Genomic DNA, 57,671 nt, shown 5'->3' with positions numbered 1-57,671 from the left:
TTCATTTTTATAAAAACGTGTGACCGTAATACTATGGTCTCGATTATCTGCCCACTGCTTGATATGGCTGAGCTCTTCAAAATCAACATGGTAAAGAGCATGAATTCGTAGCATCATCAAATTATCCTTTTATTAAAAAAATAAAAAACCGCCTAGCAAAAGCTAAGCGGTTTCTGTTATACAGCTCTCAAAAAGAGTCAGTTAAGACTTACTGATTTTTTTCGTAAACTGGTAACTCTTTGCAGATCGCTTTTACTTTACCGCGTACTTCAGTAGCGACGGCTTCATCACCGCGGCTATCTAGTACATCACAAATCCAACCTGCCAAATCACCCGCTTGCGCTTCGTTGAAGCCACGAGTAGTGATTGCTGGCGTGCCGATACGGATGCCAGACGTCACAAACGGAGATTTCGGATCATTTGGTACGGCGTTTTTATTCACAGTAATATGCGCATCGCCAAGCCATTTGTCCGCCTCTTTACCCGTCATTTCTTGCTTAACTAGGCTGATCAGCATGAGATGGTTTTCAGTACCGCCAGAGATGATTTCATAGCCGCGGTCTTGAACCACTTTTGCCATCGCTTTAGCGTTTTTGACCACTTGCTGCTGATAAGTAGAAAAGTTATCTTCTAACGCTTCTTTAAAGCAAACCGCTTTTGCCGCGATGACATGCATCAACGGACCGCCTTGGTTACCTGGGAATACGGCAGAATTGAGCTTTTTAGCAAGTACTTCATCACGCGCCAAAATCATGCCTGAACGTGGGCCACGTAGGGTTTTGTGCGTAGTCGTTGTAACCACATCAGCGAACGGTACTGGGTTTGGATAAACACCACCAGCAACTAGACCAGCAACGTGCGCCATATCTACTAGCAAATAAGCACCAACTTCATCAGCGATTTCACGGAAACGTGCCCAATCCACTACCTGTGAATACGCTGAAAAACCAGCAATAATCATTTTAGGCTTATGCTCTTTTGCCAAACTTTCAACTTGGTCATAATCGATAAGACCAGTGCCTTCGACCAAGCCGTACTGTACAGCATTATAGTTCAGACCTGAAAAGTTAATGTGTGCGCCGTGAGTCAAGTGACCACCTGCGTCTAAGCTCATGCCTAGTACGGTGTCATTTGCTTCAAGTAACGCTAAAAATACGGCAGAGTTTGCTTGGCTACCAGAATGTGGCTGGACGTTGACGTACTCAGCACCGAACAACTCTTTTGCACGATCAATCGCCAATTGCTCTACAACGTCTACATGCTCACAACCACCATAATAACGCTTACCAGGATAGCCTTCAGCGTATTTGTTGGTTAGATCTGTGCCTTGCGCTTCCATCACTGCTTGCGAGCAGTAGTTTTCAGACGCAATCAATTCGATATGGTTTTCTTGACGAACGCTTTCTGCAGCCATCGCTTCAGCAAGTACTGGATCAAAATCTTTGATAGAAATATCTTTAAACATAGTGATGTCCTAGGTAGTGACTGTCATTGAAAAATGTCGTTGAAAAGAAGCTTATAGGCTGCCCACAATAAAACAATTACTGTGTCAACGTCGCTCAAAGTACCAGCGGTACTTTTACGCTCAGTTTTATGGTATGACCATTATTGTGAATTGAGTCTATTAGCAAAGATAAGTAGGAGTAAGCAGAGGCAATAGGCCTGTCATTAACTTGTCCAATTCGGCAATAAACTCGATACGCGCTGGCATCAAAATCATCGCTAAACATTAAGTGTAACATGAAAATTTGTGCGGTGAGCGCAAAAAAACCTCACTGTAAGCTGAGTGAATTAAATGGTGATATAACGCAGATAAATAGCCAATAAAATAAATGGTTTACCGCTATCATATTGCTCCTAGCCTGTTGTTGGTCAGCAGATTATTAGCGATATTTATCTATTGGCTGGCTACTTAACGGATATTTAACTGTCAGTAGTGACAAATGCTGGCAAGAAAGTTTCGCTGATCAGCAGCTGGCGACCATACCAATCATAACGTGTTTGCCGTTGCCAACCTTCAGCAGTCTGCTGGATAAAACGCTGATTGGGCAAAGTCCGGCTGCGTTTAAATAACACATAACCGATGGGTGTACCTTTAAGCTGCTGTAGACGGCGGGCGTGACCTTTGAGACTGGGTAACGGAAAGATACTTTGCGCGGCCACCCACGGATGCTCGTCATTGCCATATAGTTGCGCTTCACGCACCCATGCTAGCATGGGACGATTTAGCATGGCACCTGTGACATTCAATTGTTTTTTTTGTGCCAATGACAGCAATCGGTAGCCCTCAAGCTACGCTCCACGCGCAAGGGCTGCCCTGCTTTCACTTCCAACACCGCCGTGAGAGAGCCTGCGACATTGAGCCACGAGAGTAGCTCACTAGGAGGAGACAAATGGGTAAGACAAATAAAAGGAGTACTGGACATAGTTAACGGCTAATAGTGACATAATAATAAAAAAGAAAGCGAGCGTTAGGCGTATTAAGCAAAGCCTATTGAGTGGTATCAAAGGCTGGCATATTATCCGCATTAAAGGGCAATGCCTCAAACGCTTGCTGACGATACTGCGCCATATGCTCACGGTCTTGGGCGCAAAAATTGGCGATAGCTGGCACAAAACGTGGGTCATAAATACGGTGGATAGAGTGTGTCGTCGTTGGAATAAAACCACGAACCAGCTTATGCTCGCCTTGCGTACCCGGATCAAAATACTTAAGCCCTTGCTCGACGGCAAATTCAATACCTTGATAATAACACAGCTCAAAGTGTAAGCTGTCGTACTCACCCAGTGCCCCCCAATAGCGACCATAAAGAGTGGCATTTTCGCTATGGCGATCATCGTATAAAAACAAGCTACTGGCTATAATTTCACCAGAGGCATCTAACGCTTGTGCGAGCATTAAGTGCTCAGACATAGTCGCTGCCAGTGCCATAAAAAAATCTATCGTCAAATAAGGCTGTTGTCCACGTACTGCATAGGTCATCACATAACAATGATAAAAGGCTTTCCAGTCCTCGTCAGTAATAGCATCACCGCATTTACGTTGGCAGCTGATGCCTTGCTCAGCAACCTTACGACGCTCAGCACGGATGGTTTTGCGTTTTTTGGCTTTTAGCGTCGCTAAGAATGCTTCAAAATCAGCAAACGGTTGGCAGTCTTGTAGCAAGTCTTTATTTTGCCATAAGAACTGGCAGCCTTGACGTTCCAGTATAGGCATGTCAATTGCGGTTGATTCTAAACCATTATCTTGAGCGGCTAGCAAATGCGCTATATCAATATCAGTAGGCATAGATGCCGTCGCAATCTTTGCCAGCTCAGGCGTAATAAATAATCCATGCCAGCTTGAGGCACCTACTTGCTGAGCAATATCATCGACGCCTGCGATAGCTGTCTTTATAATGTCGGTGGTTAACGTCTCACCTTTTGCCAACCAAAGCCGCTGACCCGTAATCGGTGTATAGGGCACGCTAGTAACCAGCCTTGGATAATAATCCACCCCATAACGCGCATAGGCTTCTGCCCATGAATGGTCAAACACAAACTCGCCACGATGATGACCTTTGAGGAATACTGGCAACACCGCCACAGGATGCGCGACTGTTTGCGCAGCTTCGTTAATCGCAGAATGATTTTCACTATGGTTTTCACTATGGTTTTCACTATGGTTTTCACTATGATCAGCGTGGTCTATCGAGCTGCCGCTTTGACTATCTGCGACACGATGTACCAACACAAATATCGGCAACCAGCTGCCTGCTCACCAATCGCGCCAGTGTCAGCTAACGCTTGCCAAAAAGCAAACGACATAAAAGGGGTATCGGGGGTTTGCCAGTCTGTTTGACTCTGCCAGCTGGTGTCATTGAGTAATGCATATTGTAAACTCATAATACTCACTATTTATTTTTATATGGGCGTAGTTTTTTATACCTTGTTTCGTATATGACTAGCCTAGCAAAATTCTACTCAAACTCTGTCACAATTATGCTCTCATAATTGTCAGATATTACGAATAAAATAGGTAACAATGCACTCTCGATAATAAAAGCTACCCCAGTAAAGTCACCTCTAAAAACATAGATAATTTGGTTTGTCAGCTCATGTCTGACAGAAGAGTAAGAATCACTTAGTCACGATTCATATCTATGATATGACTGGCAGTTTTTTGAATAATGATTGTATTATTCATCGTTTTATGATGAATATTAGCAGGCAGTGTTTGTATAGAAAGGATGAAATTTTTATCGATGACTGGTAGAATAAGGCTCTTAACAGCTTAATGTAATTAAGACATATTAGAAACAACCGAAAACACTACACTTAGTTCATTATGCGATATTGACATCGTATCAGATTTATAATCAGTTAACTATGATGTAGCGTCCGCACTCTATTTTTAAGTCATTCATATGAGCAGGTCGTTCAGACAAGACAGTCAAACTGCCGCTTAACGAAGAAAAATTCTAAGCAGACTCGATGGTCTCCAAGAAACTGGCTACAAAAAGCTCGCGACACATTATTTAGTATCGTTGCATGATCCATTATTACATCAGAGCTGCATGGAATTATTAACTTATATTTGAGCCTTATTATTAATTACAACTAAAAGGAATGCCCAACTAATGTCTAAAATTATTTATACAAAAACTGACGAAGCACCAGCGCTAGCAACCTTATCATTTTTGCCAATTGTAAAAGCCTTTACTCAAACAGCAGGTATCGAAGTTGAAACCAGCGATATCTCTGTTGCTGCCCGTGTGTTGGCTGAGTTTCCAGAGTACTTAACGGAAGAGCAGCGCGTTCCTGATAATCTGGCTGAGCTGGGTCGTCTGACTCAAGATCCAGACACCAATATCATTAAACTGCCTAATATCAGTGCTTCTGTTGGACAGCTAAAAGCTTGTATCAAAGAGTTGCAAAGCAAAGGCTACGCTATCCCTGATTTTCCAGATGATCCTAAGACAGAAGAAGAAGAAGAGATCCGTAAGCGTTACGGCAAAAGCTTGGGCAGTTCTGTCAACCCAGTATTGCGTGAAGGCAACTCAGATCGCCGTGCACCAAAAGCGGTTAAAAACTATGCACGCAAGCATCCACACTCTATGGGTGAATGGAAGCAATGGTCACAGACCCACGTATCGCACATGCACAGTGGCGATTTCTATGCTGGTGAGCAATCTATCACTTTGGATAAAGCACGTAGCGTACGTATGGAGCGTGTCGCTGAAGATGGCACTATTCATGTCTTCAAAACAGGCATTGCCTTGCTGGACAAAGAAGTCATCGACTTGATGTTTATGAGCAAAAAATCATTACTTGAGTTTTATGAGCGTGAAATGGAAGATTGCCGTGAAGCTGGTATCTTGTTTTCACTGCACGTAAAAGCCACTATGATGAAAGTATCGCATCCTATCGTGTTTGGTCATGCGGTCAAAACTTATTATAAAGATGCCTTTAATAAGCATGGCGCTTTCTTTGACGAGCTAGGTATCAACGTCAACAACGGCATGGCAAGTTTGTACGAAAAAATCGCTGAGCTACCTGCCAGTAAGCGTGAAGAAATCGAACGCGATTTACATGCTTGCCAAGTGCATCGTCCACGCCTAGCGATGGTTGATTCATCAAAAGGTATCACCAACTTCCATTCACCAAGTGATGTGATTGTTGATGCGTCTATGCCAGCGATGATTCGTTCAGGCGGTAAAATGTGGGGCGCTGATGGCAAAATGTATGACTGTAAAGCGGTCATGCCTGAGTCTACTTTTGCTCGTATCTATCAAGAAATGATTAACTTCTGTAAATGGCATGGCAATTTTGATCCAACGACGATGGGTACGGTTCCTAACGTTGGTTTGATGGCGCAAAAAGCCGAAGAGTATGGCTCTCATGACAAGACTTTTGAGGCGAGTGGTTCAGGATTGGCTCGTATTGTCGATGAAGATACTGATGAGGTATTGCTTGAGCAGCAGGTTGAAAATGGCGACATCTGGCGCATGTGTCAGGTTAAAGATGAGCTATCCAAGATTGGGTAAAACTTGCCGTACGCCGTGCCCGTGAATCAGATACACCAGTTATCTTTTGGCTAGACCCTTATCGCCCACATGAGAACGAGTTGATCAAAAAAGTTCAAACTTACTTAAAAGATCATGATACGACAGGCCTGCATATTGAAATCATGTCACAGGTTCGTGCGATGCGTTATACGCTAGAGCGCGTTGCCCGTGGTCTGGATACTATCTCTGCAACTGGTAATATTTTACGTGATTACTTGACTGACTTGTTCCCAATTTTAGAATTAGGAACCAGTGCGAAAATGTTGTCAGTCGTACCATTAATGAAAGGCGGCGGTTTGTTTGAAACGGGCGCTGGTGGTTCTGCACCTAAACACGTTCAACAGCTACTAGAAGAAAACCATTTACGTTGGGATTCATTGGGTGAGTTCTTAGCCTTGACCGTCTCTTTGGAGCATTTGGCCAGTCACGATAACAATGCTAAAGCGCAAATCTTGGCGGATACATTGGACACGGCGACAGAGAAACTGTTGTTAAACAACAAAGGTCCATCACGTAAAACAGGTGAAATCGATAACCGTGGTAGTCATTTCTATCTGGCGATGTACTGGGCACAAGAGCTTGCAGCACAAGATAAAGATGCTGATCTAAAAGCAAAATTTGCACCGCTGGCAGAAAAACTTGAGAGCAACGAAGCTGCTATCGTCAAAGAGCTAAATGAAGCTCAAGGCAAGCCTGTAGACTTGAAAGGTTACTACTTGGCAGACGAAGCATTGGCTGAACAAGCGATGCGTCCAAGCACGCTATTCAATGCAGCAATCGCCTCATTGTAATTGAGTTGTGTGCTCATACAGCAGATAATTGGGCTTAATTTTCTTTACTTATAAAGACTTTTGAACCCAGTTAAGCAAAATAAAAACACCGCTTAGGTCTCAGACTTAAGCGGTGTTTTTTATGCTTGAACATAAGACAGTACGTTTAAAACGTTACTTTTAAAATACCACTTATAAACAGCAAAAAACTGCCAATAAAAAAGCCACCTACATAACTGTAGGTGGCTTTTTGACATTAATAAGTTCAACGATACTTTTGTGAATATTGATACTTTTATCAATAGTATAAAATTCTGATAACTGCTGACTCAGCTCTATATACTTTTTAAACATCCATGTGCTTGATAACCGCTTTACCAAACTCAGAAGTACTGAGCAAGATAGCATCTGGCATGAGGCGCTCAAAGTCATAAGTGACCGTTTTATTAGCAATCGCACCTTGGATACCACTGATAATGAGATCAGCGGCTTCTGTCCAGCCCATGTCTCGTAACATCATCTCAGCCGATAAAATCAATGAGCCAGGATTTACTTTATTCTGACCCGCATATTTAGGTGCTGTGCCATGAGTTGCCTCATAAACCGCAATTGCACCGCCTTTGTTAGCGCCCGGTGCGATACCAATACCGCCCACCTCGGCTGCTAGGGCATCTGAGATATAATCACCGTTTAAGTTTAGCGTCGCAACGACTGAATAATCCGCAGGACGCATCAAGATTTGCTGCAGAAAGGCATCAGCAATAACATCCTTGATAATAATATCATTGCCTGTTTTTGGATTTTTCATTGTCATCCAAGGACCACCATCTAATAATTCTGCATCGAAGCGTTCTGCTGCCAGCTCATAGCCCCATTCCTTAAATGCGCCTTCGGTATACTTCATAATATTGCCTTTGTGCACTAAAGTCACACTGGGCAAATCATTATCGATAGCATGTTGAATGGCTTTACGTACCAGACGCTGCGAGCCTTCTTTGGATACTGGCTTGATGCCGATACCGCAATCATCATCGAAGCGGATCTTCGTAACGCCCATCTCTTCTTTTAAGAATTTAATGATTTTCTTAGCATCCTCACTGCCCGCTTTCCATTCGATACCTGCATAGATATCTTCTGAATTTTCACGGAAAATAACCATATCTGTCAGCTCAGGATGCTGAACAGGACTTGGTACACCTTCAAACCAGCGAACTGGGCGCTGACAGACATAGAGGTCAAGCTCTTGACGTACCGCCACATTCAATGAGCGAAAGCCACCGCCAACTGGCGTGGTCAATGGGCCTTTGATACTGATAACATAGTCTTTTAAAATCTCTAGCGTCTCGCTTGGCAGATAGTCACCATCGTATATTTTAGCGGCTTTTTCGCAAGATAAGCCTCCATCCAAATGATGGACTGTTTGCCATGATAAGCTTTCTCCACGGCCGCATTGACCACTTTTATCATGACCGGCGTGATATCGATCCCGATACCATCGCCTTCAACGAACGGGATAATAGGATGATTGGGTACATTTAGCGACAGATCAGCATTTACGGTAATTTTTTCGCCGTCTCTCGGGACGATAACCTTCTCATAAGACATGGATAAAACTCCTTGGTTGTATGTTAGATATCGCAAGCATCCTTAGCACTCTGTTATGCTAGCCACTCTACTATGATTATTTATACCGCTTTAAACGCGGATTGGCCAAACTAAAAACTTTTAGCAATAGGTAAGTTGCGATATGCTGATAAATGATTTAAAAAATGAATAAATAAAATAGCGGTGCACTGAATAATCATTTATTGACTTAACGATACTGTAGAAATCCCTTTAGTAAAATAGCATCCACACAGACTGTTATAATAACGCGCAAAATAACAAAGATACTTTATATAAAATCAACAAATTTGCAGCTTATAGCGTTGATTTAAAAAAATAACGTTTTATTAGGGCGTGTCCTCGTTTTAAAAATCGTAAATTGAGGACCCGCCCCAGCCTCAAAATACGCACAAAATAATGATTCAAATTTAGGAAATCCCAAACCATGTCGACCTCTAGTCTGATTTTATTCAATAAACCTTATGGGGTGCAAAGTCAGTTTCGTGATGACAGCAACAATAATCACACCACCCTATCACAGTATTTTACCGATAAGTCTTTACGGATTGCTGGTAGCTTGATGCCACCTCAGAGGGCTTGCTGATTTTAACGAGTGATGGTCGAGTCAATAAAGCCATTACCCAGCCACCTTCTGCTGCTGATTTTGCAAAAAACCGTCATAAGCAGGGCAAAACTTACTTGGTGCAAGTTGAAGGCACAGCAACGCCAGCGCAGTTGAATGAGCTTGCCTCTGGCGTACATTTAAAAGATGGCAAGACACTACCGGCGACGGCTCTCATGGTAGAAGAGGCAAACTTACCCATTGATTTATGGCAACGTGAGCCGCCTATTCGTGAGCGTAAGAATGTACCGACTTCATGGCTCATGCTGACGATTTATGAAGGTAAGAATCGCCAAGTCAGACGTATGACAGCGCAGGTTGGACTGCCTTGCCTGCGTTTGATACGCTGGTCAGTGGCAGGGTTTGAATTGGGTGATTTAGCCGTTGGTGAGTTTGTGCGCATTCATCTCACTAGCGAACGCTGTCAGCAATTAGGCATTCTTGATTGATTAATTAATTAAGGGGCTGTCCTAGATAAGTAAAATAATCTAGGATAGTCATATGAGAAAGAGCAGATTAAGTTGGTACAAACAAACCAGACTCATTGAACTATTTATTGCCGGTTCTACCGCAAGAACAGCAGCAAGCTTAGTGGGTGTTAATAAAACAACAGCTAGCTATTACTTTCACAGGCTAAGACTACTGATTTATGAAAATAGTCAGGAACCTGGTCTTCTAGAAGGCGAAATAGAAGTTGATGAGAGCTACTTTGGCGGTAGACGCAAAGGCAAACGTGGTCGCGGTGCTGGTAATAAAGTGCCTGTGTTTGGACTGCTTAAGCGCAATGGCAGCGTCTATGCTTGTCTCATCCCTAATGCCAGAGCCGATACCTTAATCCCTATTATAAGAGAAAAAGTAAAGCCTGATAGCATCGTTTATACTGACTCATTCAGAAGTTACAATGCCCTTGATGTCAGTGAGTTTACCCATTACCGTATCAATCATTCAAAAGAGTTTGCACAAGACAGAAACCATATCAACGGAATAGAGAACTTTTGGAGCCAAGCCAAGCGTCATATGCGCAAATATAATGGCATCCCAAAAGAGCATTTCCATCTGTTTTTGAAGGAATGTGAGTGGCGTTTTAACTACAGTGATCCAAAACGTCAATTACACCAGCTAAAACAATGGGTTAAACAGGAACTGAACTAGTTATCTAGGACAGCCCCTTAATTAATTATTACTATCAATCTACTGGTATCTCATTGCTGATTACTTGTGACTGGCATCTGCTTATTTGGGCGTGCCCGCATTTCTATCAGTTTTTTAGATCAGAATACGTCTTAGTCATTGGCTTTGATAGCAATTAAAACCAATTACGACTTGCTAAACATCGCGTCTCGAACGAGCAAGGTTTATCTGCTAAGCTTCAGTACACCATTGTTTAGGTATCATAAGTCTCATCCACTTATCATTTGATTTTTTATTATAGGGATATGTTATGTTTGTTTCTCGTCGTTGGATCTTGTTGGCCACTAGCGTCTCTACGGCGCTTATACTGAGCGCCTGTCAGCCGACAAAAGACAACGATGACACAGATCCTACTGCAGCGACCCCACCTGTGACTGATATCGTCGATGCTTCAAATGACGTTGACGCTGATAACGACCTAGCAGCTGGCGAAAACAGCGCGGATGAGAGCCAAATGACCGATATACTCAGAGACTATACAAGGTCGATGACTAGAATGCATGATGAGATGATGATCGGTATGGGTTATAACGATCCTGATACAGCCTTTGCTAAAGCGATGCTTGGCCACCACCGCGGTGCCGTAGAAATGGCAAAAATTCAGCTGAAATATGGTACTGACGAAGAGATGCGTCAATTGGCACAAGAGATTATCACCGCTCAGCAACTTGAAATAGATATTTTGAATAAATGGCTTGCTAGCCACCCTGATACAGCCAAACCTAAACCCAACACTGAAGCGATGCAGCAAGCGTATGCCAGAAGCATGGATGTCTTAAATGGCGAGATGGTATTGGGTATCGCCGATCCTGTGCCTGACATGGCATTTGCACGTGGTATGCTGCCGCATCACATTGGCGCGGTAGCGATGGCAAACATTCAGCTGAATATGGCACTGACGAAGAGATGCGTCAATTGGCACAAGATATCATCGATGGTCAGCAGACTGAGATTGAGCATATGCAACAATGGATTGCAGATGCTAATGCTAGTACCGATAAAAATACTAAAGAGATACAGGGCACAAGTGAAGCGGATAATCATCAGCAATCTGAGCAAGCTCCTTCTTAGGTGCTGAATTATTAAACGCTGACCTAGCTGTTAATTTTTAGCACGCCTGAAAAAGACTACCAGTCATTACACAAAGCCCCTGCCAAATAATATTATTTAGCAGGGGCTTTTACTTTTAATCAATTATTGACCAGAATAGTGAGAACAAATACATTCACATTAATATATTTAGCAATGTATTTAACAATGTATTTAACCCTGATAACGCTCTATAGCGTTAAGCCATGCTTGCCAGCCTGCTTCGACTGGAGAAGAATTATCACTGACTCCTGACGATTGATTTGCTTTTGCCAAGTGCAAGCTCACTTTATGCGGAGATGCTTTGTCAATGGCTTCATCAGCCGCTTTAGGCAGCACATTAACACGCATCAACTCATCACGGCGAAACAGATGACACTCAATATCACGCTCCACATTACTTAGCAACGCCAATTGTTTACTGTCAGCTTTGATACCGTCAAGCGCCACAATGACATCGTTCGCTGAAATACCCGCTCTAGCAGCGACACTAGCACGTGTCACGCGATTGACTTTGAGTCCAGCGGCGTCTCAGTACAGCGCATGCCCCAAGGCACATGCTTGTCAGCCGTCTCTTTGCTATTGCTATGCATGCTAATGCCGTTTGCCGCCAGCAGCGCTTCAATTGGCAACTCTTCAACACCATTGACATAACGATACTCAAAGTCTTCCCAATCCTCTATGGGCATGAACTGCCCAATGACTGTACCCATATCAGCACTATTGATGCCAATGCGTTTATTGTCGTTTTGCTTTGCTTGAGTATAAAAAGCCTTGACCACATCAAACAGACGATAGCGACCATTGCTCTTTTGGAGCAGTGTCAAATCCAAGCATAACGCCACCAATGCACCTTTGTTGTAATAACTGATACCAGCATTGCCTGTATTTTCATCGTTACGGTATAGCTTAATCCACGCATCAAAGCTCGACTCTGCAATGCTTTGATACGCGCGACCCGCGGTTTGATAGTAACGATTAATTTGCTCAGCCAGTAGCTTGAGATAGCTTGGCTTATCAATCACGCCCGACGCTTGTAACATAAAGTCATCGATATACGAAGTAAAGCCCTCAAATACCCATAGCAGTGGTGTAAAAGCCTCGCGGCGCAAATCGACATCCAACATAACATCTGGGCGTACCGTTTTGACCCACCACGAATGAAAATACTCATGGCTGCATAAGCCCAAAAATCGCTGATAATCGGTGCTTGGTATTTTTGGCTCATCAAGAGTTGGTAAGTCTCGGCGCGGCGTAATGAGACTGGTCGAATTGATATGCTCAAGTCCACCATAATCCTGACCACTGGCAAAGGTCATAAACGTATAATCATTAAATGGCGCATCACCCAACCAATCTAAATAGCACTGACAGATCTGAGTGATATCCTGCTGTAGCCTGCCCATATTGGCACTGTGCTTACCTGAGAGATAGAAACGATGATGTAGCGTCTGATGCGTACTGTCTTGAATAATAAAGTCAAACTTATCTTGTTCTGCAATCTCAAACGGGTAATCAATAAGGTCGTGATAACTGCTTGCTTGTAGTCCATAGCTATGCTGCCCATCAAGACGTAGATGAGTAGACTCTAACCCACATGCCAATAGCAGCCGACTCTCGTCTTTACCTGCTAAAAATGCTGCTGGCACTGCTAAGCTAGCTTGTACAGCTCGATGCTCCTGCCCTTCTACAGCCAATGTCAGGGAGGTAAAATTCCCATACAAACGTTGCTGATCGACATAGGCAGTACGTACCGATAAATCATAGCAGTACACTTCATAGTGGACACCGATGGCTTGCCCTGCCTTAGCTTTTGGTAATTGCCACGTGTTTTTATCTATTTTGTGCGCGCGATAAACCTTAGGATGATTATCATCATCATGATTTGGCTGTCTAACGCTTTACTATCTAGCACCTGGCTGTCTAACACCTGGCTGTCTAACACCTTATAATGCACCGCGGTAATGTTGCGCGCAAACTCACGCATCAGATAACTACCGGGTATCCACGCTGGCATCCAAAGTTGAGGTGCATCATTTACTGCGGTAAAATTGAGCGACACATCAACCAAGTGCTCAGAAAAACGCTCGAAATTGAGTCGATAATTGATATCAGCTTTAGCTTTATGGTGATCGCTGATTGTATTAGCATCTGATAGCTGACTGCGTGAATTATTGGCAAATGAAGTCATTGTTTTTTTATCCTTATTTATATCATTATGGTAAAAGCCATTGTCCAAAAACGCAACTGGCAAACCCCGAATATCCATTTACGGTCTTCCAACCACAAAAAACTGTGTTTATTTTCATAAAAAACGACATTTATCAGTATAAAATAGCATTTTTTATTGTTTTTACCTTGAAAGTTATATGAGCCATCTCAATTAAAGATGCTAACTGCTAAAGTTACTTTAATAAACTGATGATAATTGACTAATGACGTGGCTATTTGGCTTGCTGATTGGATTTTTTAGGTTTATTGCAACCGTATTTAATTTTTTACATAGATATATTTAGGATAACTTATGACTATTATTGCAAAAGACACTGCCGTCAAATTCAATTACACACTAAAAGACGACGAAGGCAACATTCTTGACCAATCACCAGAAGGTCAACCACTTGCGTATTTGCATGGCCACAGCAACATCATTCCAGGCCTTGAGCAACAGCTAGAAGGTAAATCTGCTGGCGAACAAGTCAATGCTGTTGTTGAACCTGCTGATGGCTACGGCGAATATCAAGAGCAAGCGGTACAACATGTACCACGTGATAACTTCCAAGGCGTTGAAGATATCCAGCCGGGTATGCAGTTTCAGTCAGAAGCTGGCGGACAAGTAATGCTAGTTACCGTTACTGAAGTAAATGACAAAGAAGTGACCGTTGATGCAAACCATCCATTGGCTGGTAAGCGTTTGACGTTTGATGTTGAAATCCAAGAAGTGCGTGCAGCAACTGAAGACGAACTAAACCATGGTCATGTCCATGCGCTGGTGGCGTTGAGCACTAATCTCTTCTAGAGTATAGTAAAATGTTAAATGGCAGTCTTTATTAAGACTGCTATTTGTTCAAAAAAGGTCAGTGGCTTTGTCTACTGACCTTTTTTATGGCTATTATTTATCACAATCACCTTTTTAAAATATGAGCCTCTTAGGTGTACATTAAGTAACCTGACAGGCTTACAAACTATTCACTGCTACTGTGTTACCTATTAGGATCTATTAGCTAGTTAGGCGTGTTTCTCAATTAATATATAGCAGACGTAACAAAGCCGCATAACGACAAGCGTTATGCGGCTTTTATCACTAACCATCCATGTTATCGTTACATGATACCTAATCCCGGAGTATCCTATAACTGACAGGCATCCAGCCTTATCATCCTTAATCAGCAAACCACCTATCCCTGATGCGACCTTTGAGATACCAATCCCTAGTATCAATGAACCTTTTCGTTCAATCGTGCCGTACAGTTATAATCGCAGATTGCCTCATGGTTAGTAAGAGGTATAAACGTCAATCCATGTAAGCATATGCTTACATGGACTTTAATCACAGCCTTTTTGGCTGACAATACTGACCGTTTATAGCTTCTCTTCAGGGCTTAACAATGCTTTAGGTTCAGCGCTTAGCATAATATAGGCCGCTTCATTGATGAAGGCTTCGTCTTCAGGTAACTCTGGGCGCTCCTTGGCTTTCATGCGGCTGCGCTCTTCAAATTTTGCATCCATTGCTGCTTGATAGGTGTTCCAATTGGCATAAGGGCGCTCACCCGTTGCAATAAGACGTTTATTTTCAGCCTCTAGTGAACGCTTTTCAATCAATTGCATCTTAGCTCGGCGGCTATTGATATCAAGTGGAATTGGTTTTTTCTCATCTTCCATATCGCGAATGTTGTTTAGCGCTGATAGATAAACAAACTGTGGGTTTTGCTCTTGACGAATTTTAGACTGCTGGTTAAGTGTCGCCAGCGTCGTATCAGTGAACTTACCTTCAGGCTTGTAAGGCGCCGTTTTGATGGTATCCCAAGGCAACGCTTTTTTCTGCGCACGTTCACCAAAAGTGGCATCATCGTAGATATTGACCAACTCTACATCAGGTACCACACCTTTATTCTGCGTACTACCACCAGTGATGCGATAGAATTTGCGCTGCGTTAAAGTGGCTGAACCCAATGCCAAATTATCGAGTTGAATCTGCGCTGAACCTTTACCCGTTGTCGTACTGCCAACCACTAGCCCACGACCGTAATCTTGGATAGCCGCGGCAAATATCTCACTGGCTGAGGCAGACGCTAGGTTGGTAATAACGACCACTTTGCCATCATAAAGTTGCTCACCGCCATCATCGTCACGGTAGACCTGAATGTTGCCGCGATTGTCACGGATTTGCACCATCGGTCCGCTCTTGATAAAGAAGCCAAGCATTTTTGCTACTTCATCCAATGAACCACCTGGATTATTGCGCAAATCAACCACGAGGCCATCAATATTTTCTTTATTCAACGCTTTCAATGCTTTTTCGGTATCGATACTGACGCTGCGATAATCCTCACCGTTACGGCGTGCCTGATAATTCAGATAAAAGCTTGGTATCTCAAGGACGCCGATGCGTTTTGGCGTTTTATCAATATTAGGGCGCTGTAATTCTACCACGCGCTGGGTAACCCCTGACTCTTCTTGTTGAATAATGTCACGAACCACCGTCACGTTACGGGCACTGGCATCAGGCGTATTTGGCTGACGCACTTTGATGGTCACTGACGTACCACGTTTACCACGAATCAAGCTCACAATCTCACGCGTTGACCAGCCAACCACGTCTGTCATGTTCTCGCCATCTTTGGCAATACCGATAATCAAATCGTTGGGTTTAATCTGACCAGATTTGGCTGCTGGACCACCATCAACCAAGGTCACGATGCGAGTATAATCTGGGTTTTTACGATCAGGGCGAATAGAGACGCCAATGCCTTCTAATTGCAGGCTAGATTGGATTTGTAATTCGTTGGCCTGAATCGGTGCGTAATAATTACTGTGCGGATCGTAAGTCAACATCGCCGTATTTAAGATGGTTTCCATGATTTCATCGTTTGTGAGACGCTTAAACTGCTCTTGCTGTCGCGATAAACGATTTTGTAAAATCTCGCTTGGTGTACGTTGGTCGTTGCGCACCAAATCTTGTCCACGAGTAATATCTGGATTGCTTAGGAATACTTTTTCTTTGGCTTTTTCATCTTCTTGACCCAAGGTAATACTTATCAGCTGAAACTTAAGCTGACGCGTCCAATAATCACGCTGCTCTTTTTTGGTTTTAAAATGATTGAGTTTTTCACGGTCAAGTACAATCGTATCATCACCCGTCAAATCAATATCCGTTTTTAGCATCTTGCTCGCCATCGCAAAATACTCATTTGAGCGCTTGCGATAGCGTTCAAAGACCTCTACTCCTGCAGACAAGTCGCCACGCTTGAGGCGAGCACCGAATTCATCGGCGTATTTTTTCTTAAACTCATCCACATCAGACTGCAAAAACAACGTATGGTTTGGGTCAAGGCTATCAATATACATAGACAAGATTTCGCTGCCCGTTTTGCTATCTAGCGGCTGATTTAAATAGTGGCTACGATCCAGCAATGCGGCTACTTGGCGAGTGGTGACTTTTTGTTCAGGGGTTTGTACAAAGCCTTCAGTATTGGTGTCGGCCATTGCCGTCCCGTAGCTCTGGGTGAGAATAATACCGGCGATGCCCACTGACGCTGCACTGAGTAACCACTGTGCTGGTTGTTTTTTCATCATATATACCTAGTTATTTTACGTTAATAATATTATTTGTTTTATAAAAATCAAAAGTGATTAAATCAGTCGCCGCCTATAAATGCTTTATCTTTAAGTCACGAAATATTTATCTACCACTATCAATCGAATATGTATTCAATGATACTTTCTAAAATGCTATTTTCTGAATAGTTATGGTCACTAAATGCCATTGCTGTTTGCTAATATATTGTTAAAAATCACTCAATATTATCATGCACATAGATATCCAACTGTCTCAAACTGTATAAGCAATCTTACACGCTACGCCTGCACATACCAAACTTTCTATTACATTTATTGTTCATCATTATTTGGGTCATTTATTGACGATTCAATGCCCACTCGCGAATTGATTTGAGTCTATTCATCTGCCACATTATGCTCATCTAATAATAACTGTCATAATAAAGCAGTTTTGATAATAGTGGCGCATTGCCAATTATCATCATTTATTTATTTGAAGCTGAACCGATCATATAACAAGATATAACACCATAAGGATTACGCAATGTACGGCGTTTTAATGATTGATATCGATAGTACCGCACTGACAGCAGAAGATGTCAGCTTAATCAAACAGGCACAAGTGGGCGGGGTGATTCTATTTGCTCGAAACGTTGCAGATGCGGCACAAGTACGGGCGTTGTGTGACGACATACGTTATCACAACCCAGACATATTAATCGGCGTCGACCAAGAAGGTGGACGAGTCGCACGCCTGCGCAATGGCTTTACCCCACTACCCGCCATGGGCAGGCTTGGGGAATTATTTAATCAAGAGCCTAGCCATGCGCTAAGCTGTGCTTACGATTGTGGCTATCTAATGGCAACAGAAGTGTTGGCAGTGGGCATTGATCTCAGTTTTGCCCCAGTACTTGACAGAGATGGCATCAGCCAAGTCATCGGGATCGTAGTTTTCATCAAGAGCCGCAAGCGATCATTGCGCTGGCGACTCAGTTTATGCGCGGTATGAAAGCCGCTGGCATGGCAACCACGGGTAAGCACTTCCCCGGTCATGGTGCGATTGCCCCTGACTCCCATGTGGCTGAGGCCATCGATACGCGTAGCCTAGATGAGATTATGCATAGCGATATGCAGCCTTTTGCCCAAACCCTACCATGGCTTGATGCTTAATGCCTGCCCATGTTATTTTTTCGCAAGTCGATGACAGGCCAGCAGGTTTTTCTAAAATTTGGCTCAAGGACATCATACGGGATCAGCTAAAGTTTGATGGGGTCTTATTCTCTGATGATCTATGTATGGCAGGTGCTCAAGCCGCAGGCGATGTCAGCGCACGTGTGAAAGCCGCGATTGAAGCGGGTTGTGATATTGCGCTGGTTTGTAACGATCGCGTCGCCGCCCATGAAGCCGCAGAGACCGCACAAGAGCTACCTTATCCCAATCAAAACCGTATTAAAACAATGTGCGGACAGATACCAACATGGCAAGGTGATCTGGAATCAACTTGTCAACAATTTGACTATTGGCAACAGGCAAAGCAAAACGTGACTCAAACCTTTTTTAATCCTCAATCTGAGGCACAAGCGACTCGCAGCGCTATTGAATTAAAAGATCCGACCGCTTATAAATAATCGCTTATCATTAGATACTTATCATTAGCCACCTATAAACGAAACAACAGCTTTAACAAAATAAAAAACCGCACCTTTTATAAGATGCGGTTTTTTAGAATGAACAACTTCTCAATCAAGCTGTTGTACATTAATTGGTTGGATCTACTGCCGTACCTTGAGTGGCATCATCACCATCAGGCAATAAGTCATCGTTATTGCTATCCAGAGGGTTTAAGTCTGGGTCAAGCGCATCATTACTAATAATCATACCATCGTTCGCACTGGCCATCTCGTCATTGACTATAAATTCAATACGGCGATTACGGAAGCGCCCCTGCTCCGTTGAGTTATCAGCGATAGGTTCTGATTCACCCATGCCTTTCGTCATCAGTTTACTAGCATCAACACCTTGAGATACCAAATACTCTTTCACTGCCTCAGCGCGATCACGAGACAATTCTACATTGTAAGAATCTGATGCCTGACTGTCAGTATGACCGATAATCGTCAGCTTCATATTCGGTACTTCGTTGATAATCTTAGCAGCGCGGTCAAGCAGCTCTTTATTGACATCAGGAATGACCGCTTCATCCACTTCAAAGTTGATAACCTGAATACTCAATGCACGAGCCACATCACGTGGATCTGGGTTTTTACCAAGATTGGTCATAGCAACATCCGCAGCTGCCAAACTATTATCAATCTCACCCTGCAAATCTAACGGCCCTTCGGCTTGTATGGTCATCGCAGGAACAGCCGCTTGTAGGTCAGCCACTAGCTTATCTAATGCCGCTGCATCAGGCGCATTGACAGTGATAACATCACCTTTGATAATCATGCTCGCATTTGGTACATTTTTGACGATAGGCAAGATAGTAGCTAGCTGAGCCGCTGCTGGCATATCTACTGCAAAATTGTCATCGACATCAGCACGGCATTTATTGGCTTCTTCACCAAATGCACTGGTTAACGCATTCATTACATTGGTCTGCAAGGTCTCGTCGCCCACATTCATACGGCAAGCATACAGCTCACTATTTTCACCAGTCGCAATGCGCAATGATGCAGGCTCAATATCACCTGCCACTGCCAACTGACCCTCTCCCTGCGCTGCTTGTTGGGCAGTAGCCACCGGTGTAGCGACAGGCTCAGGGTTCTCTTGACAACCACGAAGTAAAGCCCAAGCCAATGCGCCTAAAATAATCAAGCCAATAATGGGGAGCAATGCTTTCATAAAGCTGCCTTGCTGCTCTTCTTCGCGTTGTAATGGAGCGGTGCTCACCGTATCAGAGATACGCGCGCCAGCAGCAGGCGTCGCTGCCAACACACCGACTGGCAGAACGGCGCTTGCCCAAGCAGGGATATAACGCTGATAACTGTCGAGATTATCATTTAAGAACTGCGGCACTGGTGTGGTACCTGCCAAGCTTTTGATTTCGTGAAAAGCCAGTGGCGCTGCCATCGCTATCAGTCCACGCGAAGACGTTGCATCAACATTATGCTTGCCTGCCAGCTCACGAGCGATTTGATCACGTTGCGAATCATCGCTCCATACACGGTCATAAAACCCTTGGTCATCACGAGTGATATTCTCATTTGCAAAACGATTATAAGTATCGTTATCCGCTAAGCGAGCCGCAAAAATAGCATAGAACTGTTCAAGTAGCCCTTTTTTAGCGGGACTATGATCATCTTCCAGCACGGCTGGGCTGACTGTACGCGTCAAATGACTGATAATATCCATAATACAATTCTCCTATTAATGCCTATATTAGTATCGATTTATATAATTAAAATATTCAAAAAATACCAGATAAAATAATGATTTAAAATAAGAACCATGACAGCTAAAACCATCTTGACCCTGTTCAATTTTCATCATTATAAAAGTATTAAGTCAGTGTTAACAATCAACAGGTTGTTGTACAAATGATACGTTAGGTAATATTTCAAGTGTCACACGTAACCAAAAACATGGCAAATAACCAATCATTAGCACAGTGAGAAGCCATAAAAGAATCAGTAAAACTTATGTATAGATGGAGAAAATATATCCTTTTTTCAGATACTTTATGGTTTTTTAAATAATTCTGACTGGGTATCAACAGAAAAAAATGGCGGTATAAGCAACTTATACCGCCATCCTTACTTGATAACTTGTTTCAATGGATAAATTGATCAAACAATCGTTAAACACCTCTATTATCCAATCATTTATTCCTTACTTGCGCAGGTTCAGCGATGATGAGTGTGCTTGCCATATCATCTACCTCCGATTCTGAAATAGCACCTGACTGTCTGTTATTCATCGGTGTATTGTTAGGGATATTGTTACTATAATTGTTGGGTGCAGGAGTAGGTACGATACGATCGCCTGTATCATCATCTGCTGCTTGGAACTCTCCAGACCCACTGTTGTTATAGTCATTAGCATACTGATTGTTGGCAGCTCCCTCATTTTCAAACTGATTATTCGTATTATTCATTGCATTGGCATCGTTATTTTCAGGCAATGGTAATGGTGCAGTACTATCGATGACCATGGCAGGTATCAAAGTACGCATATCCGTAACCAGTCGTTGCAAGAGCATACTGTCTGGCGCTTCTAACATAAGGCGATCATTCTGCAAATGTAGGCGTGCAAATGGCGTAGACTAATCATCGTCAAGACATTGGGCAGTACTTCCTCTGGTAAATTAGCAATACTACTGGCAACTCCAGCCTGCACTGTTAATTCGCAAATACTCGCTTGCTCACCAAAGCTGGTATTGAGCGCTTGTTGCAAGGTGCTTTGTAGCGCTGCATCGCCAATGGTAGCGCTACAGGCATACAGATTACCGCTGTTATCTACGCCAACGATGAGCTCAATGGGAGTCATTACCTGCGCTACTGGTGCAGGCGTTGGTGCTACCACAACAGGCACTGTCGCAGCGGCTTCTATAGGCGGCGCTTTGTTCGGTCTGATTAATATTGCCCAAGCAGCAAGCCCTATCGCGGCAATGGCTACTATTAATAAACCCACCCGTACCAGTAAATCATTACGTTGATTGCGAGTACGCACTTTTTCTTGCTTCATGCTGCTATTTTCTGCCAAATGATGTGCGGATGGATTGGCATGAATGGCGCCAGTATGAGCGCTAAAATGACCATCGGTATCACCTATCCTCATACTTTCTACATCAGTATTTCCAATATCTATTTTATTTGCTGTATCAGCATTTTGCCTATAAGCGGCTGTGGCTGCAGCGATCTTACTGGTATCTATATGAGAATTTTTTCGTCCATCCAAAGAGGTGTCACGCACTGGTACGCTATCAATATCTGCGGCGATGTATGGGTGTGCTTCTGATGCGCTATTGACGTTTTGAGGAGCAGTAATAATAGGTGCTGACCACATCGGTAAATACTGACGCAGTGCCGCCTGCTCTCCCTGCAAAAACGCTGGTAAAAACTGTCCGTTTGCCAATACTGTCAGCTCACGATAAGCCAGTGGCGCAGCATTGATGAGCAGCTGTAACGTAGCAGACTCATCAATATGATGGGTAGCAGACAGCTCTCGGATCATAAGCTGTTGTATGGTTTTATCTTGCCACAGTTGATCCAACAGTGGACTTTCTGTGACTCTATCAACCATCCCTTGCTCGGCGCGGATAAATTGTGAATACACTTGCGGCAAGGCGAGACGCGACGCCAAGATGGCATAAAACTGCTCCAATAAGCTGATGTAAGCCACACTATCATGACTATTGCGCTCACCTATGACAGCTGGCGTTACGGTCTTTTCTAATTGGTCGATAATACTCATAGATTACTGCCTCTTTCGGCCTTTATTTTAAATTTACCAACGCATGAAACGTTTATTTTACTTGTCGTTAGCATCTGTATTCTTGGATACCGCTCTCATTTAACCCGCCATTACCGTCAAGATACGAAGCATTACTCAATTTGCCTGACAGCCTGCTATATTATTCACTATAAAAGCATATAAATGCACTATTTTGTCACATAATAAGTTTTTGCATTGTCATAACTACTGTTAGTATTACTTTATTATAAATAGCTCATGCTTAATAATTGCTTGTCAGTCCTATTTAGTTTGCACTCAGCCATAATGCGTAGGCTTTGAATATTGTTATTCATCACATTGTCACATATCAGGCGCAGCTAAGGATTTTCCTTTGTTCAATCATACGACCCTTATTATTATTATCACGGTTATTGTCAGCTTAGTGGCATGGCAAAACAAGACAGTATTTAATCGACTTATTTTTTATCCGCCAGCGGTAAATAATGGGCAGTGGGACCGTTTTGTCACGCATGGCTTTATTCATGCCGATAGCATGCACCTGCTCTTTAATATGTTTACTTTATACTTTTTCGGTCGTGCTATTGAAGGACTGTATCAGCCGTTCTTATTTGGCTATGGTTTTGTGGTCTTTTACGTATTGGCCATTATCATTGCGATGATTCCAAGCTACCTCAAGAATAAAAACAATGCGAGCTATTTAAGCCTTGGCGCGTCAGGCGGTGTATCAGCCGTATTGTTTGCTTTTATTTTGCTGGCACCGTGGGAAAAAATCTACCTATTCGCGATTGTTCCTATACCTGCGATATTATTCGCCGTTGCTTATATCGCTTATAGTATCTATGCAGACAAACGGGGCGGCTCTAATATCAATCATATGGCGCATATGTGGGGCGGCGCGTTTGGGGTTATTGCCACGATTATTTTAGAACCGCAAGTCCTACCGCATTTTATCAATGCGCTATTATCACCTGGGCTTTAAATTTAGTAATGAAGTTTATTAATGACGCTCAATGATAAAAATTGAAATAAAACTCAGTGGCAAAAATTGAAATGAGCACTTGGGTTATGATGACAGTTTAAGTAATTAAGCGATGATTAACGTCGCGTTATATTTTGCACAAACTTATACTCAACAAACTATTTAAGAATTTGATAATTATTATGATGATAGATGTTATCGGTGATATTCATGGCTACGCAGACAAGTTAATTGGCTTATTAGAGCAGCTAGGTTACGTTCATAATGCACGTACTTTGTACCGCCAGCAGGGCATCGAGCGTTATTTATCGGTGACTTGATTGACCGAGGACCACAGCAATTGGCTACCTTAGAGATTGTTTTTGCCATGTTAGACGCTAACGTGGCAGATGCGATAATGGGTAATCATGAATATAACGCCCTCGCCTTTGCCACACTTGACCCTGATAACTCCAGCCAATATCTGCGCTCGCACAATGACATACATACGCGCCAACATGCCGCATTTTTAGCCGAAATAGCTTTTGGCTCAGAGCGTCATCAATATTGCTTAATCGGTTATACGAGCTGCCTTTATGGATTGAAACAAACGACGCTTGTTTTGTTCATGCCTGCTGGGATGTCGATAGTATGGCGGTATTGCAGCCACTATTGACTGACGATAACTGTTTAACGCCGCAGGGGCTAGTCGCCACTGCCAAAGAAAACACGGCGCCATTTGACGCGCTAGAGCGGGTATTAAAAGGTGTAGAAACAGCATTACCCGACGGCATGGTCATGGTCGATAAAGAAGGCACTGAGCGCAAGCGCGTGCGAGTATGCTGGTGGCTTGACGGGCTGAATAAGCGCCGTCTTTATGAGGTGGCGCGTGCGCCTGCATCAGCATTGGCGCAGATTCCAAAAGAGGTGTTGGCTGAAAGTATTGATTTCGCCTGAAAACGGATAAAGCGGTATTTGTCGGTCATTATTGGCTAACTGGCACGCCTGAGCCACTGAGTTCACAAGTTGCCTGTACTGATTATTCAGCGGCGGTAGACAGCGGATATCTGACTTGTTATCAGCTCAATACTGAGCAACCACTGCCACTAAGAGCCAGTAACTTTGTCCAATATCACCATGATAAATCTGCAAACCCCAATCCATAAAATTGGTACTATTGCCCCCGCTTTCTTATTAAAAATCAAACTTGGCTTTACGAGAGCAACAAAACTTTTGTATGATGGTCTTTTTGAGGATATCAAAGCATGAGCACCACAACAGCTACTGTTAACACGATGGATCAAAACAGTCCTATCGCCTCCCCTGCTGGTCAACCGAAAGTTGGCATTATTATGGGATCACAATCTGATTGGGCAACCATGAGTGCGGCAGCGCAATTGCTCGCAGACTTTGATATCGCTTTTGATTGTGAAGTGGTTTCAGCACACCGTACCCCTGATAGATTGTTTGACTATGCAAAAAGTGCAAAAGATAACGGTCTACAAGTTATTATCGCTGGCGCTGGCGGTGCTGCTCATCTGCCTGGCATGTGTGCCAGTCAAACGCCGTTACCTGTGTTTGGTGTTCCTGTAAAGTCTTCTATGCTCAGCGGTTGGGATAGCCTCTTGTCTATCGTACAGATGCCTAAAGGCGTCGCAGTTGGCACATTAGCGATTGGCTCAGCAGGCGCTTACAACGCTGCCCTGCTTGCGATTCAAGTGTTAGCATTGAATGATGAGACCATTGCGGCTAAGCTGGACAATCTGCGCCAAACGCAAACTGATACCATCCTTGCCAGCCCAACGCCCGGCATTATCAATACCTAATTACCTATCTTTGATAGCGGTTCTTGAATCCCATTATTGAGATATAGCGGCTATTTACTTGATATTTATTTTTAGATGGGTTTTACTTAATACAAGGTGCATGTAATGCACCTTTTCCTATTTTAATAGATGACTTTTTGCCTTTTAATACACCCAAAATATTATTCATTTTTAACTCAAAGAGCCTGCCATGACTACAGCGAACGCTTACCCTGTTACCCAAACCATTCGTACCATCGGTATTTTAGGCGGTGGTCAGCTTGGTATGATGCTTGCCGAAGCAGCGATGCCACTTGGCTACCAATGTGTGTTTTTAGAAGACAGCGCTGACTGCCCTGCTAGCCTATACGGCCGCGTCTTTCATAGTGATCAATTGGAAGACTTCATCGCCGCAGCAGACGTTTTCACTTTAGAGTTTGAAAACACACCGACGGCGACTGTAGAACAGCTTACTGCCTTGTCGAAGTCTGGTAGCAAACAAGGCATGTTTCCGCCATTGATTGCGCTTGATATCGCTCAAGACCGCTTGAAAGAAAAGCAGATGTTCAATGCACTTGAGATCGCCACTGTACCCTTTATGGCTGTCAATTCTGAAGCGGATTTGCAGCAAGCCTGTCATGAATTAGGACTGCCTATTGTCCTAAAAACCAGCCGTGGTGGTTATGATGGCAAAGGTCAGTTTGTGATTAGACAAGACAGTGATATCAAGGCGGCATGGCAAGATCTTAAAGATGCAGTTACGGGTAAGGCTCACTAACGCCAACGCCTGCACCTTTGATTGCAGAAGGTTTCATTAACTTTAGCCGCGAGCTTTCTATTATCGCCGCACGCGCACAAAATGGTCAGGTTCGTTGCTACGATTTGGTCGAAAACCATCATCATAATGGTATTTTAGCCAAGACCCAAGCGCCTGCCGTTGGCACCAGTCATTTATTCAAACAAGCAACCGATGCCATCACCAAAATCATGAACCATTTAGACTATGTTGGTGTGATGGCACTTGAGCTCTTTGTGACCAAAGATGCGCGTGGCCATGACACGCTACTCGCTAATGAAATTGCGCCGCGTGTACATAATTCAGGACATTGGAGTATTGAAGGTGCTATCACCAGCCAATTTGAAAACCACATTCGCGCCGTCGTCAATCTGCCATTAGGTGATACCGACAACGTGCATCCAGCGATTATGCTCAATGTCTTGGGGCAATATCCAGATATCAGCGCCGTACTAAATATCGATGGCGCACACTATCATAGCTACCATAAAGCAGAACGCGATGACCGCAAAATTGCGCACATTACCTTGATGCCCAATGATGTTGCCGACTTAGAGCCTGCTTTGGCCAAGCTCGTCGCTACGCTACCCAATAAAATGGGACTTGAGAAAAAACCATCTGCGATTGATAGCCAGCCAAAAGCGGTAGATAGTCTAACCACTACTGACAATAACAATGACAATATTTTAGAGAATACAGAAATCCATATTGATGACAGCCAAACAACTCAGGCTATCGACGCTAAGGCAAAAACAGAAAAGGTTAAGAAATAATGCAGATTTGGGTAGATGCCGATTCGGTGCCATTGATTGCCAAAGATTTGATTATCAAAACTGCTGAACGCACGCAAACCATGGCAATATTCGTCGCCAATCAGCCGATCAAACTGCGTAAGTCACCACTGCTTGTCATGACCGTGGTGCCATCAGGGTTTGATAAAGCCGATGATTATATCGTTGAGCAAATACAGCCAGGCGATCTAGCTATTACTAGCGACATTCCTTTGGCTAATGACATTTTGGACAAAGGTGGTATGGTATTGACGACACGCGGCATGGTCTACGACAAAAATAACATCAAGCAAAAGCTCAATATGCGTGATTTTATGGATACCATGCGCGGTACTGGCGTGCTCGATCTACAAGAAATGAGTGGTCAAAAACCTTATGGCGATCGTGACAAAAAAGCTTTTGCTGATGGATTAAACAAGTTGGTACGCTAGTTTTCACACGCTTTGTCTTTGGTTTTTTGATCTTATTCACTTTGCAAACTGTATACACGCCATAACCAAACACTATGCAATCGGCACGCTTCATAACGAAGTGTGCCGTTTTTTCTTGATACGCTATATCCAGTTTTTACAACAACGATAACGTACATAAGAATAGGAATGACAATGAAAATTTTAGTAATTGGGGCAAGTGGTCGAGTGGGTACGGATTTGGTTAAGCAGCTATTAGCGGATGACCATCAAGTTATTGGCACGACACGCCAAAAAGAAAAATTGTTTACCGATGACAATTATAGCCCACTCGATTTAGATATCACTGCCGAAAAAGAGGCTATACAAAAGCAAATTGATCAAGACATTGACGCTGTCTATTTCGTTGCAGGGTCTGGCGGTAAAGACGTCTTAGAAGTGGATTTACATGGGGCGGTCAAAACCATGCAAGCCGCAGAGGACAAAGGCATTAAGCGCTATATTATGCTTAGCACCGTCTTTTCGTTAGACACCAGTAAATGGGACAATGCTGGTATTGCTGACCTAAAAGAATATTATATCTGCAAGCATTATGCGGATCAGTGGTTGATTAATAATAGTAGCCTTGACTACACCATCGTTCAAGCAGGGGCGCTAAAAGAGCGCGAAGCAACTGGTAAAGTCACTATTAACGATGATAATGCTGGAGAAAATTCAATTGCCGATGTGGCGACTACTCTGGCAGCCGTCCTAAATGCCAATAATACCGTCAAGAAAGTGTTTAGTATGCATAACGGTGAGACTGCGATTGATGAAGCGATTGCAAAATTATAAGAATCAACTTTACAGCGATTAAAACGAAAAAGCGAGTAAGCCTAATGGGTTACTCGCTTTTTTCTAATAGGCTTGTCAAATAAGTGGCAACTGTATTAAGTCTCTCAATAATCGACTAGGCCAAACCGCTTGGAAAAGAAATCACATCTTCTAAGCTATTCGCGCCTGTGATTACCATGAGTAATCTATCGATACCAACGGCAATACCGCTACAGGGTATTAAAGCATCAGACGCTGCTAATAAATGCTCATCGATTGGCATTTGTGGCAGGTTATGACGCTTACGCAGTTGATTGTCTTGCTCAAACCGTTCTCTTAACGCTTGTCCATCTGCTAGCTCATCATAAGCGTTGGCAATCTCAATACCATTGATATACAGCTCGAAACGTTTAGCGACTGTATTGCCCTCTTTATCAACGCTGTTTTTGCCAGTGCCGCCGTGGCAGGTGGATATTCTATAATCAAGGTCGGTAAGTCGTGACCCAAGTTTGGCTCGACCGCATGACTGAACAGCAAATCCAGCCAGCTTTGACGAACCTCTGTTTCGCCATCTTCTGTATTATCCAAATCACTATTGAAATCAAAACCTGTCAAACCCTTATCTTCTGCTACTGCTTGCAGGGCATCAAGGCTAGCTGTCAGCGGATGTATGCCGACGAAATCCATAAACGCATCAACATAGCGGTAATGACTCATCACCACTGAATGCCCATAAAGCGCCGCTAATAACTCACTTAGCTCAGCCGCCATATCATCCAGACTATAATTCGGCTGATACCACTCAAGCATGGTAAATTCGATATTATGGCGTACGCCTATTTCGTTATCTCGAAATACGGAGCAAATTTGATATATAGGCACTTGCCAGCTGGCAAGTAAACGCTTCATGGCAAACTCAGGTGAAGTATGCAAATAATAAGTACAAGGTTTATCTTGATACGTCACTTGCGCGGCAACTGATTGTAAGAAAGTATCAGTATTGCCAGCCTGCGATAGTAGCGGTGTTTGCACTTCAAGCACTTGATGCGTGGCGAAAAACTGACGAACGGTGATCATCAATTGCGCACGCTGCTGAGCCATTGCCAATGTCATGGTCGGCGCATAGCTGGGTTTTGAAGAAGAGTTACTTTCTTGGGTCATTATTATTTACTGCAATTAAAGGATAAGAATAAGTTCTCAGATGCTACTTTAGGGTTGAGGGCTGCCTAACTTTTACCACTGCCATTCACGGCGTAAGTGATAATCTCGGCGCAACTGATCAAAGTCAGTACTTACTTGACCGTCAGCCAGTTTGCTTCTTAGTGCAGCATCATCGTGCATGATATCGTAAAACTTCTGTAATCTGTCTGGATGTGCTTTTAGCTCAGACCAGAGATAAGTATTGAGCGGTAGCAACTGATGCATCGACAATACAGGCAAGACTGCTAACTTTTCACATAAAGCGTCATAGATGATTTGCGTACCACGCAACTTACCTTCGACCGTATAGCCTGCGATATGAGGAGTGGCGATAGCAATTTGGACAATAAGCACTCAGAAATCTCTGGTTCAAACTCAAACACATCGAGCACTACTTGGCGATCTGTGCGTTCAATATCTGCTTCTAAATCACGCGCATTAATGACTGGTCCGCGCGCACTATTAATCAGCAAGGTATGCGCAGGCATCATTGCCAGCGCATTTGCGTCAATCAGATGCTTTGTTGGATAATCACTGCCACTAGGGTTTGTAGTATCTTTATCGGTTAAAGGCACATGTAAGCTCACTACATCGCTTTGGCTAAGCACTTGCTCAAGGCTGGCATTATTCGTATTCGAGGTAGGCAGTAATGGATCATAGCCTAGTACTTGCCAGCCTAAATCATTGGCATATTGAGCTAGCGTACTACCAATATTACCAAGTCCGATGATGCCCAATGTTAATGGCTTCGTGGATTGCTGCCAATAGTGCGGACGCAACGTCAAAATCGCCGTCAAGACATACTGTGCAACAGAATGTTTACTACATCCAGCCGCATTGGCGAAAGTGATATTTCGCGCCGCCAAATAGTCTTGATCGACATGATCGGTACCGATAGTCGCCGAACCGACAAATTTTACGCTGTTATTATTGGCTAGCAGTGCCTCACTTACTGGCGTCACCGAGCGTATCAACAGCACATCAGGCTGAACGTCTGCGAGCAACTGCGCATTGATATCGCGTCCAGCGACGGTGATTATATTGACCGTCTGCTCAGACGCCTGCCCAAGCATCGAAGCATTAAAAAACGCATCCAAGCTTGCGATATTGCTATCGGCCACGATAGTAATGCTGTCAATAGATTTCGCTCTATTTTGCATAGCGCTTGCAGTATTCTTATTTAACATGACTATGTGCCTCTACTCTGATTCATTGACTGGTGGCAACGTTTGGTTGTCAGACAATACCAAATCCTGCGGGGCAAATATCTCATTTTTATGCTGCGATATCCATTCTCGCCATACCGCCAATCCGATGGCTAGCACCACAGGACCGATAAACAAACCAACAAAGCCAAAAGCCGTTAGACCACCTAATACACCAATAAAAATAATAATAAAAGGGATTTTGGTCGCGCCACTAATCACAATAGGACGGATGAGATTGTCAACCCAGCTGATAACCAAAGTGCCCCATAGTGCCAAGCCAATTCCTTCTACAGTATGACCTTGGCTTAACAACCAAATGGATACACCGCCCCACACAAATGGCGTGCCAAACGGAATCAGGGCGATAATAAAGGTTACGATAGTGAGTAAGATAGGACTTGGTGCACCAGCGAAGTAGTAACCCACACCTGCGAGCAGTGCTTGCGCCAATGCCGTCAAACCAATACCATAAACCACCGCACGCGTGGTCGTACCCACAGAATCAATATAACCATCAATGCGATTGCCAATGATATTACGCAGTGCTTGGCGAATTTGACGCACCAAACTGGTACCATCACGATAAAAGAAAAACAACGTCATCAGCGCCATACCTAACTTGGCAAGACCGCTAAACACCACATCAAATGCTACTTTGCCATAATATAAATGTGACTGTACCCAAATACGAAACGCCTCTAACGTCCCTTCTGGGTTTTTATTGATTCTCCACAGCACATCTTTCACTTGCTGACCGATGATAGGCATATCTTTAATAGAATCAGGCACATCTAAATAGCCCACTTTTATACGATAAATCAAGTTACTGATTAGACTCAAGGCTTCTTGCTGTAGAATAAAAACACCGATAACCAGTGGCACACCTATCATTAAGGAGATACTCACCGTCATAATAGCAGCGCTAAAATTAGGACTCAGCTTTACTTTTTCGTAAAAAAAGTTATAAATAGGAAAGGTAACATACGCTAAAATCGCCGCCCATAATGCGGGTACAATAAAAAACTGTACCACTTGAAAACACAGTACGAACAGCACCACCAACAGAGTAATAGCCAATAGGCGCTGAATAATAAATTCTTTTGTCCAATTTTCAATCATAGCGTATAAACCAAGAGCAGACAGCGAAGATCTATCGCGACCTTGCTGGCAAGTTTATAAATGTGTGATGAATATCAACTCACAGACGGTGCCCATAAAAAGACCCTGTCCATTAGCGGTATTCATTAGCGAGGGGTGTAAACAATCCGTACCAGTAAACCTGCTTTGAGAGCATCAAATCGTAGCATACCGTAACATACTTACGGACGATAGTTTTGACTAACGCAAGATAAATATCAAGCGATTATCACGGCTTATTATGCCGCAAAATACGATAATGATATAACGATATGTTGTAATCTTTACTTACAACTTTCTCTGTATAAGCTTACTAGATGATGACATTAATAGATAGAAGTTGACACATAGATTTAACATGTAAAAACAATGCACTAAAAGGATATTTTACATTCATACTGTAAACTGACCTATTGAAAGGTAATTCACTGGCGCGTTCTATTTGCAACGATAATTGATGCTATACTAAAGCAATTATTTTAAGCTTTTTAATAGCATTAAATTCGTTTGTTCTTATTTATCTGGATCATTCTACATATATAACATTTTTCAGACGATGCGCTACAGCCCTCTTTCATCGTCCTTCTATAGACTATCATAAGATCAAACCTGTAGAGGGGCGTTACAATGTTGGATACTGTGCGTAAGCAAGCTCATCATCTCGGTTCACTATTAGAATTCGATATGACAGAGTGCTATTTTGAGTGAATTTCGGATTTACTTTGATTTTATTTTAAATCAACAATGACCCAACAAATTTTAAACCATATATCGATAGGAACAATAACAATGTCAAAAGACAATGATAATCCCAATATAACTCCCTCAACTGAGGCCAGTAAGACCAATAAAACCCAAGAAACCGTTACTTTTGCATTGGCTCAGTCGCATTTTTTGGTTGGTGATATCACTGCCAATGCTGAAAAAATGCGTGCACTCGCATTGCAAGCTCGCGAGCAAGGTGCGGATGTCATTATTTTCCCAGAACTTGCTTTATTAGGTTACCCACCGCAAGATTTATTACTACGCCCAAGTTTATCTGGTCGCATCAAAAGCGCCTTGTCTACTTTAAGTGATATCGATGACATCGTGATGATTGTCGGTTATCCACATGTCGACCATCATGGTACTTTCAACTCTGCTGCTATCTTGCATAATGGTCATCAAAAAGGCTTTTATCATAAGCAAATCTTGCCAAATTATGGCGTATTTGATGAGCGTCGTTATTTTGATAAAGGTCGTAACCAAGTTTTATTTGACTATAAAGGCATCACAATCGGTCTGCTCATCTGTGAAGACTTGTGGGAAAAAGGCCCTATTGCCGAGCTCAAAAAGCAAGGTGCTGATCTGATTATTAGCTTGAACGCCTCACCTTTTGAGATCGAAAAACAAGACAATCGTAAAACGATGCTGGCTAAGCGTAGCCGTGAGAATAATTTGCCTATCGTCTATGTCAATGCCGTTGGTGGTCAAGACGACTTGGTATTTGACGGTGGTTCTATGGCGGTGCAAGCTGATGGTAGCGTTGCCCACGAAGCACCACGTTTTATGAATCAGTTACTTCTTGCCACTTTAGACGTCAAAACTGCCAAGTTTAATAGTCAAACTAAAGCGCCATTAACACTGAGCCGTGAGTCAGAGATGTATCAAGCACTGGTCGTTGGCCTGCGTGATTATGTCAACCATTCAGGATTCACTGGTATTATCCTTGGTCTATCAGGTGGTATTGATTCTGCCTTAACGTTATGTATCGCTGTTGATGCTTTGGGTGCTGACAAGGTATATGCGGTGATGATGCCTTATGAATATACTTCTCAGATTAGTCTAGAAGATGCTCAAGCACAGGCTCGCCGCTTAAATGTTTCTTATACGGTTTGTCCTATTTTTGATGCGGTTGAAGGTATCCGTCATACCTTAGCCCCACTATTTAACAAATCGCCAGCAGACACCACTGAAGAAAATATCCAAGCGCGTGCGCGCGGTGTGGTACTGATGGCGCTGTCCAATAAGTTTGGGCACTTGGTCATCACCACCGGTAATAAGTCTGAGTTGGCGGTTGGCTATTCGACATTATATGGTGATATGGCAGGCGGCTTTGATGTGTTAAAAGATGTTTATAAGTCGCAGGTTTATAAATTGGCCAGTTATCGCAACCGTTTGGAAGACACTCCTGTCATCCCTGAGCGCGTAATCACTCGCCCGCCATCTGCTGAGTTACGCCCAGACCAAAAAGACCAAGACAGCTTGCCTGACTATGATGTATTAGATGGCATCTTAATGTCATACATCGATGAAGATATGGGCTATCAAGACATCATTAATAAAGGTTTTGACGCTGAACTGGTCGCAAAAGTCATCCAGATGGTAGACAATAGCGAATATAAGCGTTTACAAGCGCCAATCGGTACCAAAATTAGCCATAAAGCCTTTGGACGTGAACGTCGTTATCCATTAGTGAATAAATGGTCAGTAAAAGGCTAAATTAGATTAGCCATTGTTACTTGCCCTACTTTTATTATATAGAACGCGAGCAACATGGCTAATTTAATACTTTTATAAAAAATCAAATTTCTTGATGATTAGCTGGGTGCTTACCCAGCTTTTTTAGTTTCTATAAACCTATTTTCAATGCCAAGCTGTTATAAACAACACTTTCTTTTTGTACTTCTAATCCATTCATTCTTTAACTTCAATTATTTTAATCCCTATATTTTTTACCGAGTATGTCATGAGTTTGCTAACCGCTAGTATCTTTCTTCTTTTATTGCTTGCCCTAAGTGCCTTTGTATCCGCTGCCGAAATAGCCATCGCTGCTGGTCGCAAAATTAAGCTACAAATCATGGCAAAAGAAGGGGATGTCCGCGCATTTGACGTCCTTAAAATGCAAGAGCACCCTGGCAGTTTTATTACTGTCGTACAAGTGGTTTTGAATGCCGTCGCTATCTCAGCTGGTGCGGTCGGTGAGTCAGCTATTAGCCTTATCTAGAGCTTTTGGTGAAGAATGAAGCAGTGTCATCCGTCATATCATTTGTGCTGATCACCAGTTTGTTTTCTCTGCTCGCTGATTTGATGCCCAGACGATTGGCGATGTCAAACACTGAAGCTATCGCTGTACGTCTCGTACGACCAATGATGCTATTGATTTTTATATTCAAACCTGTGATTTGGATATTTGATGGTGCAGCAAATGTCATCTTTGAATTACTGGGTATTTCAACCATAAGGCAAGACGATATGACGCCAGAAGATATTTATGCTGTCATGGATGCTGGTGCTGAAGCTGGCGTACTCAAAAAACAAGAACATCATCTGATAGAAAATATCTTTGATATGCAAGAGCGCACCGTAACGTCGGTGATGAATCCACGTGAAAACATTGTTTATTTTGATACCAAAACGAGCACTGAAAAAGTCGTTGAAGTGATGATTGAACAACCACATAACAAGTTTTTGGTCTGTCAGGAAGATGATCTAGAGCACATTATTGGTTATGTAGAGTCGCGCAGCTTTTTGGCATTGGTTCTTAACCAGCAAGAGGTCAGCTTAACAGACAAAGCCCTACTAAAACCTGCACTCTTCGTTCCTGATACCTTGTCCTTGTTTGAAGTATTAGAGATGTTTAAATCTACAGGCGCTGACTTTGCCGTCATCGTGAATGAGTATGGATTGGTAGTGGGTGTCATCACGCTTAAAGATGTGATGAGTATCGTCATGGGCGAGCTTGTCACCTTGGAGGAGCAACCCATTGTTCAACGTACTGACAACTCGTGGCTAATCGATGGCATGACTCCTATCGAAGACGTCGTACGCGCTTTAGATATCGTTAATCTACCACGCAGTCAGAACTATGAAACCATTAGTGGCTTTATGATGTATATGCTACGCAAGATTCCAAAGAAAACCGATACTATCGAGTATGCCAATTATCGATTTGAGATTATCGCAACGGACAATCTCAAAATCACTCAGATGCTGGTGACTAGAATGGATGAGACTGTCTGATAAATAAAAATTTAAGCTCGTGCGCCAAATATGGCGCTACCAACGCGCACCATCGTTGAACCACTGGCTATCGCCTCTGTCATATCACCGCTCATGCCCATGCTCAGTGTATCCCAAGTATCTAGCTCTGCATGAGCCTCTTTAATCTCATCAAATAACTGCTTGGTACGGGTAAAAGCGTCTGTACCTTCCTTAGCAGGAATAATCATCAAACCTCGCAGCTGTAATCTGTCATACCCCTTGATAGCAGTTATCAAATCAGGTAGCTGTGCTGGCAGGCAGCCTGATTTGCTTTCTTCGTTATCGATATTCAACTGAATCAATACATTCAGTGGGGGTAGCTCAGCTGGGCGCTGGTCGTTTAGGCGTTGAGCAATAATGTCACGCTCAACCGTTTGTACCCAATCGAAATGCTCAGCAATATCACGGGTCTTATTGCGCTGGATACTACCAATATAATGCCAAACAATGCCTTTAGTTTCTGGCTGTCGTTTTAGCGTATCGATTTTTTCGATGGCTTCTTGCAGATAATTTTCACCAAAGTGCTGCTGTCCTTGCTGAGCCAAAGTAGCAATCATATCAGCTGGTTTGGTCTTGGAAACTGCCAGCAACGTCACACTATCTGCTTGTCGTGCCGCATGCTCACACGCTTGAGTGATTTGCTTACTCACTTGCTGCCAGCTCGCAATCAGATTTTGGCTATCAATGTTATTTTCTATTTCTTTCATATATTACTCACGAGAATAATTTAATCCATTTTTTAATCAGTCACTTTTAATGACTTCTATTTTTACTCACTTCTATAATGAACTTTTATTAATTAGGGTTAAACTTTATATAAATGTCTTCTAATCTAGATAAACTCAACAAGGATCGATCTATAAATCAATACTCATAATGACTAATTTTACATTTTATTGGTGTAGTAGATGGTTAATTGTCGGTAGTCTTGTTATTATATTGTTACATGGTTTAACATATGCTACTGAATATAATAGTAATGGTAAAGACCATCGCTACTCCTTTATTAACGTGACCGACTTTAATCAGATCGTTGATCGATTGATAATCACTCCCCTTTTTTGCTCTTTTGTCCTACCCTTATTGATTGATAGGAATATCCGATTATGGCTGAAAAAAACAATTTAAGCATCGAAGACTTGCTGCGCTTTACGGTTAAGCATAAAGCATCAGATTTACATATTTCAGCCGGTATGCCAGCAATGATACGTGTTGATGGTGAAATGACCCGTATTAATATGCCAGAGATGACTCATCAGGTTGTGCATCAGCTTATTTATGACATCATGAATGATAAGCAGCGCGCTGACTTTGAAGAATTTTATGAGACGGATTTCTCTTTTGAGATTCCCAATCTAGCACGTTTTCGGGTAAACGCATTCAATCAAAACCGTGGGGCAGGCGCTGTCTTTCGTACTATTCCGTCCAAAGTTTTGACAATGGAAGACCTCGGTATGGGTGATGTGTTTAAACGTGTATCAGACTTTAAGCGTGGCGTAGTATTGGTCACGGGTCCGACAGGTTCTGGTAAGTCCACAACGCTGGCGGCCATGATTGACTATATCAACGAGAGCCGTAAAGAACATATCTTGACCATTGAAGATCCGATCGAATTTGTCCACGATTCCAAGAAAAGCCTGATTAACCAACGTGAGGTGCACCGCGATACCTTAGGTTTCGAGCCTGCGCTACGCTCGGCCCTACGTGAGGATCCCGATGTTATTTTGGTCGGTGAGCTACGTGACCTTGAGACCATTCGCTTGGCATTGACAGCAGCAGAGACTGGTCACTTAGTATTCGGCACTCTACACACCAGTTCAGCCGCTAAGACCATTGACCGTGTTATTGATGTATTCCCCGCCGCAGAAAAAGACATGATTCGGGCGATGCTATCAGAGTCACTACAAGCCGTTATTTCACAAACGCTTTTGCGTCGTCAAGCAGGCGGACGTGTAGCCGCACATGAAATCATGCTCGGCACACCTGCTATCCGTAACTTGATACGTGAGAATAAAATTGCTCAAATGTACTCTGCTATCCAAACAGGTGCAGGTGAAGGTATGATTACGCTGGATCAAACGCTCAAAAACCTAGTAGCAAAAGGCACCATTAGTAAAGACGTAGCCCGTCCTTATGCCAAACAGCCTGAGGCATTCTTGTAATATTATTAATCGTGCGTCACTGGCTTATAATGATTGACGATTGATATGTGAGTCAATAATACAAGCATTCATAAGCCATGGTATGGCTTACTTTTATTGCTACTGGCGATTTTTAAAACATGATTTTAAATACTTTTTTAATCGATTTACATCGAATGCAGGTACGATATGGACATTGATAAACTATTGCAGTTAATGATCAATAAAAATGGCTCGGACCTTTTTATTACCGCTGATGTAGCGCCTTCCATGAAAGTGAATGGCAAAATTGCCTGTTGGTAAAACGCCTTTAACCGCTGAGCAAACCATGCGATTGGTCAAAGGCGTCATGACACCCAACCAGCAAAAAGAGTTTGAAGAGACCAACGAGTGCCAATTTGCCATTGCTGATGAAGCACAGCAAGCACGTTTTCGGGTCAGTGCCTTTATACAGCGTGATATGGCAGGGATGATTTTACGGAAAATTGAGAATAAAATTCCGACTGTCGAAGAGCTGCGTTTGCCGCCCGCGTTAAAAGAGCTGGCAATGAAAAAACGCGGTATCATTCTGCTAGTGGGTGCGACAGGTACAGGTAAATCAACGACCCTTGCTTCTATGATCGGACACCGTAATCAAAACTCGCATGGTCACATCATTACCATTGAAGATCCTATCGAGTTTGTTCATAAACATCGTGGTTGTATTATTACCCAGCGTGAAGTTGGTATCGATACCCATTCATTTGAAGCAGGGCTAAAAAACACGTTACGCCAAGCACCTGATGTTATTTTGATTGGTGAGATTCGTAACCGTGAAGTCATGAGTTACGCGATCCAGTACGCTGAGACAGGGCATTTGGTGTTTGCAACCTTACACGCCAACAACGCCAACCAAGCGATTGACCGTATCATTCACTTTTTTGAAACCAGTCGCCACAATCAGTTATTTATGGATTTGTCGCTCAACTTGCAAGCCATTATCGCGCAGCAGCTGATTCCCACTCCTGATGGTAAAGGACGCCGTGCAGCTATTGAGATTTTATTGAACTCACAGCTGATTAGTGACTATATCCGTAAAGGCGAGGTTCATGAAATCAAAGATGTCATGACACGATCGCGGGATAGCGGCATGCAAACCTTTGATCAGGCTCTTTTTGACTTATATGAGCAAGGAGAAATCACCTATAAAGAAGCCATTCTTCATGCTGACTCTCCTAATGATTTACGCCTAAAAATCAAACTCAGCAGTAAAAATGGCACCGCCAATCTGGATGAAGGTGCGGATAACTTATCATTAGATATCAGTTAAGCGTGGCTTTTGAGCGTTGTTATTCGTTTTTGCCATAAAAACTTATAAGAAAGCCTCATATTATTATGAGGGATTTTCCTATTTTATACGTGGCGATAACGCACTAAAAACGATATCAAAGGTAGATCATGCTCACCAATTAAAAAATTACTTGATGCTATCCCGACACTCTTGGTCATTACAAATACCGTATAGCACCAATGAATGACCTGATAACTTAAATCCATGCTTTTCTGCGACTTTAAGCTGCTCTTCTTCGATGACTTCATTATGAAATTCTATAATCTTGCCACAAACGTCACAAACCAAATGGTCATGATGGCCTTCTTGGGTAATCTCGAACACCGATAAATTATTTTCGAAGTTATGACGCTCGACGATACCAGCTTGTTCAAACTGCGTCAGCACTCGGTAGACAGTCGCTAAACCCACATCCTCACCTTGCTCTATCAGTGCCTTATAAACCTCCTCAGCACTCATATGATGCAACTCTGCACTCTCTAGTAACTCTAAAATCTTGATGCGAGGTAACGTGACTTTTAATCCCGCTTTACGTAAATCTTGATTGGTAAAAGAAGCCATAATATCCCTTCTGACTGTGACAGTCTTAGCAAATAAAGAACCAAAAATATGAGATAAATAATCGTTAATGATTATTTTTTATAATATATAAAACATTTTAATAACAGCAGACTGGCTGATTTGACCTCATGTCCAAGCCTGTTATTTTCTATAATAATCCTAACGCAAGTCTATGAATTTAAAATATAAATAATAAAATGACTCAGGTAGCATTTGGTAAATAATGTCGTAAGTGGTAGGAAATTGCAAGTAAATGACGTATCATTTGTCCAAGATTGTCGGCCAGACTCGCATTAACAACCTCTGGCTGCGCCTAATTCATTTCTTATGAGTCATCTTACCATGATAAAGACATTAACTTTTCGTCCGTTAAGCCCTGCAAGCGTATTACGCAAGATTGTCATAACCAGTATGCTTAGCGCTACTGTCGCTATGTCTGGCTGCTCATTATTGAGTGTTTATAAGATTGATTTGCCACAAGGCACTGCCATCACTCAAGCACAAGCGCAAAAACTGCAAGTGGGTATGAATCAAAACCAAGTCCTTTATATCCTTGGTAGCCCAGCTATTAGAGACACCTTAGAACCTAAGCGTTGGGATTATATTTACGATTACAAAGCAGGGACAGAAGGTAGCCGCAAGGGTATTGCTGATGTCAAAAATGCCAGTCAGCACTTAATTATCTACTTTGATAATAATGGTTTGGTCAATCGTATTGAAGGTATCGAAAGCCTGCCTGCCTCATAATCAAGAACGGCAACTGGCTTTAATGATAGATGGCGCAACATCGCTTAAACTCGAGATTTATTTTTGCGCTGAGACATGGGATCAGCGCTTAAGCTGCGATATACTTCAATACGATCAAAAGGCTGCAAGCGATAGCTGAGCGGCTGTTTTTGTGCATAGATACCCACATGCCAACGCTTCGCCGTTGGCGTTGCAATATCTGCCACTTGCTCACACCAACGTGCTAACGCTGGAAATTTCACCAACCACCCTGCCTGCCTCAATGCCTCATACAAACTTGTTTCATCATTAACTTGTAGGGTTAAATAATGCTGACATTTTGCATCTTCAGCGTATGCCAAATAAACAGTCATTAGCATGGTCTGCTCAGATGACGGCGCACAATTATTATCAGATTGAACGCCATTAGCGGTTAACTCAACCACTGCATCACCCAACCTATCAATGCCAATAACAGTGCTAGCGGCACAATCAAACGAATCGCTATTCGCCATAAGTTATAAAACGCTTCATTGCCAAAATTTAATGACTTACGCAGATGACTAATTTTCATCTGCCAACCCGCAAAGATAGACAGCAATAATACCGCTATGCTGCTAATAATCACTAAAAGTCCGACCAGCCACACAGTTGGTATGATAACGACTAACAAAAGCGCCAAAACAAAGGTTAATACCAAACTGACCAGTAGCCCAAACTTGTGCGCTAATTGCTGGGTACTATAATACAGCAAATAGCTGGCGACAAATAACACCCCTATCCAATACGATAGCTGTCCAATCGGTGGCAATGCCATGCCACTAATAGATAACGCCACAACCCCAACGAACAATTGTAATATCCAAATCGGGAGTACCAATTTGGTTGCCCGATACTCACTCGTCGCACGGCTGCGAGCAGGTTTTTGCGCATTGATATTGTCTGTGTCTACTGCTGTTGCCACTTGGTTCGTTACCAAGTTTTGACCAAACCAGTATAAGCCTGTGCCTGCACCCACACTAACCAACGCTAACGCGACTGCACGCGCCCATTCATTTAAGCTGATATCAGTCATCGCAAAGTCAATATTGGGTAGCCATTTGCCACGCCGAGCAATAAGCTATCACCATTAATCCCAGGCCAATCGGTAACGGTGCAACGCCCAATAAACTGAGTAACACAGCAATGACCATCAGGCCAGCAGCGATCGCAAAATCTGGTATAGCAGGAGCGCTATTAAGCTCCGTCAATGCCGCCAAAATACCTGTGCTCGCGCCTGAGATCACTAACGCCGCAATCAGAATAGAGACCAGCGCGGCGAGCCACCCAAAACTACGCCATATTGGGCTGGCATCTGCTTCGCGAGTAAGCTTTTGCATCCCTGCTAATGGCGCATCAACACTACGGTAGGCTAAGGCAATTTCCGCATAAACAACGGGCAAGGATACCAATACCATCGCCAATAGCCAGAGTAACCAAAAGTCAATCTCACCAATGGATGCTGGTGCAAACCAACGAAACAGCAGTAGCGGTAGCAGTGCCGCGATAAAATAAGAAGCATAACGGATCATCATAATCTAAATCCAAACGATCTAATACCTTTCACAAAAATGAGAATAGCTAGGAAAACGAGTGTCCGTACTACGCATTGTAGACGAAACAAGTTTGACACCGCCAATCATACTCTGTGGGTTTGGTATAAAGTGAATAACGATAATTTATCATGATACAGAGCAATGATAGGCCTCTGTAAGCAGTTTTATTTTATATAGTCGATTCCATTTAAAAGAAGCACAAGGTAACCAGAAGCAAATATATATTCAATACTTCAAGCGAGGTTAATGCGGCGACTCTTTTATAATGGAATGACTATAAGGTCTCTATAATATAAGGGATGAACAGTTATAAAAAAACCCCGAAATCGGGGTTTAATAATGAAACAATGGCGGATATCTGGTCAAGTGCTTATTAATTTCAGTGAGGCAAGGTGTATTAGGCACTCGTAGCTGATACCAATGAATTAGTGAACAGCACTGATATAGTCTGACAAGATACGAATATCACGATCCGATAGTTTCGATGCGACTGTCTGCATCATGCCCATATCACCTTCTTTCGCAGCATCATTGACACGTTTTTGCTCATCACTGTCAACATCATCAACACGGCCAGCCGCACGGAAGAGTTTTAGCTGAGTTGCGATGTACTGTGCATGCTGACCACCTAAGCGTGGAAATGCCGCCCAAGTATTACCAGCAGCATCTGGACCATGACAGCCTGCACAACCGATGACACCGCGTGACTTATCACCACCTAAGAATAGCTTAGTGGCTTCTTGGTTGGTCGCAGGATTACCAAATCCAACACCCCAAGGCGCTTGGCTAGCATAATAACCAGCCACGTTGGCTAAATCTTGCTGCGATAAGTTTGCAACTTGTGATTGCATAATACCATTCTTGCGATAACCTGCTTTAAAGTTGACCAACTGTTTGTAAAGATACTTTACGTTTTGGCCACCCAAGTTAGGCTGCGCAGGGACAACACTGACACCATCAACACCATGACAAGCAGCACAAACCGTTTCTGCAATTTGCTTACCGGCATTGACGTCGTACTCAGGAACAATAATAGCAGCTTGTACGCTGAAACTTGCAACGCATAAGCTGGCAGCAGCGATTAACTTTTTCATTGATACAAATCCTACTAGCTCGGCGTAAGCATTATTTAGAGTGATTGCACTGATAAGATACCTCATATAAACCACCCTACTATTGGTTAGGTAGGTATATGTTTTAAGGTCTTGGCCACAAGCAGTCTGAAAGTACTTACTAACATCAGGGTTTATTTTCGATTATTATAGCAAGACTTTGTAGCATTTGCCTACTTAATCGTCACATCCATCAGTTTTTCTAACACATAGACAAGTATGCCAACAAAAAACAAAAAGCGCTTACAGGCTAAAAAACCCAGCGCTTTTTTAAGTTGTTTTATAGTGTGTCGTATTGTGTTGCTTTATCGGTCAGCGTCTCACTTACTCATGTACTCAATCAACTTACGATAATCATCGTCGCTACAACTGTTACAAAGACCACCAGCAGGCATCTGCGTCATACCACTTTTAACGGAATTAATAAGTGTCGGCATGCTTTTTTGTTTGATAAGCTGTTGCCATTTGGCACTATCACCTTTTTTGATGGCGTTCAGCGCACCACTATCGTGACAGGCAGCACATGAGTTATCGTAGGTGGCTGCAATATCAGCAGCATTAGCGCTAGTCATGATAGCACTACTGAGCAGTAATGCCGCTCCGCTACCTACTAAAACTCGATAGGTCTGGCTAAAAAGTGCATTGATTGAAACCATAGAACACCTCCTTTTGATGCTTCTCTCGTTTAATCAATCTTGCTATTAAACGTCGTTCGTTCAGTATATCTTATTAAACATTGTAACAATGTATGTCGTATAAATATAGATAAATATAGTTTGGCTTTGGTAACGCATGAATAAAAGCAGCAACTTGCTCTAATGAGCGCTTATTTTAATGGTATTCTGTCATTTATGTGATGCTAATCATAGTTATTTCAATAAGTAAGATAAGTAATAGTATAGAATAGTCGATAACTTGAAATGACTGTGTTTATGACCAATAAACATTGAAAGTTATGATGAATAAATTCGTAACGATTTTTTGTCTAATGCACTGTCTTCTCGACAACCAGTTGATTAAAATTTTATAACCGTATCCAATTTCTTAAAGATTAATGAGCCATTTATGAGTACCCCGTTTACTGATGTCGCCGCCGAACATGCATTGTTCAACACTAAATCTCGTCAAAAAATTCAGCAAACTGAGTTTATGATGTCAGCGCCTACTTTTCGTCTCTGCCCACCCGATATGGCTTAGAAGTTGCCTTTGCAGGACGCTCAAACGCAGGTAAATCCTCTGCTATTAATGCCTTAACCAACCAACGCCAACTGGCACGCTCATCTAAAACGCCTGGTCGTACGCAGATGATTAACTTTTTTAGTATTGGTGATGCTGATAGACGTTTGGTGGATTTGCCAGGTTATGGCTACGCAGCCGTACCGCTTGAGATGAAAAAAGAATGGCAGGTTGAGCTAGAAGAATACTTGGTGGCGCGCTCAAGCCTTGCAGGTTTGGTGCTCATGACGGATATTCGTCATCCATTGAAGTTCTTTGATGAGCAAATGCTACGTTGGGCAAATGATGGTGAACTGCCGGTGCATATCTTGTTAACCAAAGCAGATAAGCTAAAGTATGGCGCATCTAAAAATGCGTTACTTAATACTCGTAAAAGACTAAAAGAACTGGGATTGAACTGTAGCATTCAGCTATTTTCAGCACTAAGAAAGGAAGGTCTTGATGAGCTGGCTGGTGTAATGGGCAACTGGTATGAGTATCAGCTTGAGGCAGACAAAATTATTGAATCCTCTTTTGCGTTACTAGAAGGCGCTGAGTTGGAAGAAGCGATCAAAAAAGATAGCATTGAAAAGGAAAGTACTCAGAAGGATAGCACTCAATAAGGATAGTGCTCAAAAATAAATCAAATAAACATTATCGTCTCCAAGTAAAAAGGGTTTATCGTTATTATCGATAAACCCTTTTTTTATTATCATTTTTTAGCATTCAAAAAGTTTTTTATTTAAGCACTTTTATTTAAGTGCTTTTAGTTAAGCACATAGTAGCTCAGCCAACGCTTGTGGCGTGTCAACCTGATAAGTGGGTTGCTGTGCGGCGAGCTCTGCAGGTGATGCTGTACCATAATTCACCGCAATACTGGTCATGCCTAGTTCCGTTGCCATTTGGATATCGTAGATACTGTCACCGATGAAAACAGCATTGGCGATTTGCTGCTGCGTATAATTCAAAATATCGGTCAACATCTGCGGGTCAGGTTTTGAGCCTGCCTCATCGGCACAGCGGGTCATCACAAAATAATGGTGGCTCTCTGAAGCATCTAATACGCGGTCTAAGCCCTTTCGCTTTTTACCAGTTGCAACCGCGAGACTTTTACCTTGGGCTTGTAGGGTCTGCAACATCCCTTCTATCGGCGCAAAAAGCGGTGTACTGTGGCTGTTGGCAATATAGTGGTCTGCGTAGCTTTGCTGAATCGCAAGCTTTTGTGTGTCATTGGCTTGCGGATACAAAATCTCAATGCCATTCATTAAGCTCAGCCCAATGATGTCTTGTACAGCTTTATCGGTGGTCTGGAACCATGCGCCTCTCCTGCCACATGCATTGACTCAACGATTAAGCCAATGGAATCCATTAGCGTTCCATCCCAATCAAAAATAATCAGCGTCTTATCCGCTAAACGATGACTGGCTGACAACTGAGTTCCTTTGAAAGCGCTAGAGATACTAGCGACAGATTGATTGCTCATAAATAGACCTTAACGAATATCAATAATAAATGGTAGATACGAAAACGTCACGGCAACTTATTAAGAAAAATAAGCGTTCGTGACGTTTAAAGTTAATGCTTAAAAATTTTATTTGGCGACTTATTCAGGCAACTTGGTTTGCTCTGGCAACCAGTCTGCCATGTCATCTGGTAGCGGTGCAGTAATAGTTTCATAGCCTGGAATGTCTAAACGCCACGCATGCAGACACAGACGATGGACGCCTGATTTATCATGCACATTATATTTATCATCACCCAAGATAGCGTGACCAATGTGAGCCAAATGCACACGGATTTGATGGGTACGACCCGTCAGTGGTTTGGCTTCAATTAGACTAACTGGCTGATCAGCAATCATAAAACGACCATGAACGACGATATCCGTCTGGCTGTCTTTAGATTGCGGATCTTGCGCATCTACTTTGACGCGGCGTTCACCACTAGCAACTGTATAGCGTAGCAATGACGCATCAATGCGTTGCTCATTTAATGCTGGCTGACCTTTGGCGATACATAAGTAATGCTTCTGGATGGTTTTATCAACGAGATGCTGTTGCAACGCTTTTAGCGCTGAGCGTTTTTTAGAAATCATCAATAGACCTGAGGTGTCTTTATCAATGCGATGTATCAGCTCTAGGTATTTTTTACCTGTCACTTCACGCATGGCTTCGATAACACCAAAGTCCAAACCACTACCACCGTGAACGGCGATGCCAGAAGGCTTATTCAGCACTAGCATTCCTTCGTCTTCATACACTACGCGTGCTAACAAGCTTTTAGCAAACTCAGCACTGATAATTGGTTTTTCGCGGGTAGCAAGTACCACTGGCGCGATACGTACCACGTCTTCACGCTGTACTCTATCGTGCGCTTTGCAGCGTTTATTATTGACCCGAATCTCATCTGAGCGAATCATTTTATAGATATGCGGTTTTGGCAAACCTTTTAAACGGTTCAACAAAAAGTTATCCAAGCGCTGATCGTGTTGATGGCGGGTTACTTCAAGATAATTTACCTTACCAAAGTTGCTGATTTCATCATCAGCGCTTTGCGGGCGTGTTTTACTATTAAAAATAGCAGGGGCTTCATGGTAGGTGCGTCGTCAGTCATTTTTGGCTTCGTCATTTTTAGTTAGGTATTTACAGAAAGATTTGCTATAGTTTAGCATGTTGAGCGACAATTAAGCAGAGACTGCAGCATAATCATTGTTGTTGTTCTAAATAGCGCATTACCATTTTTACGAACTTTTAGTGAAAAGGTATTAGCAGTATACCCTGCCAACATTGTATGTTTAATCGGATTTTAGGGCGCAGTATCTGTTTAGAAATATCACTTGTAGATATTTATAGATATGTCCCCATAAATTGTAAAATGAAAGTATCGTACTGACTTTACTCAGTACCATAGAATAAATAGTGACACTAAATACCTTTGTGTTCATAAATTCAGTGTTGATAAGTTTGGCTAAATGCCTGTTTATTGACCGATAATGACACTACATTGACTCACAACCTGCATGACAACGACTTTATTTGATAATTATTCATGATTTAATGACTGGTTATTGGCGGTCTTTTACGCAAGTGTAGTTGAGCAAGTATGGGTTGTTTAGCATTAGGATCGAGAAGTATATCGATAGCTGCCTACGTATTGGTGGTCAAACAGATAACGATAAAAAAGATATGAATACAGCACCACACCGATAGTTTGGTCATTTATTCTGTTTGCCAAGTACGCCCCGCTGATCACCGGAGCCGCGACACCTAACCGTAAAACACCCAAGATATTATTGACGTTATACCAGAAAGAACGATAAATAAAGAGTGACCAATTGCTTTACCTAAACAAATAATTGCTGAATATCACCATTTCATATAATGGTATTTATAACAGCGATATTATTGCTAGACTTTGATGGATGGATTGCAGCAGCACAACGCCTTTTGAATATCAGTATATTGAATCTCGTCACTGCCCGTCGCCTGCTCTTACAAAGTAAGCTGGCATGACTACCAATAAAGCTTGCTGATAGTAAAACTGAATCGCATGCTGACGCATTAATATTTGTACCAAGCCTATCAATAATAGGATATAAATAGATAGCCTTACACCCTATAAATTTTATATTTACGTTAGTTCTGCTAACACGCTTTAGGTAAAAAACAAGCCATTGACAAAGCCCAAGTGCTTTATTAACCCATGATTTACGTTCTATCGTTGATTAACATCTGCCATGCTAATTTAAATGTTAGCCATACTTGCCATTGCGCTCTAAAGCCCGTCTCGTCGTTGTTATGCGTACTCATAGGATACAAATATGAAACGCATTTTGATCAACGCTACTCAAAACGAAGAAATTCGTGTCGCCTTATGTAAAGGCAATCATCTTTACGATTTCGATCTTGAAAACCGTACTCGTGAACAAAAAAAATCCAATATATATAAAGGTCATGTGACCCGTGTCGAGCCATCGCTTGAAGCGGTGTTTGTCGAATATGGCTCACAGCGCCAAGGTTTTTTACCCATTCGTGAAATCTCTGCTGAATACTTAAGCGGTAATCCACGTGACGAAAACATCAAAAAACTGATCAAAGAAGGCGATGAATTAATCGTCCAAGTCGAAAAAGAGGAGCGCGGTAACAAAGGCGCTGCCCTATCGACGTATGTCTCATTAGCTGGTCGTTATCTGGTATTAATGCCAAACAACCCTCGCGGCGGTGGTATCTCACGTCAAATCTCAGGCAAACTGCGCGAAGACATGAAGCGTATGCTAAGCAATCTTGATTTACCAAAAGGCATGAGTGTCATCATTCGTACCGCGGGTATTGGTAAAACTCAAGAAGATTTACAGCACGATTTAAATCACTTGCTGAATATCTGGCAAGCCATTCAAGAACAAAACCAAAAATATCCTTCACCGCGCTTGGTTCACCAAGAAGCGGGCGTTGTCACACGTGCTGTTCGTGATTATCTACGTGATGATATCGCTGAGATTTGGATTGATAATGAAAACGCTTATATTGAAGCGGCAGGATTTATCGATGCAGTGATGCCAAAACAAGCAGAAAAGCTACGCAAATATACCGATTATGAGCCGATGTTTTCGCGCTTTAATATCGAAAAACAGATCGAAACCGCGTATCAACGTGAAGTGCGTTTGCCATCAGGCGGCTCAATCGTTATTGATCAAACGGAAGCACTAGTCTCTATCGATATCAACTCAGCCAAGTCGACCAAAGGTTCAGACGTTGCCGAAACTGCGTATCATACCAACCTAGAAGCAGCCGATGAAATTGCCCGTCAGCTACGTTTGCGTGATATGGGTGGTTTGATTGTCATTGATTTTATTGATATGAATGACAATAAGCATCAAAAAGAAGTCGAAAAACGTCTGATTGATGCCACCAAATATGACCGTGCACGCGTGCAATTTGGTGATATTTCTAAGTTTGGTTTGATGGAAATGAGCCGTCAGCGTCTGCGTCCATCGCTAGAAGAGTCAACCGGTTATATCTGCCCACGCTGCCATGGTAACGGCATGATTCGTGACTTGCGCTCATTGTCACTATCAATTATGCGTCAGATTGAACAAATCGCGCTAAAAGAACGTCAAGGCGAAGTACAAGCAGAAGTTCCAACAGATATCGCCGCCTTCTTATTAAACGAAAAACGTGATGCCTTAGTTTATCTTGAGCAAGACAGTGGCACGCGTATCACGATTTTGCCACACGCGCATTTAGAGTCGCCTAACTTTAAACTACACTTTAACCGTGATGGCTTTGCGCCTTCAAGCTATGAGCGTATTACGGATACAGCCCAAGAACATAGCGATTTGGGTTATGAAGTTGACTGGCAAACGGCTGAAAAAGAGCGTCCAGAGCAACAGCCAACGCGCCAGCCACGTCAAATAGCGAGCAATGATACTGCTAGCCAATCAAACAAACCGACCAGTACAGCTGAGCATAGTAAACACAGTAACGACCATCGTAACAATAAAAATACGACCAACGTTTCATCGGCGCGCGCGCCACAAGCAAACAACAACCAGAGTGTGGCAGCCCCTGCCCCTGTTGCTCCAGTAGCAGCAACTACAGCTCCTGCACATGTTGAGACAGCAGCTCAGCCACAAGCAGTGGCGTGGTTATCAAACCTATTTGCGCAAGCACCACAAGCCTCAACGACGCATAGCGTCAGTAGTCGTGATGCAGCACAAGCCATTGAAGCACTAGTAAATAATGGCGCACAAAGCTTAGGCTCATTTGGACAAGTTGATAGCAGTGCCCTGAGTAATACATCAACGAGTGCATCGAACAACGTACCAGAAAATCAGCAGAACAGTCAGAAAAATAACGAACAACCATCCGACAACAATGCCAATCGTCAACAAGCGCGTCGTAGCTCAGACAGCGACACCGATGATGATAGCAGTAATGAAGATAGAAGAAGACGTAAGCCACGTAAATCTAGATCTTCTAAACCTCGTCAAAGAAAAGATCAGGCAGAAGAGTCAAGCAATGAAACAAGCGGCGATACCGAGAACAACGCCGTAAATAGTGCTGCAAGTAATGCTGATGACAAGCAGGCTGACAATCAAAACAAACGTCAGCAGGATACCAGACGCACGAATGAGCGCAATCGCAACAATCGTCAAGACAGTAGCCACCATGCAAACGAGCGCAATGATGATGCTGATAAAGACAGTAATACGGCAGATGAGCAAACTCGTGCGAAGCGTAAATCGCATAGCCAACGCGGTTCACGTGGCAAGTTAGAGCGCGGCGAGACACTAACAGCTGAAAATATTAAGCAACCCAATCAGCAAGCGACGACAGGTGCGAACAGCCGAAAAAATCACTCTAACACGCGTCGAAATCAAGATCCTAATGAAGTCGTGCTACAGGTCAATGAAGCAGCCGTTGAGCTGAAATCACCAGAAGTCGTACACTTGTCTCTAGATGACAGTAAGTCTACACAGACAAAGTCTCAATCTACTGAAAAGCAAAAACCAGTAAATGATGTTAATAAAGAAAGCAGTAAAAAAGAAGCTAATACACAGCAAAGTGATAATCAGCAGAGCAATGACAAAAAAGTTGCTCCTGAAACAGCTGCTGTGAAGGGTAACGACGAAGGCACTGTAGCGCCTCATGATGTTAATGTTGATGATGTTAACGTTAGCACCACTGAAGACAAGGGACAAAATAATGCCCCGAAAATAGACAGTAACGCTACTGACAAAAAACCTGCCGTAGATGAGCAACCAACATCTAACAGCGTTACCAAAGACCAAACTGACCATTCAAAATCTGTGGATACTAACGTGGACAGCGTAGCAATAACGCCAAAACAGCCCGAATCAGAATCGACAGAAAAAGCGAATAGTGACACTGTTGACACTGTTGACGCTACCGACAGTGACGCCGATGTTAGCAATGCCAATGACAGTCATAGCGCAAGTGGTCATAGCACAAATGATAAGAACAACTCAGACTGCGCTAACGCACGAAGCATTATTTGCCAAGCGCTACGTGACTGCTGAGAAGTTTGGTCAGGCTAGTAATGATCACGTGTGGTTCGTAGTCAGCAAGCACAATCAGCTCAACAACCACCAGTAGCTGAGCCTGCAGTAGTAAACCCATCGACTATTCGTGGCACTGTTGGTGATTTTGTTCGTAAAGCATTAGCAGATGCAGAAAGTCGTTTGAAAAATGACGGTGTCATTAGTTGCTTTATTGCTGCTATCGATGCACATACGCAGCAAACAAAATCAGCTAACAAATCAGCTAACATTGAAACGAGCGTCACACCGACTGCTGATACCAAAGTTGAGGACAGCAATTTCGACTTTAGCAACTATGGCTATCAGCCATTGGCGGCAGATTACCTGACGCGCTTTGAAACGATGACACAAGCGGTCAGTCAGTTTGCGGCAACGCAAGGTAAAACGGACGTCGAACCACGTGCCATTGGTAAGCGTGCTGGCAACGATCCACGTGGTCAACATCCTAGTTATCAGGAGCCCGCAGTGTTGAGTCTACCGACCGAACAAGCGGCTGATACTGAGCAAGCGGTTATTGAACATGATGATAACAATGTGGATGCTCATGATGTTGAGGCAAATGCTCTAGCCAATCAAGCTCAGGCTGATAATATCAGCGCTCACAGCGAACAATTACTAGAAGCAGATCAAGCCCTAGCAGAAACAACTGGCGAGCCGTCGAATGAAGGCACTGTGATTGCTGAGCGAGTAGCAGCTGAAAAGACTGACGGGGCACATGACGATAGCGAAGCTGCTGACATTGAAGAGGCTAATACTCAAGAAGCTGACGTTGAAAAAACTAAGCCAGCAGATGAGCCTAAGGTAGAGCAACCTATCAATACCAAAGAAGCAGGCAAAGACGACAGTCAGGCTGCTAAGTCAAAAACCACGATTGCCAGTTATAAAAACATGATTGAGAATGTGGCTGAACAACTGCTGCCACAGACTGGTATGTTTAATTTGACCACGCCAAAAGTACCAAAGGCACGTAGCCGTAAGCCTAAAACGGAGCATAAAAAGCCCACGCAAGCTGAAAAGCTAGAGACTGATGACTCAGATAGCGAAAGCTAATCGTATAACGTCCAACGCAAAAGCCCCAAAGTTGTCAGCAACTTTGGGGCTTTTTTACGAAATAAAATCACAATCAATATAAAGCTAAAGCACAGGTAACTGACTTAGTGTGCAGATGACGCTGTGTCGTCTTTTCCACGAATTTTACTAATAACTGTTAAGATAGCCACAACCGCAGCGCCAATGATAAAACCAATGACGCCATTTAATACCGTTGTCGTTAAGCTTTCAAAGATACCCGTTAAATCAGCGATATCCTCTACTCCATGATGTAAGAAGCCGATACCGTGTACTAAGATACCACCGCCTACTAAAAACATTGCCAACGTGCCAGCGATAGATAGAAACTTCATCAGTTTTGGTGCCGCTGCAAACATTAACTTGCCCAATTTTTGCTTGAACACTCCTTCTTGTTCCATTAAATGCAGACCTGCATCGTCTATTTTCACGATACCAGCGACCAAGCCATAAATACCAATCGTAATACCGATGGCTAAAATAGACAGCACCAAGCTTCGTTCTAATAAAGTGGCGCTTGCCGTTGATCCCAAGGCAATCACGATAATCTCAGCTGACAGAATAAAATCCGTACGTACTGCACCTTTGATCTTTTCTTTTTCAAAAGCGACCAAATCTATAGTCTCATCAGCATTGGCTTGCCGACGAGCATTTTGCTCCTCATCATGCGGCAAAGCATGTGGCCAAAATCGATGAATGACTTTTTCAGCGCCTTCGTAAACCAAAAACAAACCACCACACATTAGTAAAAAAGTGACCAGCGGTGGATAAACAGCACTAATCAAGAGTGCCGCTGGTACTAGAATAAGTTTATTAATAAATGAGCCTTTGGCGACCGCCCAGACCACTGGTAGCTCACGATTGGCTTTGACACCCGTGACCTGTTCTGCGTTGAGCGCCAAATCATCGCCCAATACACCAGCGGTTTTTTTAGCAGCGACTTTGGTCATGACGGAAACATCATCTAATATCACACTGATATCATCAAGTAGGGTTAATAAACTGGCACCTGCATGTGTGCTCCTTAGCAAAAATTTATTGAAATAAAGGGTTAAAAATAACTGATACCAATAGTTTTATAGGAATTTTTATAAAAACACTGTTATTAGCCGTAGACTACAAGGGCAAGCGTCGATATTAAATAGTACAAATGTATCTTGTTTTTTTGAATTGACGTTTATGCTACTACTATTATTGCTACCCTCACCTCCCTATATCACCTCATAGCCTGTGGCTGTTATTTGCCATAAATATGTTAATATAGGCGACATGATTACTTACCTTTTATAATTATTAAATTGTAAAAAAACCTTTTAATTTTAAACCTTTAAGACAATATCGATACGTATTGCTTTATATAGACATTTAGTATCATTTTTCTTAAAACGACTTCACGATTAGGCACGATGCTACAGGACACCTATATATGTCATCCCCGATTGCAAAAAACACCTTTGCTCAAAACCGCTTTTCTCGAAATAATTTATCTCGCTTTATTATGAGTGCTCTGCTTGTTGTGATTGCTGCGGGCTGCTCAAACAATGCAGCAGATGCGACTAGCAACACCAGTATCGTCAATAATACCGATGCTAAAACCAGTACAAGTAACGCATCCGCTGATAGCGATGCTGCCGTGGTAAAGGCATTGCAGGCGAATTTAAATACGTCCGGTATTGAAGAAAATATCATTTCAGCCGTACCAACAGATATGGATGGTATTTATTGGGTCACAGCGGAAGGACTGCCTTCTTTCTTTACTGATAAGTCTGGCAAACACATTATCCAAGGTCAGATTATTGCTGTTGGCGAGGCTCTGCCTGTCGATATCAGTGCGGCATTGGTTGCTAGTACCGCACAAGAAGCCCTAAAAGCCGTCGATAAAAAAGACATGGTGATTTATCCAGCAATAGGCGAAACGAAGTCAGTGGTCTATGCCTTTACCGATGCAGACTGTGGTTATTGTCGTAAATTGCACGAAGAGATGGATGATATCAATGCACGTGGTATCGAAGTACGTTATTTGGCATGGCCGCGCAGTCAGGAATCGGTGCCAAAAATGGAAGCCATTTGGTGTAGTCAAGATCGTAAGGCGGCATGAATCAAGGAAAAATGGGCGCTGATGTACAAGCGCCTAGCTGTGCCAGCCCTGTACAAGAACACATGGCACTGGGTGCAAAACTTGGTGTGCGTGGTACTCCCGCTATCTTTACAGAATCTGGTCAGCAAGTAGGCGGCTATCTACCTGCGGCGGAGTTGGCTCAAGCTGTCGGTGCTAGCTAAAATCTGTTATTGTTTCAGGTATTTGTGATATCTATGACGATGGCGACATTGTGTAGACGTCACAACTGCTTGTCGGTATGATACGATAAAGCGCTATGAAAAATCAGCAGCATACTTTTTATTTGAGTATTTTTTATTCAACTGTAATGAAAAATCGATAAAGCTGCGACTGTCAAAATGCACGCAAATACTACAGCTAGTAGCGCATGCGCATTTGACGCTGTGACAGCGTTATCATTGGTTCATTATATTTAACCTCTTGAGGATACTGTGAGTAATTCCATCAAACTAGCGATACTTGGTCTGGGCACCGTCGGAACGGGCGTGATCAATCTAATCAATGACAACTTAAATGAGCTAAAACGCCGTAGCGGACGCGACATTATCATTACCGAAGTTGGTACGCGCCGTCATCGTGATGATATTGATCCCAATATTATGCAAAACAGTGACTTGATGGCAACTGCTGCAAGCGACAATGTCGATATCGTCGTCGAGGTGATTGGCGGTACGACCCTTGCCAAAGACGTAATTATGCACGCCATTAAAAACGGCAAGCATGTGGTGACTGCAAATAAGGCGCTATTGGCAGAACATGGCAACGAAATCTTTGCCTTTGCTGAAGAGCATAACGTCCATGTCGCTTATGAAGCAGCCGTCGCAGGCGGTATCCCCATTATTAAAGTCATGCGCGAAGCGCTCGCTGCTAATAAAATCGATTGGCTAGCAGGTATCATCAACGGTACTGGCAACTTTATCATGACCGAAATGCGTGACAAAGGTCGCCCTTTTGCCGACGTACTAAGTGAAGCACAAGAATTGGGTTATGCAGAAGCAGATCCGACCTTTGATGTCGAAGGTATTGATGCGGCCCATAAACTGGCATTACTCGCCTCTATCGCCTTTGGTATTCCGCTGCAATTTGACAAGGTCTACTGTGAAGGCATCACTGGTATCACCTTACAAGACGTCAACTATGCGGAAGAGCTTGGCTACCGTATCAAGCATTTGGGCTTTGCCGTACGCCGTGATGGTCAAGGGAATGATGAGGCTTCTGGTATCGAGCTGCGCGTACACCCAACGCTTATTCCGCAGGATGCGTTACTCGCCAACGTCAATGGCGTAAAAAACGCCGTACTGGTCAACTCTCATCCGCTTGGACAGACGCTATATTGCGGTGATGGTGCTGGCGCTGGTGCGACGGCTTCTGCGGTGATGGCCGATGTGATGGACTTGGTGCGTGTTCTAGGTAGCAAAGACAGTAGCGATGAAAGCAACAGTAATCAAAACAACCACGGTCACCATGTGCCGCATTTAGCATTTATCCCCGAGCAGCTATCAGACACGCCCATATTGCGCGCTGAGCAGATGATTACCGGTTATTATTTGCGCGTGCATGCTTATGATAGCCCTGGTGTGTTGGCAGATATTACTCGCATTCTAAGCGATGCTGGTATTAATATCGATGCGATTTTACAAAAACCTGCGCACAAAGTTGGTCAAGTTCCGGTTATTATCTTGACGCTGCCCGTGGTCGAAAGTCAGATGAATCTAGCCATCGAAAAAATTGAAAAACTAGATACCATTACTGATAAAGTAGTACGCATTCGCTTGGATGAGCTAGCATAAAGCCTGCAGTTATTGAGCCTAAAAGATGCTATCTAGTCCGCGTTTGGTTTTAATTCAGACAAACTCATTTAAAATACGTAAAAAGGAATAATAACGATGTCAAATGATGCAATTGTAATTTTAAACGGCGCACGTACTCCAATGGGCGGCTTTCAAGGCGCACTAAAAGATATGAGCGCAACGGAACTTGGTGGTGCTGCCATTAAAGCCGCTGTCGAACGCTCAGGTGTGGCGGTCGATAGTATTGATGAAGTCATTATGGGCTGTATCTTGACCGCAGGCTTGGGTCAAGGCCCTGCGCGTCAAGCGATGCGTAATGCAGGTTTATCTGATGCAACTGGCGCTGTCACTATTAACAAGCTTTGTGGTTCAGGGCTAAAAGCAGTCATGCAAGCACATGACGGCATCAAAGCTGGTAGTTTCAATGTGGCAGTCGCTGGCGGCATGGAATCAATGACCAATGCGCCATACATCATGCCAGGGTCACGTGGCGGCTACCGTATGGGACATAAAGAAGTCAAAGATCATATGTTCCTAGACGGTTTAGAAGATGCTGAAACTGGCAAACTGATGGGTATGTTCGCACAGGAAATGCTGATGAAAAAGGCTATACCCGTGAGAAAATGGATGCGTTTGCTATCGAATCGCTAAATCGTGCGCTCACTGCTATCAAAGACGACCACTTCAAAGATGAAATCACGCCAGTGACTTTTAAAACCCGTAAAGGCGAGCAAACCGTCGATACCGATGAGCAACCAGCGCTTGCTAATGCTGAGCGTATCCCTACTCTACGTCCAGCCTTCGCCAAAGATGGCACCATCACGGCAGCAAATGCCAGCTCAATCTCAGACGGTGCGGCAGCGGTTGTAGTCATGAAAGAATCGCAAGCGAAAGCAGAAGGTTTGGACTATCAAGCGCGTATCGTTGCAACCGCATCAAACTCTCGTCACCCAAGCGAATTTACCATTGCTCCGATTGGTGCAATTGAAAAAGTATTGGCTAGTGCTGGTTGGTCAGTCGCTGATGTTGACTTATGGGAAATCAACGAAGCGTTTGCAATGGTAACCATGGCGGCGATGGACGAGCTAAAAATTGACCATGCCAAAGTAAACGTTGAAGGCGGTGCTTGTGCACTCGGTCATCCAGTAGGCTGTTCAGGTGCTCGTATCTTGATCACGCTTATCAACTCTCTCAAGCGTACTGGCGGCAAAAAAGGCGTTGCGACACTTTGTATTGGTGGCGGTGAAGCGTGGCTGTTGCTATTGAACTTGCTTGATACTCGAGCAGATT

Annotated in this window: 36 protein-coding genes and 14 pseudogenes (1 of these 50 running past the window's edge); 25 read left to right on the top strand and 25 right to left on the bottom strand. The window is 43.1% G+C overall.

Annotated features, from left to right (window positions below):
* The 5 genes and pseudogenes from TT12_RS12655 to TT12_RS17785 form a co-directional block, all read right to left on the bottom strand.
* Positions 1 to 117, bottom strand: partial view of a type 1 glutamine amidotransferase gene (locus TT12_RS12655; RefSeq protein ID WP_045455371.1) — the 5' portion only. It extends 624 nt beyond the left edge of the window; 117 of the gene's 741 nt are visible here — the first part of the coding sequence; the start codon lies at positions 115 to 117; the stop codon falls past the left edge of the window.
* Between the two features lie 91 nt (positions 118 to 208).
* Positions 209 to 1,465, bottom strand: a complete 1,257-nt coding sequence (glyA, locus tag TT12_RS12650) for a serine hydroxymethyltransferase (protein ID WP_045455368.1) — start codon at positions 1,463 to 1,465, stop codon at positions 209 to 211.
* A gap of 458 nt (positions 1,466 to 1,923) precedes the next feature.
* A pseudogene (locus TT12_RS12645) lies at positions 1,924 to 2,426 on the bottom strand (chorismate--pyruvate lyase family protein).
* Between the two features lie 65 nt (positions 2,427 to 2,491).
* A complete protein-coding gene (locus TT12_RS12640) occupies positions 2,492 to 3,745 on the bottom strand; it encodes a GNAT family N-acetyltransferase (RefSeq protein WP_243443694.1) in 1,254 nt (417 codons plus the stop codon).
* Positions 3,688 to 3,885 carry a hypothetical protein gene (locus TT12_RS17785; protein ID WP_243443693.1) on the bottom strand — a complete coding sequence of 66 codons (198 nt, stop codon included), beginning with the start codon at positions 3,883 to 3,885 and terminating at the stop codon, positions 3,688 to 3,690. Before TT12_RS17785 ends, TT12_RS12640 begins: the two co-directional genes overlap by 58 nt.
* Before the next feature lie 734 nt (positions 3,886 to 4,619).
* Between TT12_RS17785 and TT12_RS12635 the strand changes: the two are divergent.
* Positions 4,620 to 6,838 (top strand): annotated as a pseudogene (locus tag TT12_RS12635) (NADP-dependent isocitrate dehydrogenase).
* A 325-nt stretch (positions 6,839 to 7,163) separates the two neighbouring features.
* On the opposite strand, the pseudogene icd reads toward TT12_RS12635, so the two are convergent.
* Positions 7,164 to 8,422: pseudogene (gene icd, locus TT12_RS12630) on the bottom strand (NADP-dependent isocitrate dehydrogenase).
* A gap of 445 nt (positions 8,423 to 8,867) precedes the next feature.
* On the opposite strand from icd, the gene TT12_RS19470 reads away from it, so the two are divergent.
* The 4 genes from TT12_RS19470 to copM all read left to right on the top strand — a co-directional run bounded on the left by TT12_RS19470 (position 8,868) and on the right by copM (position 11,313).
* Positions 8,868 to 9,026: a pseudouridine synthase family protein gene (locus TT12_RS19470; RefSeq protein WP_243443692.1), complete on the top strand. Its 159-nt coding sequence runs from the start codon at positions 8,868 to 8,870 to the stop codon at positions 9,024 to 9,026.
* Positions 9,020 to 9,493: a pseudouridine synthase family protein gene (locus TT12_RS12625; protein WP_243443691.1), complete on the top strand. Its 474-nt coding sequence runs from the start codon at positions 9,020 to 9,022 to the stop codon at positions 9,491 to 9,493. The genes TT12_RS19470 and TT12_RS12625 overlap by 7 nt, the downstream gene beginning before the upstream one ends.
* A gap of 52 nt (positions 9,494 to 9,545) precedes the next feature.
* Entirely contained in the window at positions 9,546 to 10,196 is a 651-nt protein-coding gene (locus TT12_RS12620) for an IS1595 family transposase (protein WP_045455364.1), read from the top strand.
* Positions 10,197 to 10,485: 289 nt separating this feature from the next.
* Complete coding sequence (copM, locus tag TT12_RS18925; protein WP_502685188.1) at positions 10,486 to 11,313, top strand: CopM family metallochaperone; 828 nt, start codon at positions 10,486 to 10,488, stop codon at positions 11,311 to 11,313.
* A 185-nt stretch (positions 11,314 to 11,498) separates the two neighbouring features.
* Here the strand turns inward: copM and TT12_RS18650 are convergent.
* Positions 11,499 to 13,515, bottom strand: a pseudogene (locus tag TT12_RS18650) (M61 family metallopeptidase).
* Between the two features lie 333 nt (positions 13,516 to 13,848).
* On the opposite strand from TT12_RS18650, the gene TT12_RS12605 reads away from it, so the two are divergent.
* Positions 13,849 to 14,343: an FKBP-type peptidyl-prolyl cis-trans isomerase gene (locus tag TT12_RS12605; protein WP_045455360.1), complete on the top strand. Its 495-nt coding sequence runs from the start codon at positions 13,849 to 13,851 to the stop codon at positions 14,341 to 14,343.
* Between the two features lie 563 nt (positions 14,344 to 14,906).
* Here the strand turns inward: TT12_RS12605 and TT12_RS12600 are convergent.
* A complete protein-coding gene (locus tag TT12_RS12600) occupies positions 14,907 to 17,117 on the bottom strand; it encodes a carboxy terminal-processing peptidase (RefSeq protein WP_045455357.1) in 2,211 nt (736 codons plus the stop codon).
* 532 nt (positions 17,118 to 17,649) lie between these two features.
* Here TT12_RS12600 and nagZ point away from each other — a divergent pair.
* Positions 17,650 to 18,733: pseudogene (nagZ, locus tag TT12_RS12595) on the top strand (beta-N-acetylhexosaminidase).
* 130 nt (positions 18,734 to 18,863) lie between these two features.
* Here nagZ and TT12_RS12590 read toward each other — a convergent pair.
* The 3 genes from TT12_RS12590 to TT12_RS12585 form a co-directional block, all read right to left on the bottom strand.
* Positions 18,864 to 20,459: an OmpA family protein gene (locus tag TT12_RS12590; protein ID WP_045455354.1), complete on the bottom strand. Its 1,596-nt coding sequence runs from the start codon at positions 20,457 to 20,459 to the stop codon at positions 18,864 to 18,866.
* A 466-nt stretch (positions 20,460 to 20,925) separates the two neighbouring features.
* Positions 20,926 to 21,327, bottom strand: a complete 402-nt coding sequence (locus TT12_RS17750) for a hypothetical protein (RefSeq protein ID WP_243443689.1) — start codon at positions 21,325 to 21,327, stop codon at positions 20,926 to 20,928.
* Positions 21,321 to 22,520, bottom strand: a complete 1,200-nt coding sequence (locus tag TT12_RS12585) for a hypothetical protein (RefSeq protein WP_243443688.1) — start codon at positions 22,518 to 22,520, stop codon at positions 21,321 to 21,323. The genes TT12_RS17750 and TT12_RS12585 overlap by 7 nt, the downstream gene beginning before the upstream one ends.
* A gap of 373 nt (positions 22,521 to 22,893) precedes the next feature.
* Here TT12_RS12585 and TT12_RS12580 point away from each other — a divergent pair, with 373 nt between their 5' ends.
* From TT12_RS12580 to TT12_RS12555, 6 genes and pseudogenes are all read left to right on the top strand, one after another.
* Positions 22,894 to 23,502, top strand: a complete 609-nt coding sequence (locus tag TT12_RS12580; RefSeq protein ID WP_045443506.1) for a rhomboid family intramembrane serine protease — start codon at positions 22,894 to 22,896, stop codon at positions 23,500 to 23,502.
* 182 nt (positions 23,503 to 23,684) lie between these two features.
* A pseudogene (locus tag TT12_RS12575) lies at positions 23,685 to 24,647 on the top strand (metallophosphoesterase).
* A 99-nt stretch (positions 24,648 to 24,746) separates the two neighbouring features.
* Positions 24,747 to 25,307, top strand: coding sequence for a 5-(carboxyamino)imidazole ribonucleotide mutase (gene purE, locus TT12_RS12570; protein ID WP_198329602.1), 561 nt, complete (start codon positions 24,747 to 24,749; stop codon positions 25,305 to 25,307).
* A gap of 190 nt (positions 25,308 to 25,497) precedes the next feature.
* Positions 25,498 to 26,855 (top strand): annotated as a pseudogene (locus TT12_RS12565) (5-(carboxyamino)imidazole ribonucleotide synthase).
* The gene (locus TT12_RS12560; protein ID WP_045455351.1) at positions 26,855 to 27,304 is read left to right on the top strand and encodes a YaiI/YqxD family protein; all 450 of its coding nucleotides are present in this window, start codon (positions 26,855 to 26,857) and stop codon (positions 27,302 to 27,304) included. Before TT12_RS12565 ends, TT12_RS12560 begins: the two are co-directional and overlap by 1 nt.
* 174 nt (positions 27,305 to 27,478) lie before the next feature.
* Positions 27,479 to 28,117, top strand: coding sequence for an NAD(P)H-binding protein (locus TT12_RS12555; RefSeq protein WP_045455348.1), 639 nt, complete (start codon positions 27,479 to 27,481; stop codon positions 28,115 to 28,117).
* A gap of 115 nt (positions 28,118 to 28,232) precedes the next feature.
* On the opposite strand, the pseudogene epmA reads toward TT12_RS12555, so the two are convergent.
* The 3 genes and pseudogenes from epmA to TT12_RS12540 all read right to left on the bottom strand — a co-directional run bounded on the left by epmA (position 28,233) and on the right by TT12_RS12540 (position 31,623).
* A pseudogene (gene epmA / locus TT12_RS12550) lies at positions 28,233 to 29,257 on the bottom strand (EF-P lysine aminoacylase EpmA).
* A gap of 72 nt (positions 29,258 to 29,329) precedes the next feature.
* A pseudogene (locus tag TT12_RS12545) lies at positions 29,330 to 30,435 on the bottom strand (4-phosphoerythronate dehydrogenase).
* A 60-nt stretch (positions 30,436 to 30,495) separates the two neighbouring features.
* Complete coding sequence (locus tag TT12_RS12540) at positions 30,496 to 31,623, bottom strand: AI-2E family transporter (RefSeq protein WP_045455346.1); 1,128 nt, start codon at positions 31,621 to 31,623, stop codon at positions 30,496 to 30,498.
* Positions 31,624 to 32,430: 807 nt separating this feature from the next.
* Between TT12_RS12540 and TT12_RS12535 the strand changes: the two genes are divergently transcribed.
* From TT12_RS12535 to TT12_RS18635, 3 genes are all read left to right on the top strand, one after another.
* Complete coding sequence (locus TT12_RS12535) at positions 32,431 to 34,122, top strand: NAD+ synthase (RefSeq protein WP_045455343.1); 1,692 nt, start codon at positions 32,431 to 32,433, stop codon at positions 34,120 to 34,122.
* 247 nt (positions 34,123 to 34,369) lie between these two features.
* Positions 34,370 to 34,627: a CNNM domain-containing protein gene (locus tag TT12_RS18640; protein WP_279378903.1), complete on the top strand. Its 258-nt coding sequence runs from the start codon at positions 34,370 to 34,372 to the stop codon at positions 34,625 to 34,627.
* Between the two features lie 8 nt (positions 34,628 to 34,635).
* Positions 34,636 to 35,643, top strand: a complete 1,008-nt coding sequence (locus TT12_RS18635) for a hemolysin family protein (protein ID WP_306304352.1) — start codon at positions 34,636 to 34,638, stop codon at positions 35,641 to 35,643.
* Between the two features lie 11 nt (positions 35,644 to 35,654).
* On the opposite strand, the gene TT12_RS12525 is transcribed toward TT12_RS18635, so the two are convergent.
* On the bottom strand, positions 35,655 to 36,371 hold the full coding sequence (locus TT12_RS12525) for a YggS family pyridoxal phosphate-dependent enzyme (RefSeq protein WP_045455340.1): 717 nt from the start codon (positions 36,369 to 36,371) through the stop codon (positions 35,655 to 35,657).
* Between the two features lie 399 nt (positions 36,372 to 36,770).
* On the opposite strand from TT12_RS12525, the gene TT12_RS12520 reads away from it, so the two are divergent.
* Together TT12_RS12520 and TT12_RS12515 are read left to right on the top strand one after the other, a co-directional pair.
* Positions 36,771 to 37,826, top strand: a complete 1,056-nt coding sequence (locus TT12_RS12520; RefSeq protein ID WP_045443495.1) for a type IV pilus twitching motility protein PilT — start codon at positions 36,771 to 36,773, stop codon at positions 37,824 to 37,826.
* Positions 37,827 to 37,994: 168 nt separating this feature from the next.
* Positions 37,995 to 39,114: pseudogene (locus tag TT12_RS12515) on the top strand (PilT/PilU family type 4a pilus ATPase).
* A 147-nt stretch (positions 39,115 to 39,261) separates the two neighbouring features.
* Here TT12_RS12515 and fur read toward each other — a convergent pair.
* A complete protein-coding gene (fur, locus tag TT12_RS12510) occupies positions 39,262 to 39,696 on the bottom strand; it encodes a ferric iron uptake transcriptional regulator (protein WP_045443492.1) in 435 nt (144 codons plus the stop codon).
* 327 nt (positions 39,697 to 40,023) lie between these two features.
* On the opposite strand from fur, the gene TT12_RS12505 reads away from it, so the two are divergent.
* Positions 40,024 to 40,443 (top strand): outer membrane protein assembly factor BamE, encoded by a 420-nt coding sequence (locus tag TT12_RS12505; RefSeq protein WP_045455336.1) that lies wholly within the window; start codon positions 40,024 to 40,026, stop codon positions 40,441 to 40,443.
* Positions 40,444 to 40,487: 44 nt separating this feature from the next.
* On the opposite strand, the gene TT12_RS12500 is transcribed toward TT12_RS12505, so the two are convergent.
* From TT12_RS12500 to TT12_RS12485, 5 genes are all read right to left on the bottom strand, one after another.
* Positions 40,488 to 40,868, bottom strand: a complete 381-nt coding sequence (locus TT12_RS12500; protein WP_045455380.1) for an RnfH family protein — start codon at positions 40,866 to 40,868, stop codon at positions 40,488 to 40,490.
* A complete protein-coding gene (locus TT12_RS17735) occupies positions 40,856 to 41,497 on the bottom strand; it encodes a hypothetical protein (RefSeq protein ID WP_243443687.1) in 642 nt (213 codons plus the stop codon). Before TT12_RS17735 ends, TT12_RS12500 begins: the two co-directional genes overlap by 13 nt.
* Before the next feature lie 7 nt (positions 41,498 to 41,504).
* Entirely contained in the window at positions 41,505 to 41,996 is a 492-nt protein-coding gene (locus tag TT12_RS17730) for a hypothetical protein (protein ID WP_243443686.1), read from the bottom strand.
* Between the two features lie 446 nt (positions 41,997 to 42,442).
* Positions 42,443 to 43,111 carry a c-type cytochrome gene (locus TT12_RS12490; RefSeq protein WP_045443487.1) on the bottom strand — a complete coding sequence of 223 codons (669 nt, stop codon included), beginning with the start codon at positions 43,109 to 43,111 and terminating at the stop codon, positions 42,443 to 42,445.
* A 338-nt stretch (positions 43,112 to 43,449) separates the two neighbouring features.
* The gene (locus tag TT12_RS12485; RefSeq protein WP_045455333.1) at positions 43,450 to 43,785 is read right to left on the bottom strand and encodes a c-type cytochrome; all 336 of its coding nucleotides are present in this window, start codon (positions 43,783 to 43,785) and stop codon (positions 43,450 to 43,452) included.
* Between the two features lie 409 nt (positions 43,786 to 44,194).
* Between TT12_RS12485 and yihA the strand changes: the two are divergent.
* Positions 44,195 to 44,967 (top strand): annotated as a pseudogene (gene yihA / locus TT12_RS12480) (ribosome biogenesis GTP-binding protein YihA/YsxC).
* A 147-nt stretch (positions 44,968 to 45,114) separates the two neighbouring features.
* On the opposite strand, the gene TT12_RS12475 reads toward yihA, so the two are convergent.
* The 3 genes and pseudogenes from TT12_RS12475 to TT12_RS12470 all read right to left on the bottom strand — a co-directional run bounded on the left by TT12_RS12475 (position 45,115) and on the right by TT12_RS12470 (position 46,957).
* Positions 45,115 to 45,609, bottom strand: coding sequence for an HAD family hydrolase (locus TT12_RS12475; RefSeq protein WP_243443685.1), 495 nt, complete (start codon positions 45,607 to 45,609; stop codon positions 45,115 to 45,117).
* A gap of 5 nt (positions 45,610 to 45,614) precedes the next feature.
* Entirely contained in the window at positions 45,615 to 45,827 is a 213-nt protein-coding gene (locus tag TT12_RS17725) for a hypothetical protein (RefSeq protein ID WP_243443684.1), read from the bottom strand.
* Positions 45,828 to 45,947: 120 nt separating this feature from the next.
* Positions 45,948 to 46,957 (bottom strand): annotated as a pseudogene (locus tag TT12_RS12470) (RluA family pseudouridine synthase).
* A gap of 1,207 nt (positions 46,958 to 48,164) precedes the next feature.
* On the opposite strand from TT12_RS12470, the gene TT12_RS19465 reads away from it, so the two are divergent.
* Positions 48,165 to 51,383, top strand: coding sequence for an Rne/Rng family ribonuclease (locus tag TT12_RS19465; RefSeq protein ID WP_243443683.1), 3,219 nt, complete (start codon positions 48,165 to 48,167; stop codon positions 51,381 to 51,383).
* 30 nt (positions 51,384 to 51,413) lie between these two features.
* Complete coding sequence (locus tag TT12_RS17720) at positions 51,414 to 52,454, top strand: hypothetical protein (RefSeq protein WP_045455325.1); 1,041 nt, start codon at positions 51,414 to 51,416, stop codon at positions 52,452 to 52,454.
* Positions 52,455 to 52,558: 104 nt separating this feature from the next.
* Here TT12_RS17720 and TT12_RS12455 read toward each other — a convergent pair whose 3' ends face one another.
* Complete coding sequence (locus TT12_RS12455; protein WP_045455322.1) at positions 52,559 to 53,503, bottom strand: DUF808 domain-containing protein; 945 nt, start codon at positions 53,501 to 53,503, stop codon at positions 52,559 to 52,561.
* Between the two features lie 395 nt (positions 53,504 to 53,898).
* Between TT12_RS12455 and TT12_RS18630 the strand changes: the two are divergent.
* The 3 genes and pseudogenes from TT12_RS18630 to TT12_RS12440 all read left to right on the top strand — a co-directional run.
* Positions 53,899 to 54,752, top strand: a pseudogene (locus tag TT12_RS18630) (DsbC family protein).
* Between the two features lie 270 nt (positions 54,753 to 55,022).
* Positions 55,023 to 56,381, top strand: a complete 1,359-nt coding sequence (locus tag TT12_RS12445; protein WP_045455318.1) for a homoserine dehydrogenase — start codon at positions 55,023 to 55,025, stop codon at positions 56,379 to 56,381.
* A gap of 96 nt (positions 56,382 to 56,477) precedes the next feature.
* A pseudogene (locus TT12_RS12440) lies at positions 56,478 to 57,671 on the top strand (thiolase family protein); the annotation flags it as partial.

Source organism: Psychrobacter sp. JCM 18903 (assembly GCF_000586475.1).
GTDB lineage: Bacteria > Pseudomonadota > Gammaproteobacteria > Pseudomonadales > Moraxellaceae > Psychrobacter.
Note: the sequence above shows the minus strand (reverse complement) of the source record. Positions and strands in the feature narration are given on the sequence as shown.

Excerpts from the sequence above, each read along its gene's own strand:
- TT12_RS12475 (WP_243443685.1), bottom strand. The coding sequence starts at position 45,609 with ATGAATGGCATTGAGATTTTGTATCCGCAAGCCAATGACACACAAAAG.
- glyA (WP_045455368.1), bottom strand. The coding sequence starts at position 1,465 with ATGTTTAAAGATATTTCTATCAAAGATTTTGATCCAGTACTTGCTGAA.
- TT12_RS12605 (WP_045455360.1), top strand. The coding sequence starts at position 13,849 with ATGACTATTATTGCAAAAGACACTGCCGTCAAATTCAATTACACACTA.
- purE (WP_198329602.1), top strand. The coding sequence starts at position 24,747 with ATGAGCACCACAACAGCTACTGTTAACACGATGGATCAAAACAGTCCT.
- TT12_RS19465 (WP_243443683.1), top strand. The coding sequence starts at position 48,165 with ATGAAACGCATTTTGATCAACGCTACTCAAAACGAAGAAATTCGTGTC.
- TT12_RS18640 (WP_279378903.1), top strand. The coding sequence starts at position 34,370 with ATGAGTTTGCTAACCGCTAGTATCTTTCTTCTTTTATTGCTTGCCCTA.
- TT12_RS12520 (WP_045443495.1), top strand. The coding sequence starts at position 36,771 with ATGGCTGAAAAAAACAATTTAAGCATCGAAGACTTGCTGCGCTTTACG.
- TT12_RS12505 (WP_045455336.1), top strand. The coding sequence starts at position 40,024 with ATGAGTCATCTTACCATGATAAAGACATTAACTTTTCGTCCGTTAAGC.
- TT12_RS17730 (WP_243443686.1), bottom strand. The coding sequence starts at position 41,996 with ATGATGATCCGTTATGCTTCTTATTTTATCGCGGCACTGCTACCGCTA.
- TT12_RS17735 (WP_243443687.1), bottom strand. The coding sequence starts at position 41,497 with ATGACTGATATCAGCTTAAATGAATGGGCGCGTGCAGTCGCGTTAGCG.
- copM (WP_502685188.1), top strand. The coding sequence starts at position 10,486 with ATGTTTGTTTCTCGTCGTTGGATCTTGTTGGCCACTAGCGTCTCTACG.
- TT12_RS12585 (WP_243443688.1), bottom strand. The coding sequence starts at position 22,520 with ATGAGTATTATCGACCAATTAGAAAAGACCGTAACGCCAGCTGTCATA.
- TT12_RS12590 (WP_045455354.1), bottom strand. The coding sequence starts at position 20,459 with ATGGATATTATCAGTCATTTGACGCGTACAGTCAGCCCAGCCGTGCTG.
- TT12_RS17725 (WP_243443684.1), bottom strand. The coding sequence starts at position 45,827 with ATGAGCAATCAATCTGTCGCTAGTATCTCTAGCGCTTTCAAAGGAACT.
- TT12_RS12600 (WP_045455357.1), bottom strand. The coding sequence starts at position 17,117 with ATGAAAAAACAACCAGCACAGTGGTTACTCAGTGCAGCGTCAGTGGGC.
- TT12_RS12560 (WP_045455351.1), top strand. The coding sequence starts at position 26,855 with ATGCAGATTTGGGTAGATGCCGATTCGGTGCCATTGATTGCCAAAGAT.
- TT12_RS12535 (WP_045455343.1), top strand. The coding sequence starts at position 32,431 with ATGTCAAAAGACAATGATAATCCCAATATAACTCCCTCAACTGAGGCC.
- TT12_RS12540 (WP_045455346.1), bottom strand. The coding sequence starts at position 31,623 with ATGATTGAAAATTGGACAAAAGAATTTATTATTCAGCGCCTATTGGCT.
- TT12_RS19470 (WP_243443692.1), top strand. The coding sequence starts at position 8,868 with ATGTCGACCTCTAGTCTGATTTTATTCAATAAACCTTATGGGGTGCAA.
- TT12_RS12555 (WP_045455348.1), top strand. The coding sequence starts at position 27,479 with ATGAAAATTTTAGTAATTGGGGCAAGTGGTCGAGTGGGTACGGATTTG.
- TT12_RS12525 (WP_045455340.1), bottom strand. The coding sequence starts at position 36,371 with ATGAAAGAAATAGAAAATAACATTGATAGCCAAAATCTGATTGCGAGC.
- TT12_RS12620 (WP_045455364.1), top strand. The coding sequence starts at position 9,546 with ATGAGAAAGAGCAGATTAAGTTGGTACAAACAAACCAGACTCATTGAA.
- TT12_RS12485 (WP_045455333.1), bottom strand. The coding sequence starts at position 43,785 with ATGGTTTCAATCAATGCACTTTTTAGCCAGACCTATCGAGTTTTAGTA.
- TT12_RS17750 (WP_243443689.1), bottom strand. The coding sequence starts at position 21,327 with ATGTTAGAAGCGCCAGACAGTATGCTCTTGCAACGACTGGTTACGGAT.
- fur (WP_045443492.1), bottom strand. The coding sequence starts at position 39,696 with ATGGCTTCTTTTACCAATCAAGATTTACGTAAAGCGGGATTAAAAGTC.
- TT12_RS17785 (WP_243443693.1), bottom strand. The coding sequence starts at position 3,885 with ATGAGTTTACAATATGCATTACTCAATGACACCAGCTGGCAGAGTCAA.
- TT12_RS12490 (WP_045443487.1), bottom strand. The coding sequence starts at position 43,111 with ATGAAAAAGTTAATCGCTGCTGCCAGCTTATGCGTTGCAAGTTTCAGC.